Below are 48,829 nucleotides of genomic sequence, written 5' to 3'. Positions count from 1 at the left end.
GCGCAGATCTACGCCGCGCTGTGAGTGGCCGGATGCGCAGCTCGAGCGACGGGCTCGTCTCGGCGTCCTCGCATCCGCTGTCGACGGTGAGGGCACGGCTTCCGCGGCGAGGTGAATTGCGGAATCGTGTACGCGGGGGTTGGGGGGGGGCGGGGCCGGGGGGGCCCCTTGCTGTGTTTCTGGGCGGGGGGGCGGGGCCCGACGTATCAGACGAAGGCGGCCTCCGCGGCACCCGGCTCACCAGCGGTATCGCCGGTCGCCTTCGGCTCCCGAGGCGGTCTGCCGATGAACAGGCAGATGGCCGCCACGATCAGCGAGCAGACGATGAACCAGCCCATCGCCACGTTGAACGACGACAACGCGGGCGCGGTGGTGCCGGGGACCGTCCATATCGAGAGCATGACCGATACGATGGCCACTCCCACCGCCGAAAACGCCTGCCGGGCGGTGCTCAGGATGCCTGTCGTCACGCTGGTGACGTTGTCCGGCACGGATTCGATCACGATCTTCGGGTAGCCGGTGAAGGCGAATGCCGTGGCGACGGCCGCTACCGCGAAAACACCCATCATCACGGGTAGCGATTTGTGGCCGGCGAAGATCATGATGTTGGCGACGGCGAACAGCGCGGCCCCGATGAGGAAGGCCGTCCGGCCGCCCCAGCGTCCGGCGACCGCGCCCGCCAGCGGCGAGGCGGCGAAACCGAACAGCGCGGCGATACCGGCCACCAGACCGGTGACCGTCGCCGACATTCCGAGGCCGACCGGTAACGACGAAGGCGACTGCAGGATCATCGGGGTCACGACCTGCACCGCGCCGGCGGGACCGAGTGCGAGCACCGACAGCGCGATCAGGTTGAGCGTCATCCGTTTGCTCGCCAGAACCCGCAGGTCCACCAGAGGTTCGCTGCGGCCCAGTTCCCAGAAGGTCCACACCGTCAGGATGCCGAGACCGGCGACGATCAGGCCGATGACCGCAGGACTGGTCCAGCCCCACGCCGGGCCCTGCGTGATGCCGTACAGCAGCGCGATCAGGCCGGGTGTCATCAGGATCGCACCCACATAGTCGAACCGGGGCAGTTCCGACCGGGTATGCGATACCGGCAGCACCACCGCGACCACGGCGGAAGCCACGACGGCCAGGACAGCGGCGAGGACGAAGATCATATGCCAGTCGGCGACGTCGAGCAGGACACCGGCGATCAGGGAACCACCCGATCCGGCCAGCAGGGCCGCACCGCTGATGAAGCCCACCGCGATCGGAATCTTGGGGGCGGGCAAAACTTCACGAGCGAGGCCGTAGCAGAGCGGCATGATCGCTCCCGCGGCTCCCTGCACGCCCCGCCCGGCGATGATCGCCGCCATCGAATCGCCGAATACGCTGATCAGCGAACCGAGCACCGAAACCAGCATGACGACGATGAGAATCTTCTTGCGGCCGTACATATCCCCGAGACGGCCACCGACCAGTGCTGTCGCTGCCGCGACGAGCATGAAGGCCGTCACCGCCCACCCCGTCGTCGAGGCCGGGGCCCCGAAGATTTCACTGAACCGCGGCAACGCGATGAATATCGTGCCGGCTTCGAAGGCACTGACGCATTCGGCGAGCACGAGCGCCGTGATGATCAGCGCCGGGGTTCGGAAACCCGATGCCTCGTCGGTACTTCCGACGCTGCGCCGGGATGCGGAATCGGACATCGATTGTCCTCCTGAAACGAGATGGACCCGGGATTTTCCGTCGCCGTATCGCCCGGTCCACGCCCATGGAATACGACATTCCGCGACGTCGTCGCGCGGCCGGGATTCGGCAGCAGACCCGGCGGACCTACGGCACCGCGGAAACTGCACCAGCGCCGGCACCCACGGCACATATTCGATCGGGAACAACCCGTTCTTCGTGATGTAGGTCACCAGCTGCTGGTATCACGGACGATAAAGCGTGTCCGAAATGCCGTCTGTCGCATTTCCGGTGAGCGGGACCGGACAGGATCGGCGGCGAATCGCGGACCGCACCGTGCGCACGGCACACAGTCCAGAATGCGCAGCACGGCATTCGGCGAAATGCACGTGTGTCCCGACCCGCGGAGCGCAACAGCGCCGACGCATGGCGATCAGGAGGGCCGCCGAGCAAGAATCCCGGAAGGCTGTGGATCGGCCGCGGCAGGCCCGAGCAGTACCCGGCGCAGCTTCGATTCGCAGCGCGCGTTCACGGTCACGAAAGCCGCCGGGGCGCGAGACGCCGAATTCGCTTGTCCTCCTGCGCTTCATGCACTCGACGTGTCTTCACCGACATGGTGGTGCCGTGGCTCCAGCCGGGATGAACGGGGCGCCCACATGTCGATATGGATCGACCGAAAAGGGCCGCGGGAGGGCTGGAACCGACGGCGCGCGGCGACAGGGCTGCAAACGTCCCGAAACGTGGATGCGTGAGAATCCAGCGGCCCGGGATTTCTCACGCCGCCACAGCGAATTCCTAGTACCGGTCGGCGACCAGATCGCGCGCTTCGGCGCCGCCGTTCAACGGCCGGGTGACCCGGCTGGTGACACACCAGCCGTCGCCGGTCCGGCGCAACTCGATCCGGTGGACACCGGCCCGCCAGATATAGAACTTGCCGTCCGCGTGCCGTACCAGGATCGATTCACATATCGCCGCGGCTTCGTCGCCTTCGATGCGTTCGATATGGGGCGGGCCGAAGAAATGGGCGCTGCCACCGGTGATGATGTCCTGGTGGGCATCGGACAGGACCATCGCACGCACCTCGGCGCGCCCGGCCATCCGCCAGCCCTCGACGTCGTATACACCGTCTTCGGCCCACAGCGCCGCCACGGCGTCGGCTTCCCCGGCGTCGACGAGCGGTCCGTAGGCGGTGAGTTTCCGGATGATGGCCAGCTCGTCCTCGAGCCGCTGAACTCGTGCCGCCAGTCCGGCAAGCGTCTCTTCCGCGCTCATATTCCAACCTCTCGTTGTATCGAATCGCCGCATCACCTTGCGGCTGTGGGCGATCGCTATCGCAGTTTCACCGTTCCACCGTCGACCATGAGTGTCTGACCGGTGATGTAGCCGGCGTCCGCGCTCGCCAGGAAGACCGCCACCCGCCCGATATCCTGTTGCGGATCACCGAAACGCCGCAGCGGGACACCGTTGAGCAGGGCGTCCTCGGCGCCGGGATTCGCCTCCATGTACGCTCGGACACCTTCCGTCAGCGCCAGCGGCGAGATGACGTTCACGTTGATGTTGTCGGCTGCCCATTCGTTGGCCGCCACCCGGCTCACCGCTCGGATGGCTTCCTTCGCCGCGGCATACGAGGCCTGAGTGCGCTGTCCCTCGATACCGGCACCCGACGCGAAATTGATCACCGAACCGGCCGTCTCGCGTAGATGCGGGTACGCCGCCTGCATCAGCCGCACTGTCGGGTAGAACCCGGTACCGAACGACAGATCGAACATCTCCTGCGTCGTCTCGACCAGCAGGGCCTGCCGCGAGGCGTGCGCATTGTTGACCAGGATGTGTACGGCGCCGAAGGCCTCTATTGCGGCCGCACAGATCTTTTCGGCGCTGCCGTCCGCCGCGATATCGATATCGAGGTATTTCGCGCGGCCGCCGAGTTCATGTTCCAACGCGCGCCCCGCGGCGGCGTCGATATCGGCGAATACCACCGATGCTCCCTCGTCGACGAAAGCACGGACGATTCCGCGCCCGATCCCGCCGGCCCCGCCGGTGACGATCGCGACTTTTCCGCCGAGTCCCACGTATGCTCCCTCCGTTCCATCACTGTCGAACTGCTTCTGCGCCTTGTTATTCGGCCGGCGGCGGCAGCAGCTTCTTCGCCGATGCGCGCGCCGCCAGCAGCAGTCCGGCCCGATCGGGCCCGCTGTTCTTCTCGGCCACTGCCTCGAATTGCTTCACCACCACGACAGGGCCGTTCCCGAGGTTCGCCAGACCCTGCGCGGCGACCTCGCGCGGCTCGGAAATCAACAGGCCCGGCCGGTCCATTTTCAGGCCGGCCCGATCCATGGCCGGCGTGCGGGTCAGCCCCAGCACCAGCTCGAGGACATCGACGCCGTACTCCCGCATCTCGAGCCACAGCCCTTCGGCGAACGTGCGGCAGAACGATTTGACCGCGGAGTAGACGCTGATCTGCGCCGAACCCAGATAACCGCTGAGCGACCCCACCAGCAGGATTCCGCCTCGGCGTCGCTCGCGCATGGCGGCTCCGAAATGCTGGACCAGCTTCAGCTGGGCGGTGATGTTCAGGTCGACGACGTCCTGGAAGCGGTCCAGATCGCCGGTCACGAACTCGTGACCGTAGGTGTTGGCACCCGCGTTGTAGACGAACAGACCCACGGCGAGATCGTCGGTGACCGCCCGGATACGGCCGACTGCGTCCGCGGCGATCAGATCGACCGACAGGGTCCGCACCTCGACCCCGTGTGCGCGGCAGGCCTCGGCGGTTGCCTGCAGCGGTGCCGGCTTGCGCGCCAGCAACACCAGGTTCAGGCCCTGTTCGGCGAGCTGGACAGCGAACTCGGCGCCGACGCCTTCGGATCCGCCCGCGACAACGGCCCACGGACCGTACTTCTGCACATCCACGTGTTTCTCTCCTCGCTCCGAGCCGATGCCGGGCACGTATCTCGCCGGTGGTCCGACGACGTTCCCCAGCAGAACCGTTCTCGAGGCTAAAGACGGCAGCCTGCTTCGCGGCGCCGACTCCCACTGAATGGATTCGGCGGCCCAGGACCCCGAGCGACCCGGTCACCAGTAGCCGGACGGGCATCGGACCCGGAGCCCGGGCATGCGCGGATTTCCGAAGTGGCGCCGTGCGGAGTCCGCCCGGCTCAGCGCCCGGCGGCGCGCATGGCGGCAACCCGGGCCCACACCGCCGGATCGGTACGCGGGCCGCCCGGAGTGTCCGCGCCGTAACGCTCGATCTCGGCAGCGAGGTCCAGCGGCGCGGTCATCGAGGCACCGCGCAACGCTTCCTCGACGTGCTCGTCGGGTACGAGCCAGCACACCTCGAACTCGATACCGTCGGGGTCGCGGCCGTACAGCGCCTTGGTCGAACCGTGATCACCGGCCCCCGTCAGCGCGCCGGCATCGGACAGACTCCGCCGGGCCGCCGCGAGCTCGGCCAGTGTCTCGACCTCCCACGCCACGTGATAGAGCCCGATCGACCCGGCAACCGGCACCGCGGCACCCCGGGACTCGAACAACCCCAGATCGTGGTCGTTCGCCGAACCCGCGTGCCGCAGGAACGCTCCGCCGGGAAACGCTTCGGGAAGCCGCTGGAACCCGAGCACCTGCTCGTAGAAGTCGAGACTGCGGGCGAGGTCGGAGACGTACAGGACCACGTGATTTATTCCGCGCATATCCGCCGGGACCTCCTCGGCCGTCGTTTCTCGTCCGCCCGGCCGCGCGCGGCGGTGACGGAATCACTCGCCACCATCTTCCTCCTCCCGTCGAATGCTCTCGCGCGCCTTCCCGGTGACCGGGCTTCGCACGGGATCCCGCTCAGCGGTCACCGGGCCGCCACCGCAGTCCCCGGGTCGATACGTTGCGGAGTTGTCCGACAGGTCACCGCAGGCTTCGCGCCCGTGCGGTTCGATGACGAAGGAGACCCATGCTAGCGCCGGACGCGATGCCACTCGACAAGGTGCCGCAGGGTCCGGTCACGTCCTTCGGTTGCCGGGTGGAGGATTCGTGGATCGATTTCAACGACCATATGAACGCCATGTACTACGGCATCGTCGTCTACCGGGGCCAGGCCGAGTTCAGCGCGCTCATCGGGATGGGCGGGGATTACGTCGATCGCACCGGGCTGGGAAAGGTCGTGGTCCAATCGTCGCTCGGTTACGAGCGCGAGGTGCGTCGCGGCGACGAACTCGAGGTCCGGTCCTGGTTGCTGGGTGCCGACGACAAACGCATCCATGTGCTCCACGAGGTGTTCAGTCTGGGGACGCAACGCCGGGTTGCGGTGGGCGAGCAACTGGACCTGCATTTCGACCTGACGTCCCGGCGTTCCTGCCCGATATCGGCCGAGCAGCGGTATTACCTGACGGAATTCGCCCGTATCCAGACCGCCGCCGGACTCCCCGACGGAATCGGCCGTACGGTCCGTGGCCCGGCGCTCCGCTCCGCACCCGTAGTATCGGCCGGAACCGCCGAGCTCGGGCCCCGCCGCGCGGTGGGACCCGGGCCCGGGTGGTCTCAGCCGAGGCTGAACGGCTGACCCCAGACGGTGACAACCTCTTTGGCGGTAGCGGTTTCGACCTCCACCTCGGCGAAAGCCCTCGCTTGCGCATAACCCGCACAACCCGCGAGTCCGATGGTGCTGTTACGCCAGCTCACGCTCCCGCTGGTACCGGCGAGCGAGGAGAACGGCCGATGCGATTCCGAACCGAAGGCGTCGGGGGCTTCCAGATCCAGCAGGTAGAACTTCTCGGCCTGTCCCGGTCCCAGACTCAGATTTCCGCCGAGACTGCCGCCGGCCGACTGCCTCTCGCCCGACAGATCCGTACTGTAGTTCGCGCCGCCGTTGGCACCGCCGCCCGCGATATTGACCTGGCAACCGACCACATAGCCGGGTTTGATCTTCGAGCGGGCCGGCGCCGACAGTTCGACCTGGGCACTGGCCGATACCCAGACGTTGCGGTGCAGCGGGGTGGCGCCCATGGACGGGCTGATCGTGGCCGATTCTCCGACGATACGCACCGTGACCCCGGTGCCGTCGCCGAGAGTTTCGCTGATCGCGGCTCCGGGCAACGGGATGAAGGTGTCGGCGCCGGCGACACCGGTGGTTGCCAACCCCACCGATGCGGCCGCAACAAAAGCGGCGCGAACAAGTTTCTTGGGAGCAATCATTTCGAAAGCCTCTCCGGTTTCATGACTTTTTGAGAAGACGAGCGGTCGGAAAGCGGACTTGCTCATCCGATACTGAACGGCGCTCCATAGAGAGTGGTCTTCGAATAGTGATCGCCGATGATTTCCACTACCGTGTACGCCCGCGCCTGGGCATAACCGCCGCAACCCTGGATCTCCATTTCGAAATCCCGGTAACCGAGACTGTAGACCCCAGGCCGGAGAATATCCTTGAAGCCGATCCGGACGAATTCAACCTGACCGGGACCGATCTGGATACCGGCCGAACCGCTCAACCCGGCACCGTTGGTACTCAGGTTGCCGGACAGCCCCGCGGTGACGGCACTGTCGCCGATACCGACCTGACAACCGACGATATAGCCGGTACTCACCTGCGAAGCACCGTGAGTCGACGAATTGTTCGTCCCCGGCCAATTCTCCGGCGTCGAATAGGGACCGGGACGTTCCACGGCCGGCGTGTGCGCGACATCGGCGGTGACGGTGCCGGATACCCACACCACTCGCCCCACACCGTTGGCGGCCATCGACGGCGACACCACGGCGTGTTCGCCTGTGCGGGTGATCGTCGCCCCGGGGGCGGCCTCGTGGCCGTCGGGAAGCGCTACGAATGCATCGGCCGCGGCATGGCCGGCCGCCAGCATTCCGACGGCCGCGAATACCGCACTTATTCCGCCCATGCGCATACCACCACGGGAATACGGGAGGCGTGGGATGTTTGCTTTCATCTGTTGACCCTCATCTCGATCGAAAGCGGCCATGCCGGTATCGGCAATGTCTTTCCGGACAGTCGCCGGAAGAATTCGGTATTGTCACTGGGCCGAGTGTCGTGCCGATAATCCGAAGAATCAGCATTTGAATTTCCCGCGGGCTCACGAACCCCGGTAGGCGAAGCGACTCCGGTCGACCGAAGCAATTCATTCGGTGATCGGCACAATTGATGCTGCGATATCGCCGCGCCCACCATCGGGGCGTGGCGAGACGGCACCGCCCGGAATTCGGGTGGCGCGCGGGGCACCGCAACTACTCAGGTCATAAGGATCGGGTTGCGGTCATGACGTTCCCTTCTTCTTCCTCCGCTGCGCCGCCGGGCGCGCGAATACACGCGCCGTATGCGGAGGTCCGCGGCCACCGGCCGGCTGTTCTCGTCCGGCCGCTTCGAAGGCCTACGGAACAGCACGGACCGGCCGCCGCGTCGCGGTCGGCAACCGTTTACCTCGACCGGTTCGCAGACCTGCCCCGCGCGGCACGGACCGCTTCGTGAGGCCGGTGTATTCCGGACGATTCGATGTCGACGGTAAGTCGCCGCAACGGAAGAGACCATCGCCACTCCCGCTGAGCGAGAATCACGTCGTCGGAGCACAGTTCGGGTACCGGACGGCCAGGGTTACCGCCGTCTGTCCGATCCGGATCGCAGGGGGCCGGAGGGTTGCGCCCCCGCCCGGGGTCTCTCGGCGGGAGCGGTTTCAGAGTTCGAAACGCCCGGCGAAGCTGCGCAGGGGCAGATCCGCGCTGGTGATGATGCCCGGCCGGGCCGCGACGACGGACCGTAGGGAATGCAGCGCGGGCATACCGGTGACGGTCATACCGATCGAGGCGAAACTGGCGGGGTCGGACAGATCGACGCCCTTGCGGGGAAACACCATATGTTTGCTGTAGATACTGGGGTCGCCGGTGATCTGGGTGATGTAGCAGCCCTTGATATTCCAGGCCGGATCGGTATGCGGGGTCATCTGCCATTCGAGATGTGATTCGACCCGGGGCACGCCGTCGACGAGGCCCTGGTACTTGATGTAGTTGGCGCCGAGGGACCCCTTGGGCAGGAAGTACCAGCCGAGGTCGACATCTTCGGTGCAGGCGCCGAGTTCGTAGCCGAAGGTCACCTCGTCGAGTTCGAGGCCGAAGGCGTCGGCCATCAGATACACCGAATCGGCGAACACCGCGGTGTATTTGTGCAGCGATTCCGGGATGGTCGGATCGTCGATCGGGCGGCCGTATCCGACTGCCTTCCAGGTGTCGACGGAATGGTGGCAGGAGACATCGACCGATTCGGTGACGGTGACGTTCTCGATCTCGGCGACATCGGCGCTGTGCACGATCCCGAGGATCTGCGCCAGGCCCGGATTCATCCCCGTGCCGTAGAACGTCGCGTTGCCACGCCGGCAGGCGGCCGCGATGACCTCGCTGACCTTGCGGCCGGAGGGATGCGGATGGTTGGTGTCGCGGTGGTAGCCGGTGATCCAGTCCGCGGTGGTCACCACGTTGATACCTGCTTCGAGAACTTTCTCGTAGAGATCTTCGTCCGGGAAGACCCCGTGGAAGGTGAGCACATCGGGCCGGGCGGCGATGATCTCCTCGACCGTTCCGGTGGCGATCACCCCGACGGGTTCGATCCCGACGATTTCGCCGGCGTCGCGGCCGATCTTCTCCGGGGAGTAGCAGTGCAGGCCGACGAGTTCGAGGTCGGGATGGTTGCGGATCCGGCCGATCATCTCGGTGCCGAGATTGCCGGTCGCTACCTGGAATACCCGGATCTTGTCGGTGCTCATCTGCGGCCTTTCGGTCTGGCGGGGCGGTTCTTCGAGTGGGCTGGGTTACGAGCCGGACAGATGGTCCGCGGGCCGGACGGCGCCGCTGTGCTGCCGGTGGGGGTCGGTTCCGGCCGGCCCGCCGTCGGGGTAGAACTGCCGCGCCCATTCCCGCAGCGCCGTGAACCCCTGGTACTCCTTGCGCGACAGCGCGGGCGGATCCGAATAGCGCTGGTGCGCCCAGATTTCGATATCGGCTTCGAACTGTTCGATGACGAAATCGGCCATCGTCCTGCCGTATCGGGTGATCTCCGGGGAATCATCTCCCGGTTTACGCCCGATCCACACCGTGAAGCGGACGTCGGAGGTGTATTCGTCCACCGGCGTCACCGCCGGCATGGTGCGATTGTCGACCATGCCCCAGCTCTTGGTGATCGAACATCCCAGCCCCGCGTTGATCGATTCGACGCCGCTGTTGACCTGGTCCGCGGCCACCGATTCGTCGAAGGCGATCGTGAAATCGACGTAGGAGACGGGTCCGGAGAAATCGTGGCGGGTGAATTCCGGGACGAACGGGGTCTTGTGCACGAACTTGAAATGCGCGAAATCGACGCCGTTCTCCATGACGTACTGCGGATGCATCTCCAGTCCCGGCCGGAACAGGGTTGCCGCGGGGACCGGCGGGTAGTAGTCCGCGGCGGTGCGGCCGTCACCGAACGCGGTGAACATATCCGGCACCTCGAAATACGGCGGACGCCCCTCGACGTCGAACCAGATCCACACCGCCTCGTTGCGTTCCACCACGGGGTAGCTGCGGATGCGGCGCCCCTTGTTCGGATGGCTCTCGTACGGGATGCACACATTTCGACCCTCGCGGTTCCACTCCCACCCGTGGAAGGGGCACACCAGGTTCTCGCCCTCCACCCGGCCGCCGTATCCGAGATGGGCGCCCAGATGTTCGCAGTAGGCGTCGAATACCGCGACCCGGCCGGATGCCGACCGCCAGGCGATCATCTCGCGGCCGAAGTACTTCATCTTGTGCACCGCACCGACCGTGATCTCGCTGCACCAGGCCACCTGGAACCAGCCCGTCGGCTCCATCGACAGCGGCGGTTTCGCCATCTGAACCCTCCACGCCTTCGTGAGCTGCTCGGCAGGGCGTGCGGATCGGCCGATCCGGCCACGCGCCCACTGATGGTAGAACCCTCTACGAAAGATTACAAGAGGGGTATGTGAAACTCGGCGACACCGGTCGACGCCGGTAGAATCGCTGCTCGTGACGGAAGCGGCGGCAAGTGAACGGCGCGCCAACCGGCGTGGAATCCAGTCCCGGGAAAGCATGCTCGAGGCAGCGATCGCCTCGCTGGCCACCGGCGACCCCGCCGCTGTCTCCGGTAACCGCATCGCCCGCGATATCGGCGCGACCTGGGGCGTGGTCAAGTACCAGTTCGGCGATATCGACGGCCTCTGGGCCGCGGTCCTGCGCCGCACCGCGGACAAACGGGGCGATCTGCCCGCCGGCATCAAACCGGACGGCACCCTGCACGAGCGGGTCGCCGCCATGATCACCGCCATGGCCCGCGGTCTGCGCAGCCGGGAATCCCTGGCGATCGAAACCCTGCGCGCCGCCCTCCCCCGCGACCACGCCGAACTCGAACGCGATTTCCCGCTCACCGCCGCCGAACTGGCCTCGTGGAAACCGCACTGGGACACCGCCTGCCAGAAGGCATTCGCCGACCTGAACCTCGACCCGGTCAAGGTACGCAAAGTGGCCGCCCTCCTCCCCGCCGCGATGCGCGGTATCACCTCCGAACGCACCCTGGGCACCTACGGCGACCTCGACGACGCCCTCGACGCCCTCATCGGCGGAATCGTCAGCTATCTCGAGGAATGAGGCAGGCGAATCCGCCCCGGCCGGTACCTTGTGCTTCGCCGGAGGGTGACGCGCTCGATGGCGTGAGAGAGTTGCTCCTGGAGGACACAACATGAGCGAAACCGCAGACCCGCGACCCCTGTCCGGCCTGCGTGTGGTGGAGGTGTCGAGTTTCGTCGCCTCGCCACTGTGCGGGCTGACGCTGTCGCAGCTCGGCGCGGAGGTGATCCGGGTCGACCCGATCGGCGGCGCGGGGGACAGGAACCGCTGGCCTGTCACCGCGGACGGCGAGAGTATCTACTGGGCCGGGCTCAATCGCGGCAAGCGTTCGGTCACCTGCGATCTGCGCAGTCCGGAAGGCCGGGCGCTGGTACAGCGGCTGATCACCGCACCGGGTCCCGGCGGCGGCATCCTGGTCACCAATGCGGGCGGACGGGAATGGCTGAGCCACGAAACGCTGCGCGCGCTGCGCCCCGATGTCATCACACTGCAGATCCTCGGTACCCGCGACGGCGGCGCCGCGGTCGACTACACCGTGAACGCCGGTATCGGCTTCCCGCTGATCACCGGTGCACCCGAGCAGAACTCCCCCGCCAATCACGTACTGCCTGCCTGGGACGTCGCGTGCGGGTTGTATGCGGCCCTGGCGATCGCGGCGGCGGTACGGCGGCGTGAATCCACCGGGGCCGGCGCGGCCGTCGACCTGCCGCTGTCCGATGTAGCGCTGGCGATTGCCGGACATCTGAGTTACCTCACCGAGGTGCAGATCAACGGTGTCGAACGGGAGGCGACCGGCAACGCGGTCTACGGCACCTACGGCAAGGATTTCCGCACCGCGGACGGCGCGCGGTTCATGGTGGTCGCGCTGACGCCCCGGCATATGCGTGACCTGGTGGCCGTCACCGGCCGCACCGAGGCGGTCGCCGCCCTGGAGAAGACACTGGACGCCGATTTCTCGGCCGATGCCGACCGCTACCGCCATCGCGCGCTGCTCGACGCCCTGTTCGCACCGTGGTTCGCCGACCGCACCGCCGCCCAGGTCACCGAGGCGCTGTCAGCGACCTCGGTGCTGTTCGAACGCTACCGCGGGTTCGCCGAACTGGCCGGCAGCGGCGAACTGGCGGCCAATCCCCTGTTCACGGCCCTCGACCAGCCCCGGATCGGCACGTACCTGGCCGCAGGCCTGCCCGCCGCCTTCGACGGAACGCACCTCACCACCGGAGCGGCGCCGGCCCTCGGCGCCGACGGCCCGCAGGTGCTGCGCGATCTCCTCGGCGCCGCACAGCCCGAGATCGACGAGTGGATCGCTCACGGACATCTGGGCACCTGAAACCGATGAGCGAGAAGAAGTCCAGGATCCCGTACCGACCGCAGCGCCACGGCGCGTTATCCCCCGTTCAGCGATATCCGGCAAAGGAGGATCGATGGCTGCCGACAACGCAGCGGCACAGGTTTCGCAGGTGTCCGCCGAGGACTTCGCCGATATCCTGGCGCAGACCCGCGAGTTCGTGCGCGGCGCGGTGGTCCCGCGCGAACAGGAGATCGCCGATACCGACAGTGTGCCCGGCGATATCCGCCGGGCCGCCGCCGATATGGGCCTGTTCGGCTACGCCGTCCCGCAGGAATGGGGCGGGCTCGGCCTGGACCTGGCCCAGGATGTCGAACTGGCCATGGAGTTCGGCTACACGACTCTGGCGTTCCGGTCCATGTTCGGTACCAACAACGGCATCGCCGGACAGGTGCTGGTCAACTACGGCACCGCCGAACAGAAGCAGACCTGGCTCGAGCGCATCGCCTCCGGCGAGGTGGTGGCCGCCTTCGCACTCACCGAACCCGGTGCGGGATCCGACCCCGCCGGGCTGCGCACCAAGGCCGTGCGCGAGGGCGACGACTGGGTGATCGACGGTGAGAAACGCTTCATCACCAATGCGCCGGTGGCGGACCTGTTCGTGGTCTTCGCCCGCACCCGGCCTGCCGACGCGGACGGTCCCGGTATCGCGGTATTCCTCGTTCCCGCCACCACTCCCGGCGTGGAAGTCGGGCCGAAGGATCGCAAAATGGGTCAGGAAGGCGCCTGGACCTCCGAGGTACGGTTCACCGGCGTGCGGGTGCCGGCCGCGGCGCTGGTCGGCGGCAGCGAGGACGTCGGTTATCGGGCCGCGATGGTGTCCCTGGCCCGCGGCCGGATGCATATTGCCGCGCTCGCCGTCGGCGCGGCGCAGCGTGCCCTCGACGAATCCGTCGCCTACGCCGCCACGGCAACCCAGGGCGGCACCCCGATCGGCGATTTCCAGCTGGTCCAGGCGATGATCGCCGACCAATACACGGGTGTGGCCGCCGGACGCGCCCTGGTCCGCGATATCGCCGCCAGGTACGTCTCCGGGGAGGACCGCCGGGTGGGCCCGTCGGCGGCGAAGCTGTACTGCACCGAAATGGCCGGTAAGGTCGCCGATCTGGCGGTGCAGATCCACGGCGGCACCGGATATATGCGCGGTGTCGCGGTCGAACGGATCTACCGCGAAGTGCGCCTGCTCCGCCTGTACGAGGGCACCAGCGAAATCCAGCGCCTCATCATCGGCGGCCGGCTGGTCGGACACGCGAAACGAGAGACGAGCGGTGCGCAACGCTGAAATCGAGGGCATTGTCGCCCGCAACCGCCACGCCGCGGGTCTCATCCGTCCCGACCACGGCAAGAAATCGGTGGGCACTCTCGAGGGTGCGCGCGGTGCGAGCCGAACCCTGCTGCGACACCACCGATATCGGGCGGCCGCGGGTGACGAGCACCGGGCCTCGACGCCGACCCGCCGGACGACAATTCTCTTCCCGCACAATATGGAACGGAGCTGAGTATGGGCTTGCTGGAGGGTCGGGTGGCCGCGGTCACCGGTGCCGCACAGGGGATCGGGCTGCAGATCGCGCGCACTTTCGTAGCCGAAGGCGCCAAGGTCGCGATCGGCGATATCGACGACGAAGCGGGTGCCGCGGCCGTCGCCGAACTCGGCGGTGAATCGGTCGCCGCCTACACCCGCTGCGATGTGCGCGACAGCGCCCAGGTTGAGGCGTTGCTCGATACGGCCGAGCAATTCGGCCCGGTCGGTGTGTTCGTCAACAACGCCGGGATCACCCGCGACGCCACCATGCGAAAAATGACCGAAGCCGATTTCGACGACGTGATCGCCATCCACCTCAAAGGCACCTGGAACGGCACCCGGGCCGCCGCCTCTCGGATGCGCGAGCACGGCCGCGGCGCCATCGTCAACATCTCCTCGCTGTCGGGCAAGATCGGCCTGCCCGGCCAGACCAACTATTCGGCCGCCAAGGCCGGGATCGTCGGGCTCACCAAGGCCGCGGCCAAAGAAGTGGCGTTCAAGAACGTGCGCGTCAATGCCGTACAGCCGGGTCTCATCCGTACCGCGATGACCGAAGCCATGCCGCAGAAGGTCTGGGACCAGAAGATGGCCGAGATCCCGCTCGCACGGGCGGGTGAGCCCAGCGAGGTCGCCGACGTGGTGTTGTTCCTGGCCTCCGACCTGTCGTCCTATATGACCGGAGCCGTTCTCGAGGTCACCGGCGGAAGGTACATGTGATGGGTGAGGTGGTGACCCGCGAACCGGCCGCCGGCCGCCCAACCGTGGGTTGCTGCCGCACCAGAGTTCGGATCAGCAAGCGAATTACCGTTCCCCGGCAGGCGGCGGCGTTGCTCTAATGCGGCTATGCCGCAACCTTCTCCTGCCGGGCGACGTCGACTCGCTCTGAACGCGTTCATCTACCCAGCGGGTCACCACGAGGCCGCCTGGCGGCATCCGCTGAGCCGCCCGGACCGGATCTACGATGTGCGCTATTACCAGGAGATCGCGCGTACCGCCGAAGCCGCTGCCTTCGACGCGGTTTTCTTCGCCGACGGCCCCGCCCTGCGGACAAATGTGGCCTACAACGCCGCGCCCGGACTGGAGCCGATCACGCTGCTCACCGCGATCGCCGCGGCCACCACCCGTATCGGGCTGATCGCGACCGCCTCCACCACCTACTACGAGCCCTACAACCTGGCCCGGCTCTTCTCCTCGCTGGACCATATCTCCGGTGGCCGGGCGGGCTGGAATATCGTCACCACCGGAACCGATCTGGCGGCCGCCAATTTCGGTCTCGACCGCCACCCCGACCATGCCGAACGCTATGCGCGGGCCCGTGAATTCGTCGACGCGGTGACGGCGCTGTGGGACAGCTGGGAGGACGACGCGGTCCTGCTCGACCGTGCCGCCGGCCGCTACGCCGACCCGGACAAGATCCATCCCATCCATTTCACGGGCGAACATCTGCGGGTGCGTGGCCCGTTCTCCGCGGCCCGCACCCCACAGGGTTATCCCGTGCTGGTCCAGGCGGGCGCCTCGAACGACGGCCGCGCCTTCGCCGGCCGCTACGCCGAGGCCATCTTCACCGCACATCAGCGCCTCGCCGACGCCCAGGCCTTCTACACCGATATCAAACGCCGCGCCGCCGAATTCGGCCGCGATCCCGACCATGTGAAGGTTCTCCCCGGCCTCAGCCCATTCATCGCGGACACCGAAACCGAGGCGAAACAGCTCGAACGGGAGTTCAACGAACTCACGGTCCCCGAATACGGTCTCACGCAACTGGAGTCGCTGGCGGGTGCCTCGTTGCGGCGGCTGCCGCTCGACGAACCGGTACCGGCAGGCTTGTTCGCCGACGCCGGCGATGTCACCGACAACACCGCCAGCCGACGCCAGGTCGTGGCCGGTATCGTGCGCCGCGAACGCCCCACCCTGCGCGGCCTGCTGCACCGTCTCGCCGGGGCCCGCGGGCACCGCGTCTTCGCCGGAACCCCGGAACAGGTGGCCGACACCATCGAGGAATGGTTCCGTTCGGGCGCCGCCGACGGTTTCAATGTGATGCCGCCCTATTACCCCGGCGGCCTGGAGATCTTCACCGAAACCGTCGTACCGATCCTGCGGGACCGCGGACTGTTCCGCACCGAGTACACGGGCACCACCCTGCGTGACCACCTCGGCCTGCCGAAACCCGCGAGCCGTTTCGCGCCCGCGCCGATACCCGGTTAGCGGGAGATCCCGGCTGCGTCGGCGGAACCACCGGTGGACGAATCCGGAACGAACGCCGTCCCTGTCGTACGGGGTCCGGAGCCGCGTTACTGCCGGTTGTCGGCGAACAGCAGAGTGCCGCCGAGACCGATCATCATCGCCCCGCCCGACGCGCCCGCCACGGACAGCCGCCGGGGCGACCCGGAGAACCAGCCACGCGCGGCGCCGGCCAGCAACGCCCACACGCTGTCGCAGGCGAACGCGACCGCGGTGAAAACCGCACCGAGCACCATCATCTGCAACGGAACACGGCCCGCGTGGAAATCGACGAACTGGGGCAGAACGGCCACGAAGAAGACGATCGTCTTCGGGTTGGTCGCCCCCACCAGGACTCCCTCGCCGAACACGCGCCACGGCGGTATCGCGGTCACCCCGGAATCGGGCGTCTCGATGCCGTCCCGGCGATGACGGATGGCCTGAATGCCCAGGTAGGTCAAATACAGGGCGCCGAAGACCTTGACGATTGTGAACAGGACGATCGATTTCGCCACGATCGAACCGACCCCGCCGGCGACCAGGCAGATCGGCACCAGACCACCGACTTCGTTGCCCAGTACGCTGAGCAACCCGCCCTTACGGCCCAGCGACAGCGACCGCCCGATCACGAACAGCACACTGGGCCCGGGAATCACGATCAGAACCAGCGAAGCCAGTCCGAATGTCAGCAATGCGTCGCCGGTCGGCACCGTCCGAGAATATCAGCGGACCGCTTGCGCTGCCTCCGCATAATGAGGGCCTGACAGCCGTTCAGCGCGCTGTCTTCGGCATCCTGCTCATACTCGGCCGAATCGGCCGCGGTACGTTCTGCGCCGCTCGCCGTATCGAGATCCGCACCGGCCGGAACCCGCCCGCCGGACGCGCCGTCACCGACTCGGAGTTCCTGGGTCCGGCAGGAACCGTGCGCGGCCGTAGGTGTGGAATTCCTGTTCGAGCTCCTGTTTACCGGCCTCGGTCAGCAGTTCGTAGGTCGGCGCTCCCCGCCCCACCCGGTGGTATACGGGTTCGCCGACACGCCACAATTGCGCCTGCAGCTCGCGTTTGAGCACCTTGTTCGACCCGGTCACCGGCAGGTTCGCCGATACCCGCACGAATCGCGGCGCCGCCTTGGTTCCGAGATCGTCCTGGGCGGCGAGGAATTCCGCGAACTCGGCCGGGTCGAAATCCGCGACCTCGGCGACCTCGATCGCGGCCATCACCTGATCACCGGAACGCGGATCGGGCACCGCGTACACACCCGTCGCGATGATCTTCGGGTGGCGCCGCAGGATCCGCTCGATCGTCAGCGCGGAAGTGTTCTCCCCGTCGACGCGGATCCAATCACCTTTGCGACCGGCGAAGTAGATGAACCCGGCCTCGTCGATATAGCCGAGGTCACCGGTCCAGTACCAGCCGTGCCGGATGCGTTCGGCCACCGCGGCCTCGTTTTTGTAATACCCCTCGAAACGTTTCGCGCCGCCCTTGTCGACCATCTCCCCGATCGCCTCGTCCGGGTTCAGCACCCGGCCGTACCGGTCCAGTTTCGCGCGGGCACAGTCGACCAGGGTATCCGGATGCACGACGGCGATATCGGCGTGCGCGGGCCGGCCCATGGCTCCCACGGGTGCGTCCGGATCGGCCTTCACCGACCCCGCCCCCTCCGACGATCCGTAACCCTCGTACAACTCGGCCCCGAAACGGCGGGCGAACTCGGCTCTGTCCTCGGGCGATGCTTCGGTGCCGAAACCCCGGACGAGGGGGTTGTCGATATCGTCGGGCTGTTCCGGGGTGGCCATCAGGTAGCTCAGGGCCTTGCCGACGTAGGTGAAGAAGGTGGCGCCGAAGAACCGCACATCGGGCAGGAACCCCGAGGCCGAGAACCTGGGGGTCAGGCAGACCGTCGCACCGTTGGCCAGCGCCGGCGCCCACAGCGCCATCAGCGCGTTTCCGTGGAACAACGGCATACAGCAGTAGTCGACGTCCTCGCGGATATGCCCGTACTTCTCGGTGTTCGCGTACGCGAGCCGGGCCAACCGGCCCTGGCTGCAGCGCACCGCTTTCGAGGTACCGGTGGTGCCGGAGGTGAACAACAGCAGGAACAGGGTCGTTTCGTCCACCGCGGGCGCGGCGACCGGCTCCGCCACCCGGTGTTCCCGGACCAGGTCGGGATAGGACGGTGCGTCGACGAGCACGAAACGGTCCGCGCCGAGCCCGAGGTCGAGCCCGCGCAATTTCGCCATCCCGGCGGTATCGGTCACGATCAATTGGCAGTCGACATATCGGATCTCGGCCTCGAGCTCGGCGCCGCGCCGGGTGGGGTTGATACCGACGATCACCGCACCACTCAACGCTGCGCCGCCGAGCCAGAACAGGTATTCGGGGGTGTTCTCGAGCAGCACTCCGATATGGAACGGGCCGTCGGCCCGCAACGCCGTGGCCAGCGCTCCGCGGGCGGCGCTTTCCCGCACCGTCTCGTCCCACGTCCGATCCTGTTCCCGGGTCCGCACCCCCGGGTGCGAATCACCGAGACGGTCGAGCAGCATCTCCGCAATGGTCGCGCGTTCCACCTCAACTCCTGCCCGCATATCCCGTGCCACACGAATCCGGCAACGCCGCACGTGCCGATCCGACGCTATCCAAGTCCGGCACCGGCCCGCCGCAGCAGGTCTCAGCCAGTGGAAAGGGGCTTCCTACCGGCGGCCGTCCAGGCGGCTCGCCGGTACCGACACCGGACACTCGAATGCGGCGTTCAGTCGACCGCCGGCGCCCATTGCACGCCGTTGATATGCGCACCGCTGTCGACGAACAGGGTGTTGCCGGTGAGGTATCGCGCACCGTCGCCGGCGAGGAACGCGACGACCGGATGGTGCGGCCACCGCAGTCCCACCCAGCGAGAGACCCCTTGGGATCCGGTGCCGATCCGAGCTGAGATACGACGATGGACCCTGCCGACCGTCTCGCCCTGACCACGCTCGCGGCGCGCTATGCGCAGGCCGTCGATCGCCGGGACATCGCGGCAGTCGCCGCCCTGTGCACGTCCGAGGTGGTTCTCGTACTGCCGCCGGAACTGAACAGGGCAGACACACCGGCCGTGCTACGCGGCCGGGAGGCAGTGGCCCGGGCGGTGGTCTCGGCGGTATCGCACCTGGTGGCGACCCGGCACGTGGTCGAGCAGCAGGTGGTCGAGACCGGCACCCCCGGCCGCGCATACGGCGAGACCTACTGCACGGCCCACCACATCTACACCCGCGGTGACGGCCACCGGGACAACCGGATCGCCCTCCGATATCGGGACACCTTCGAATACTCCGGCGGCACCTGGTTGTTCTCCCGTCGCGAACTCGTGGTCGATTTCGCCGAGGATGTGCCGGTGACCCGGCCGGCCGCGGGCTCGTGAGCCGGTCACCCCGTTGACAGTCCAAACGGACTGTGAAACCGTTCTCGGTATCTTCGCCGCCGAGATCGGAGCACCGAGATGACTTTCGCCGGGAACACGGTCGCCTACGAAGTCCGCGACCATCGCGCCTACCTCACCTTGAACCGGCCCGAGCGGCTGAACGCGATCACCGGCGAGATGGCCCACGAAATCGGTGCGGCCGTCGCCGCGGCGAACGCCGATGACGCGGTGCGCGTCATCGTGGTCCAGGGTGCCGGCCGTGCCTTCTGCGCGGGCTACGATCTGAAGCTCTACGGCGAAGGCGGCGAAGAACATCAGGGCGCGGTCTGGGATCCGATCAAGGATTTCCGGATGATGAAAACCAACACCGACCATTTCTTCTCACTGTGGCGTTCGGCCAAACCGACCGTCGCGAAGGTGCACGGCTACGCCGTGGCGGGCGGCAGCGATATCGCCCTGTCCTGCGACCTCGTCGTCATGGCCGAGGACGCGCGGATCGGCTATATGCCGGCCCGGGTATGGGGCTGCCCCACGACCGCGATGTGGGTTTATCGCCTCGGCGCCGAACGCGCCAAACGCATGCTGCTCACCGGCGACACCATCGACGGGATCCGGGCCCGGGAATGGGGGCTGGTCATCGACGCGGTCCCGGCGGCCGAACTCGACACCGCGGTCGCAGAACTCGTGGACCGGATGGCCGGGATCCCCACCAACCAGCTGGTCATGCAGAAGATGATGATCAACCAGGCCTACGACAACATGGGCCTGCAGACGACGCAGAATCTCGCGATCCTCTTCGACGGCATCACCCGCCACTCCCCCGAGGGACGCTGGTTCGTCGATTTCGCCCAGCAGCACGGTTTCGACGCCGCGGTCCAGTGGCGCGATACCGGTCGATTCATCCCCGACGGCGGCGGCGATATCCCGCCCGACGACGAGATCGAGCGTATGAAACGGGATCTCGAACACCGAGCGGAGCAGCAGCGATGACCGCGCTCACCGAATCCGTGTGGCCGGTCGACAGCAGCCGCCCGGTTCTCGAGGTCACGGTGGGCGAGTTGCTCCGGCAGGCGGCTGCCGCGACGCCGGAGAAAGTCGCACTGGTCTCGGTGGCTCCGCAACGTAGCGCCCGCATCTGGACCTACGCGGAGATGTACGACGATGCCGAACGCGCGGCGGCCTGGCTGCTCGACCGGTTCCGGCCGGGTGAACATATCGCGGTCTGGGCGCCGAATGTCCCCGAATGGCTCGTGCTCCAGTACGGCGCCGCGCTCGCCGGTCTGGTACTCGTCACGGCGAATCCCGCCCTGCGCGGCACCGAACTCGAATACACACTCGACCGCTCCCGTGCCGCGGGCGTCTTCTACACCGGCAGCTTCCGCGGCACCGATATGGCGGCACAAGTCCACGCTGTGCTGCCCGCGATACCGGCGGTGCGCGTGGCGGTGACGTTCGACGGTTGGCTCGACGAGGTGCGCGGCACCGAAAAGCGCGCGCAGTTACCGGTTGTCGACCCACGTTCGGCCACTCAGATCCAGTTCACCTCCGGCACCACCGGCCGCGCGAAGCCGGCGGTACTGGCGCACCGGTCGATGGTGACCAATGCGGCCTTCGTCCGCGATCGCTGCGGCGCGACGCCGGGTGCGACCTTCGCCACCGCCCTGCCGCTCTTCCACACCGCGGGATGCGGTCTGGCGGCGCTGGGGTCGGTGTATCAGCGAGCCACTCTCGTCCTCGCCGAACTCTTCGATCCGGCGACGATGCTGACGGCGATCCAGGATCATCGCGCCGAGATCTACGGTGGCGTGCCCGCCATGCTGCACGCCCTGCTCGCGTATCCGGGGCTGGCCGAGTTCGATCTCGGTGCGCTGCGGGTCGTGATGTCCGGCGGTGACGCTGTCCCGCCGGCATTGATCGACGGCTGGGCACAGGCCTGCGGCGCCGCGATGAGCGCGGTGTACGGCCAGACCGAACTAGGACCGGTGATCTGCCAGACGAGTCCGGCCGACAGTCGCGACGACAACCTGTACACCGCGGGCCGTCCCCTTCCGGGTGTCGAGGTATCGATCCGCGATCCCGCCACCGGTGCCGTACAGCCCCTCGGGGTCGAGGGCGAGGTCTGTGCCCGCGGATACCAGCAGATGATCGAATACCTCGATATGCCCGCCGAAACCGCGCAGACGATCGATGCCGCGGGCCGACTGCACACCGGCGACCTCGCGACAATGGACGCCCGCGGGTACGTCCGCGTCACCGGCCGCCTCAAGGACATGATCATCCGCGGCGGGGAGAACATCTATCCCCGCGAGATCGAAGAAGTTCTGGCCGCGCATCCCGCGCTCCTCGATGCGGCCGTCCTCGGCCTCCCCGATGAAGCGTGGGGCGAAAGCGTGGCCGCGGTGGTCCTGCCGGACCCGGCACAACCGGCCCCCACCCCGGCGGACCTGCACGACTACCTGCGAGAACGTCTCGCCCCGCATAAAACCCCGAAATCCTGGTACGTCGCCGAGAGCTTTCCCGTGAACGCGATGGGCAAACTCCAGAAGTTCCGGCTTCGGGAACAGATCGCCGACGGCCGGCTCGGCGCACTGTGAACGGCCGGCCGGGGCGCCCGCACCACGAGCAGGTTTCCGTGCGACCGGCGCCGCACACCACCGGCCCGACCCGTCGAGAACAGCACGCGAAAACCCATGCCGCACTGCTCGATGCGACGATCCGATGCCTGGTCGACTACGGCTACGCGGGCACGACCACACAGCGAATCCAGGAGGAAGCCGGCGTCTCGCGGGGCGCACTACTGCATCATTTCGCGTCGAAATCGGAGTTGCTGGTCGCCGCGATCCACCATATCGCCGACCGGCGCCTGGCCGATTTCGGCGATCACGTCGCCGGTCTGGGCGACGGCCCCGAATCCCTTCCGCAGATGGTGCACGCGGTCCGGTCGGCGATGACCGGTCCACCGTTCCAGGCGGCAATGGAACTGTGGGCCGCGTCCCGCACCGACCCACAGTTACGCGAAGCACTCCTGCCCGCCGAGAAACGGCTGGGGTCCGCGCTGCGGAACCATTTCGAGCGGCATGCCGGCATCGCCGATCCCGAAGCGGCCCGGACAGCCTTCGAATCGCTCATGGCACTCGTACGCGGACTCGAACTCACCCGGCTCCTGCGCGCCGATTCGACCCTGGCCGACCGCGTCGTCGACGACTGGCTCGACCACATCGCCCGGCTACGCGAGGCCTGACGGCTACACCGGGGACAGCGGCGGTGACGGCGGGAAGACCACCGGCAGCGCGGTCAACGCCCGATGGAAAGCGCCTGTCCGCCAGGTGAGTTCATCGGCAGGCACCCCGAGCCGGATCTCCGGCAGGCCGTCGAGCAGTTGGTCGATGGCGTCCTGAGCGATCAGGTAGGCCAGCGAACTGGCCGGGCACACATGCGGCCCACCACCGAAAGCCAGATGCGCCCGGTTACCCGCGTGCCGGTTCGACCCGATCACCGGATCGGTATTGCAGGCCGCCATGCTGATGATCACCGGTTGGTGAGCCGGCAACCACACATCGTCGATGAGAATCGGTTGCTTCGGGAAGGTGAAACAGAAATTCGCCATCGGCGGATCGTTGAACAGCACCTCGTCCAGCGCGTCCCGGGTGGACAGGCTGCCGTCGAGGGCGCTGTCGCCGAACTGTTCGTCGGTGAGCATCAACCGCAGCGCGTTCACGATCAGATTCTGCAGTGGTTCGATACCTGCCCCGTATATGGTGCCCACCTGGTTCGCGATCTCGGGTTCGGTCAATGCGCTCGGGTGCTGCATCATCCGGGTCGTCACATCGTCACCGGGTCGAGCGCGTTTGAGCTCGATCAGCTCCGCCAGCGATTTCATCAGCAACGCGGCGCCGTCCTCCGCGCCGACACCCTCGAACATGGCGGCCATCCCCGTCGCGGCCCGCTGCGCGATCTCGGTGGGACACCCCAGCATCGCGTTCAGCACCGCGAAGGTGAGCGGGAACGCGTACTGCTTGATCAGGTCCGCCGACCCGTCACCGCAGAAAGAGTTGATCAGCGGAATGGCAACCCGCTCCACGGTCTCGTGCAGGCCGAACGGGTCGATTTCGGCGAGCCCCGCCACGATCGCCTGCCGGTAGCGGGCGTGCGTGCTGCCGTCGTTGCGGCGGGCGTTCGGCCGCCACTGCATGAGCGGCAGCACCGGACAGTCCGCGGGGATATCGCGCTGCCACGCCCGTGGGTCGGCCGGGAAATGGTCCGGGTCGTTGTAGATGCGCAGGGCCGTGTAATAGCCGATGACCAGCGTCGCGGGCACGCCCGGTGCCACCTCGACGGGTACCAGGGATCCGTACTGTTCCCGCATCGCGCGATAGGTGCTGTGCGGGTCGACCGCGAACTCCGGTACATACAACGGAATTCGCGGGCCGTCGATATCGGTCGGTGAACTGTGCGGAGCCCGGGGCGACAGGCGGTCGGAAATCGTCACCGGACGGATCCTAGGCACAAAACCGGCGGCTTTCGCACGATATGGGCAAGTACCGCGCCGGGGAGGTCTCGGTGGTCGGGAACGACGCCTCGCGCGGTGCCGGAGCGCACTAGTTTCGACGCGTGACCCGCACGAAGACCTTCCCGCACCTGCTCGCCCCCGGGACCATCGGCCCGGTTTCGCTGGCCAACCGCGTGGTCTTGCCCGCGATGGATATGAACCTGTGCGAGGACGGCGAGATCGAACAGGGCGATATCGATCATTACACCGCCCGTGCGGCCGGCGGCACCGGGCTCGTCATCACCGGCGCCTGCGCTGTCGCCTATCCGGTCGGGTGCGCGAGCACCAAGGAACCCGGACTTTCCGAGGACCGGTTCGTTCCCGGCCTCAAAGCTCTGGCCGACGCCGTCCACGCCGCGGGTAGCAAGCTCTGTGTGCAGATGACCCATCACGGCAAGATCGCCCGGATCGATACAGTCCAGGATCGGCCGCTGCTGGTTCCGTCGGCACCGGCCGGCCCCGCGGATCTGTCCGCGCTCGCCGACAACACCCCCGGCGAACTACGGAAGATGGCCGCGGTCACGGCAGGTAAGCAGGCCACATATCACGAGGCCACCCAGGACGATATCGACTGGCTGGTGCGCTGTTTCGCCGAAGCCGCGGGACGGGTGCGCGAGGCCGGCGGGGACGCGGTCGAGATCCATGTCGCGCACGGTTATGTACTCGGCGCCTTCCTGAGCCGCGCGGACAACAAACGCACGGACGAATACGGCGGATCGCTCGAGAACCGAGCACGTCTGGCGGTGGAGGTGATCCGGGCGGTCGAGGCGGAGGTAGGCGATTCGCTCGCGATCCTGGTACGCGTCGCCGGCCGGGAATTCGGCGAGGACGGCGCGCTGACCACCGACGAGGCCGTACGGGCGGCGGCACTGTTCGAGGCGGCCGGCGCCGACGCCATCCATGTCACCGGGTGGGGTCGTAACCCGTTCGCCAATTTCACCGACGGTCCGCTGCCCGACCGTGTCGGCGCCTATACGGACCTGGCGGCCGCGGTGAAGAAGGCCGTATCCATCCCGGTGATCGCCGTCGGCCGGGTGCTGCCCGAGGTCGGCGAGCGGGCGATCGCGGAAGGCACGGCCGATTTCGTGGCCATGGGCCGGCAACTGCTGGCCGATCCGGACCTGGTGAACAAACTCCGTGCGGGGACGCCGGAACAGGTCCGACCGTGTATCAACTGCTACGTATGCGTCCAGGAGAACTTCTGGGACGACACTCCTCTCTGTGCCGTCAACCCCGCACTGGGCCACGAGAAACTGCTTCCGCTCATACCTGCCGCCGCACGAAAACATGTGGTCGTGGTCGGCGCGGGTCCCGGCGGACTCGAGGCCGCCCGGGTGGCCGCCGAGCGCGGCCACCGCGTGACCGTATTGGACAAAGCCGACCGGCTCGGCGGCACGCTCTGGTTTTCCGGACTCACCACACCGGACAACCAGATGCTGCTGGACTGGCTGAAGGTACAGATGCGGCGCCTGGGCGTCGAGATCCGCCTGAAGTCCGAGGCGACGGTGGCATCGGTCCAGGGGCTACAACCGGATGCGGTGGTCGTCGCCACCGGCGCGGTGCGCGGGCGACCGGCGGTGCCGGGCAGCGAACTGCCGCACGTGTACACCGGTGATACCTTGCGCGCCTTGATGACCGGATCCGGAGATGTTTCGCAGGTGCCGCTGGTGCTGCGGACCATCGCCCGGCTCGGCAAACTCGCCGGCATCACCAGGAGCGCGGCGGCGATCCGCGCTGTCACCCGCACGTTCCTGCCGATGGGCAAGAACATCGTCGTGATCGGCGGTTCGCTGGTCGGACTGGAGCTTTCGGAGTTCCTGGCCGAACGCGGACGCAACGTGACACTCCTCGAGGAAAGCCGGCAACTCGGTCTGCCGATGGCGCTACCGCGGCGGTGGACCGCTGTGCGGCACGCGGGTGAGGCGGGTGTGGAAATCCATCGCCAGGCCACGGTGCAGCGGATCACCGGAACACATGTCGAGTTCACCGTCGGAGACGAGACCGCTACTGCCCGGGCGGATATGGTGGTCGTCGCCTCCGAAGTCTCCGCGGGAGCGCAACTCGCCGAGGCGCTGGACGGAGTCGTTCCCGAGGTGCATATCGTGGGCGACGCCGCGAAGGTCGATTACATTCAGGGTGCGATTCATACCGCGTGGCAGGTCGCGACGACGTTGTGAGCACCCGCACGACCTCGCGCAGCGCGCAGTACAAATCGGCGTTCATCTCGGATCCATTACCCTGGGGCGCAGATTCCGTGTTCCGCGGGGCGCAGGTTCCGTACTCCCGGGGGGCGCAGGTTCCGCGGGCAATACGCCTGGGCACCGAGAATCACACCGACACCGCGGATTTCGGAGTCGGTGGCAGCGTCCGAGTCGACGTTACTGCTCGGTGTACAGCAGCAGCCGAACCGAACCGGCACCCCTCGGCCACGCCGGGTCCGGACGGTGGCGTCCCGGCCTAGCGCCGGCGACGATCGGCGACCAGGTCCGCCAATGTCTGCCGGACCGGCCGGAAGGCGATGCCGAGATCGCGTTCGGCGGGGCCGTCGTCGGTGGGTGGCGAGTCGGTGAGGTAGCGGATCGAGGTCTCGCTGAGCTGGCTCATACCGGCCGGCAGCAGGTGCCGGAAGCGGTCCGCGAGCTTACCGGCGCCGACGAGCAGGCGGTCGGGAACACCGTAGTAGCGGACCCGCCGGCCCGTGATATCCGTGAGCAGACCGGCCAATTCGGCGCCTGTCACATGATGTCCGCCCAGAACGTAACGCCGCGGTCCGCGGCCGGGTTCGAGAAGCCGCACATGGGCCTCGGCGAGATCGCGGACATCACCGATCGTGAAGGCCGCGCCGCGCCCCGGAATGCCGACGCGGGTGAAGGCGGCGATGGCTTCACCGGATTCCCCGAACTGATCCCCGGCCGCCGGTCCCACAATGCAACTCGGATAGGTCACCACCACGGGTGCGCCCTGCTGTTGCAGTTCCCGGGCGTACTCCTCCACCCGCGCCTTCGAGGTGGCGTAGCCGTCGCTGCCGCCCGCCGGCGGTAGATCGGGGTGCAGCAGCGGGCACCGCGGATGCCACAGCGCCGTCATGCTCGATACGTACACGATCGGGTCGATACCGCGGCCTGCTGCCTGACCGAGCACATTCCGGGCACCGGCGAGGTTGGCCCGGATCATCTCGTCGGCCGCATCCGCCCGCAGCGCTACGACTGCGGCGGCATGCACCACCGCGTCGCAGCCGTCGAGCGCTTCGCGCACCCGATCGGGGTCGGTCATATCCCCACGCACCACGTCGGAGGCATCGAAATCCAGTGCCGACGCGATCGGGGCCAACCGAGCGGGGTCACGGACCAGCAACCGCACCCGGTGCCCACGGTCGTGTACGGCTTTGGCGGTCCAGGCGCCGACGAAGCCGGTAGCGCCGGTGATCAGCACCCGCATATCCGGCCTCAGTATTTCAACGCACCCGCGTCGACCGGGATCTGCGTACCGGTGATGGCCACCGACGCGGGACCGGCCAGCCATGCCACCACTTCGGCGACGTCCTCGACCGGCATGAAACCGCTCTGACCGTCGTTGGCCGACCGCAGTGGCACCGGCGGGAAACTGTGCAGGAACGACGGATGCTTGCCGAACATCGCCATCATGTCGTCCGGCTGGATCATCGGGGTGTCCACCGAGTAGGGGTGGATCGAGTTCACCCGGATGCCGAATTCACCCGCCTCCAGCGCCAGCGTATTGGTCAATGCCACCAGCCCGTGCTTGGAGGCCGCGTAGTGCCCGTTACCCGGTGTCGCTTTCAAACCGGCCGACGAACTGACGATCACCACCGATCCACCGTTGCCCGCCTCGATCATCGCCGGTAACGCCGCCCGGATCGTGCGCCACGTACCACTGAGGTTGACGTCGACGACGGTGTCCCACTGTTCTTCGCTCATCTCCCACAGGCGAGCCCAGCTCAGCACCCCCGCGTTGGCGATCAGCACGTCGAGGCGGCCGAACTGTGCCATACCGTCGGCCACCAGCTGTTGCAGCGCCGCCAGATCCCGGATATCGACCGCACGGGTCAGGATCTTGCGGCCCGCGGACTCGACCAGCCGCGCGGTCTCCGCGAGATCCTCGGCAGTGGCGGCGGGATAGGTGACGGTGCCGGAGATCTGCGCACACGCGTCGACGGCGATGATATCGGCGCCCTGCTCGGCCAGCCGGACCGCATGCGCGCGGCCCTGGCCGCGGGCCGCGCCCGTCACCAGAGCCACCTGTCCCAGCAGCGGCTCGGTCGGATTACTCATCGTGGCACCTTCGATCATCGTTGTCGGGCGGAGGGCCGGCTCCGGCCATTCGCGGTACGGGCGTACTCGCCGAGGGGCCCGAGCGGGTTCCGACCGGTCCACGTCTCTCGGCAGCTGAAACGAAGTTAGACGGGTGTCCATACAACAGTCAAGGCCGCTGGCAGCGCGCGAACCGGCGACGGGCGCCACCCCACAGGCACACCGGCCGGGGCTGCTCAGGCGCGGCCGGTGGCGGGAATCGCGCGCTCGACCGCCATGCGGACCAGTTCACCGGCCCGCTCCTCGGTGAACACCCCGGGCAGGGTGAGTCGTTCGAGAATAAGCCAGTTGAGGGCAAGGAAGAGCAGGACGACGGTGTTCTCGTCGCCCGGCATCCCGTTGTCCACGTGGTTGCGGATATTGAAGTCCAGATCGGCTCGGACCCTTTCGGTGAGCAGAGCTTGCAGTTCGGGCCGCCGGGTGGCTTCCAGCCGGAGTTCGAGGAGCGCGAGATAGCCGGTGCGGAACCGGGTGACACGTCCGACGACTTCGGTCATGAGTTCGGTGACGGTCTCGCGGGACCGGGGTCCCTGGAGTTTCACCATGACCGATTCGTCCGGGACCAGCCTCTCGTAATACCGGTGTCCCGTCTGAACCAGGAGGTCGTCACGGTTGGCGAAGTAATTGGAGGCGGTGCCGGCCGGCACCTCGGCCTCTTTGTCCACTGCGCGGAAGGTCAAACCTCGGGCCCCGTCCCGGGCCAGGACCTCGATCGATGCGTCCAGCAACGCCTGGCGGCGCTGGGGGTTGGTACGAACCACTTGACACCACTCCATCTGTAGTACTACGGTTCAAATCACTTCGTTCAGAGTACTACAGACGAGGCGGTAAGAAGCAAGGGCGGCGCCCGTTCTGCTCCCACCGTCCTCGCCGAAAGGCGGAACCGATATGCGAAAGCCACACGGCACCTTCCCGATTCCGGACAACCACCAGCGCCTCGCGGCTCGGCCCACACCGCCGCGCGCGGCAATCACCAAAAAGAGCCTGCCCCGGCACACCCGGCGCGGCGCCCGGTAGCACCGCTCCGGGGTCGCCCCGGAGCCAGCTCGCACAAACAGAACCGGCCGGTTCGACAACACCGAAAAGATCGGCGCTCGGCAGTGCCGCAGAAGAGGACGATATGTGTGACGTGAAGATCTGGAGCGAAGAGTTCGGCACCGCCACGGATACTCCGATCCTGTTGATCATGGGGTCGATGTCGCAGGGCATCCTGTGGCCGGAGGAGTTCATCGACCGTCTCGTCGCCGGAGGTCGCCGGGTGATCCGGTACGACCACCGCGACACCGGAATGTCGGACACCGTCGACTTCGCGACCCAGCCGTACACCTGGGAGGACATCAAGAACGATGTGTACCGCGTGCTGGACGCCCACGGTCTGGAAAGCGCGCATCTGGTGGGGCATTCGGCGGGCGGCCTGCTCGCCCAGCTCGTCGCGGTGGAACGGCCGGAACGGGTGCGCTCACTGACCGTCATCGGCTCCTCACCGCTCGGCGGCGGCGAGGGCCAGGTCCTCATGCGCGCCCTGCTCGGTGAACCCCAGGACCAGGGAAGCCTGCCCGCGCCGTCATCGGAATTCGTCACCTTCTACCGCGAGCTCATGGCAGCACCGCCGCCGGCGGACCGGCGCACTCGTATCGACGGCATGGTCGCCGAACAGCGCGTACTGCACGGAAACGGCCTGCCGTTCGACGACGCGGCGGCACACGAACTGCAGGAACGGATCCACGACCGGGCCCGCGACCTGTCGGCCGCAGCGAACCACCGTCTGGCGGCCGCCGCCCGGCCCGATTTCGAGCCGACCGGCGTACTACACCGGGTACAGGTACCCGCTCTGGTCGTGGAAGGCAGTCACGAACCGGTCAAACGGGGTCACGGGGCGGTGATCGCCGAACAGATCCCGGGAGCTCGGCTACAGATCGTCGCCGGGATGGGCCATACGCTCCCACCACAGGTGCACGAGGAACTGGCGACCGCCATCCTCCTACATACGGCGAAGGGATGAATCCGCGCAATGCTGTCCGCCGGGCCGCGCACAGACGCTCCCGAGAAACCGCACGGCCCGCCGGATTTCTCGCCGGACGGCCCTCGGAGCTCATCGGAGACCGCACTCGTCAGTAACGCTCGTTCAGGTATCCGAGCAACTCGTCGTGGAGCAGTCCGTTCGAGGCGGCCGCGCTGTCGCCGAGAGGCCCCGGGCTACCGTCCAGTCCGGTGAAGGCGCCACCGGCCTCGGTCACGATGACGGCATGTGCGGCCATCTCCAACGGCGAGAGGTCCGGGTCGGCGCAGATATCTACCACGCCTTCGGCGACCATCATGTAGGGCCAGAAATCGCCGTACGCACGCGTACGCCACACCTCCCGGGAAAGCGCCAGCAGACCGCTGAGCCGGCCCTGTTCCTCCCAGCCCGCGAACGAGGAGTACGCGAACGACGCGTCCGGCAATTTCGAAACACCCGAGACGCGCATCCGGGTGGCCGAGGACAGATTACGGCCGGTGAATGCGCCGTGGTCCTGCGCGGCCCACCAGCGGCGGCCGAGCGCGGGGGCGGATACGACGCCGACCACCGGCCGGTAGCCACCCTCCGATGCTTCGATCAGCGAAATCTGCGTGGCCCACACCGGTACTCCGCGCGCATAGTTCTCGAGACCGTCGATGGCATCCACTACCCAGCAACGCGGACCGGTGCCCTCCAGCCCCTCCCCCTCGCCGAGCACAGCGTCACGCGGACGGGAACGCTGCAGCTGACCGCGAATGAGCTTCTCCACCTCGGTTTCCGATTCGCGCACCGCTTCCAGATCCGGCTTCGACTCGACAACGAGGTCGAGGGCCTTGAAGCGTTCCATGCTCGCCGCGGCCGCGGAATCCACGAGAACATGGGCGAATCGGAGGTCGTCGAGGTGGTCCTGCACCCATTGAAGCTATCCGCAGCAAACGGGCAGCGCCACCGGGCGCTGCGCCACCCCCGCAACGAAACTTGCGCCACCTGCACCGATCTCCGCACCTCGCATGCGGTGAAATCGGGATCGGCGATATTGTCGACTGTGTTGTACGGGTGTAGTTCTCGGATCGGAGTGTGCTGTGGCGAGAAAATCGTTGGATCTGCAAACCGACAAACCGCACAGCGCCCGGATCTACGACTACCTGCTCGGCGGTAAGGACAACTATCCGGCAGACCAGCAAGCCGCGGCGAAGGTGGAGCAGGCGGTTCCGGACGCGCGTAAGGTCGCCCGGGCCAATCGGGACTTCATGCACCGCGCCGCGCGATTCGCGGCCGAGTCGGGGATCGGCCAGTTCCTCGATATCGGCACGGGGATTCCGACCGAACCGAATCTGCATCAGGTCGTCCAGGAGGTGAATCCGGCCGCGCGGGTGGTGTATGTGGACAACGATCCACTGGTCCTCGCCCACGCGCGGGCACTCATGACCGGCACCCGGGAGGGGCGCACCGGCTATATCAACGCCGATCTCACCGCACCGGACACGATCCTGTCCGCACCCGCGCTGACCGACACCCTCGACCCGGACGTACCGACCGCGCTGAGCCTCATCGCGATCGGCCACTTCGTCGCGGGTGACGCGATCTACGACGCCGTCGCGACCCTGCTGGATGCACTGGCGCCGGGCAGCTACCTGGCGATGACGCATCTGACCGCGGAGATCGACCCCGAGGGCGTCGCCGGCACCGTCGCGACCTACACCCAGAGCGGTATCGCGATGCAACCTCGCAGCCGTGACGAGTTCGAGCGGTTCTTCACCGGCCTGGAATTGATCGAACCGGGGGTCGTCCCGTTGCACCGGTGGCGGCCGCGGATGGACCAGCCCGCCGCCTACGACCAGACCCTGCCGTTGTATGCCGCAGTCGGCCGTAAGCACGCACCGGCGTAGCCGGGACCACTCGGCACCGCCCCGGACATCCCGAGCGGGCGTGGCCTGAATGTCCCGCGACGAACAAACACGGCGGAACCGAGAACAGCCGGTCGGTCACGTCGAGCGGTACCGGCGTCGTGGCCGAGCCGGCCCGACGGTTTCTCAGCGGGTCACCCGCGTGTGCGCGGCGCACCGGCAGATCGCAAGTACACAGCCCCGGTCCGGTTGTGCGTGGCGAGTCCGGTGACCGGGTCGAGCTTCCTCCGGCCGTGGGCACCGAGGGTGACATCGGAAGGTGCCACGACGTGTGCCTACCCGCGGCGGTCAATAGTCGAGGGCGTGCTCGGGTTGGCAGACGTGCAGGGGCGACGGCAGGTATCGGACGATCGCGTCCAGGAGTGGGGCGATATGGCCCGAGGGCGTCGTATCGCAGAGGACCGGCGCGATATCGCCGAGGTGAGTGAGGTGGCGGACGCGGTCGTACAACCGGTCGGCCCCGATCTTCCGGAAGCCGGGAACTTCGTCCGGAGCCAGTGCATTGTGCTCGCTCACCGTGGCCAGGAGGTCGCCGTACCACTCTTCGGCGACCGTCCGATGACTCCCGTGGAAATCGGCGACCATGGGTTCGCACGCCCACATCGGGATCAGGTCGCGCGCACCTTCGAATTCGGCGCCCAGGCCGTGCGGCACCTGGAGCGCCAACGGCACGGCCCCATGGGTGCCGGCGATCGTCCGGAGGCAGCGGTCGAAGTCGGCGGCGGGATGGTCGAGTCGGGTCACCAGGCACAACCGTGCCACCTGGTGGTCGTCGGCGACCCGCAGTAGCGTCTCGAGCCGGGGAGCGCGCGGCGCGGCGGCGTTCATCACCGCGATCACCCCGTCGGCCACTCGGATGGAGCGCTCCAGGGTCGCGATGGGTAAGCGACTCGACAGTTCGGCGATCCTGATCGTGTGATCGCTGTGGTCCGTCGTCCACCGCACCGTGGTCGAGATGCCGGTTCCGGTTCTGCTGAAATTGCGCAGCAGGCGGTGCACGACGCGGGTCGTCTCATCGGGTTCCCCGACGACCGTGACGTTGCGGATCGACTGCGGTTCGATGACTTCGCTACCCATCGTGTGTATTACTCCAGATCGACCCGAGGACGGCTGTTGCCTCCCCGATCCGGCTCACGGTACCTCCGGTGGCGCGCGGATGGTGCGGGTTTCCGGCCCAAAGTAGAACGTGTTCCTATACGGTCGGGTCTGTGCAGAAAGAACAACGCCCCGCCGTGGCCGACTGGTTCACCGCGGATGACGGCACGGTGCGCCTGAAGGGAAGTCGCTGCACTACCTGTAGCACGCCGTATTTCCCACGGAACACTCTCGCCTGCCGGAACCCGCAGTGCACGGGCCCGAAGGACGGCTCCGAGCTCGCCGAGTACCTGTTCTCCACCCGTGGCCGGATCTGGTCGTATGCGGACGCCCGGTACAAGCCGCCACCGCCGTATGTCTCGCCCGAACCGTTCGAGCCGTACGTCGTGGCGGCGGTAGAGCTCGAGGTCGAGCAGATGGTGATTCTCGGGCAGGTGGTGCGTGGCCTCACGGTGGACGATCTGGCTGTCGGCATGCCGGTCGAGTTGACCCTCGGCGTGCTGTACGAAGACGAGGAAGCGGAGCACACGGTGTGGATGTGGAGGCCGGTCGATGCCTGAGTCGAATGACCGCGATATCGCCGTCCTCGGTGCGGGTATGCACCAGTGGGGCAAATGGGGACGCAATTTCGTCGAATACGGGCTGGTCGCGGCGCGGGCCGCACTGGCCGATGCCGGGGTGGACCACCGCGACGTCGGCTATATCGCCGGCGCGGACACCATCCGCAACGGATACCCCGGATTCGTCTCCGGCGCGACGTTCGCCCAGGCACTGGGCTGGTCGGGCGCGCGGATCTCGAGCAGCTACGCCGCCTGCGCGTCGGGCGCCCAGGCCGTCGCCAACGCCCGCGCCCAGATTCTCGCCGGATTGTGCGAGGTAGCGTTGGTGGTGGGCGCCGACGCCACCCCCAAGGGTTTCTTCCAGCCGGTCGGCGGCGAACGCCGCGACGATCCGGACTGGTTGCGTTTCCACCTGCTCGGGGCGACCAACCCCATCTACTTCGCGCTGTACGCCCGCCGGCGGATGGCACTGCACGGCGCCACCCTCGACGATTTCGCCGCGGTCAAGGTGAAGAACGCCCGGCACGGCCTGCACAACCCGTATGCCCGCTATCGCAAGGAGGTGTCGGCCGAGGAGGTCGCGGCCTCGGCGATCGTCTCGGACCCGCTGCGCCTGCTGGATATCTGCGCGACCAGTGACGGCGGTGCCGCGTTGGTGCTGACCTCGATGGAGTACGCCCGCCGCCACGGAGTGACCGATCCGGTCCGCATCCGGGCACTGTCGACGGTCACGCCGACGTTCCCGAAAACCGTGATCGATCTGCCCGATTTCGCGACGGATTCCGCCGTGGCCGTCCAGCCGCCGCCGCGCGAGTTCCGTTCCGCCGTCGCGCACGCCGCCTACGAAGAGGCCGGGCTCGGTCCCGCCGATCTGTCCCTCGCCGAGGTCTACGATCTCTCCACCGCACTGGAACTGGACTGGTACGAGGATATCGGGCTCTGCGAGGTCGGCGGCGCCGAAGACCTGCTGCGCAGCGGCGCCACAACCTTGGGTGGGCGGATCCCGGTCAACCCCAGCGGCGGGCTGGCCTGTTTCGGTGAGGCGATTCCCGCGCAGGCGATCGCGCAGGTCTGCGAGCTCACCTGGCAGTTGCGCGGCGAGGCCGATGGCCGCCAGGTGGACGATGCACGTGCGGGTATCGCGGTGAATCAAGGCCTCTTCGGTCACGGCTCGGCGATTATCGCCACTCGCTGAACAGGGGACCCCGTTCAGCTCGCCGGCCCCGGGCGACCACTCGTCACGACGGGAGCGAAGACGGCGGGCTGTGCAACCTCGCCTGTGGCCTCGCGGTTATCCGCGGAGCCGCAGGCGTTGACCGTGCGGCGCCGGCCACCCGGCACAGCCCGGACGCCTGTCGATCTGCCCCGTACCGCGGTCCCTCTCGACGAACAGGAGGCTTCACAGACTCATCGCCGGCCGGCAGGTCCCGTACGTATCGGGTCACCGAGGGACGCCGCCGAGCACCTCTTTTCGCCCGCTCGAGCGGGCGAACAGCGTTGTGGGCCAGTCTCCGGCAGTTCGCGCCACTACCGAAACGATTACCCGATATTGCCCGGCTATCGGGTTATGGTCGGCTTCCGGTGTGTATGCCGGACGCGAGTACGACGGGGTCCGACGGCAGGGGCATGCAGTGGTTCGTGACAACGGGCATCGAAACCGCACAGCGCCGGGCCACGGACCGGCCGTGAGCGCTGTGCCCGCACCCCGCCCCGGCCGGCGTCGCACCGGAACGGTGCGCAATGTCTACGGCAACGCGTCCGCGGAGACGTTCCTGGTCATTGCGATCACCACCATCCTGGTCACCCGCGCCTACCTCGCGCTCACCGATTATCCGCAGGTCGGCGGTGGTTCGCTGCATATCGCGCACGCCCTGTACGGCGGTGCCGCAATGATGGTGGCGCTGCTGGTGGGCTGGCTGCTGCTCGGGTTCACCGCGCGGTCGGTGGCCGTGGTGATCGGCGGTATCGGCTTCGGGTTGTTCCTCGACGAAGTCGGCAAATTCGTCACCGCCGACAACGATTATTTCTACGGCCCCGCTGCCGAGATCATGTATGTGCTGGTGCTGGTGATCCTGGTCGCCAACCGGCTGCTGCGGATCGTTCGGGCACCGACCGTGGACGAATATCTCGCCAACGCCGCCGCGATCGCGGCGACCGGGATGGTTGGCGGGTTGCCCGCGCATCGGCGCAGTGCTGCCCGCGCGATGCTGGACCGCGCCGCGGAAGGCGGAGCCGATCCGCGCGCCGTTCACGGTATCCGGTTGTTGCTGGACGCGGCCGATCATCGGGTGGACCGGTTGTATTCGGTCCGGCAGTGGTTGCCGCGTCTCGTTCCCGGTTTCCTCCGCAGCCCCCGATGGGTACCGGTCATCGGCTGGTTGCTGGTCGCGTCTTCGGCGGCGGGGGTGATCACCGGGATCGTCGTGTTGCTGACCGGCGGGCTGTCGCTGCGGGCCGCCGACACCGTTGTCGATCTGGAGCGAATGGGGATCGCCGAACTGATCCTCTTCGTCAGCGCCTGCCTGACCTTCGCGACAGCGGCTCCGGCGGTGTTCTGCTATCGCCGGGCGGGTCCGCTGTGGCCACTGCAGACCATGCGCATCGCGGCGCTGATATTCACCGTGCTGAACGCATTCGCCGATTTCGCGACCGATGGATTCGGGGCGGTGGCGGGCGTAGCGGGGGGTGTTTTCGCGATGGCCGTCCTGTCCCATCAGATTGCGGAACGCGTCGGTATGCCCGCACCGGCAGCGGATCGGCCGGACGAACAGCCTGGGCTCGCATAACTTCGCTGCCGACCCGCCGAGCCGATTTTGACCTGGACCACACTCCAACTTCTAGCCTGGGTCTCATGCGATTCGCGTTCAAGACCTCCCCGCAGGACACGACCTGGGCCGATATGCTGGCCGTCTGGCGGGCCGCCGACGATATCGAGATCTACGAATCCGGATGGACTTTCGACCACTTCTATCCCATCTTCTCCGACTCCACCGGGCCCTGTATGGAGGGATGGACCACCCTGACCGCGCTGGCTCAGGCCACCGAACGTCTGCGCCTGGGCACGATGGTGACCGGTGTGCACTACCGCCATCCGGCAGTCCTGGCCAATATGGCCGCCACCCTCGACATCATCTCCGGCGGCCGCCTCGAACTCGGTATCGGCGCCGGGTGGAACGAGGAGGAATCCGGCGCGTACGGCATCGAACTGGGCAGCATCACCGAACGGCTCGACCGGTTCGACGAGGCCTGCCAAGTACTCATCGGGCTGTTGAGCCGGGAGACAACCGATTTCGACGGCAAGTTCTATCGACTGACCGGCGCCCGCAACGAGCCGAAGGGCCCGCAGCGCCCGCACCCGCCGATCTGTATCGGCGGCAACGGTGAGAAACGCACCCTCCGCACCACCGCCCGTTACGCCCAGCACTGGAACTTCGTCGCCGGGACTCCCGCGGAATTCGCCCGCAAACGCGATGTGCTGGCCGCGCATTGCGCCGATATCGGCCGTGATCCGAAGGAGATCATGCTCTCGGCGCAGAAGCGGCTGGACCCCGACCTGGGCTACGGAGAGCTCATCGACTGGGCGGCCGCACTGGGCGCCGAGGGCCTGGAACTCGCGATCATCTATCTCCCGCCGCCGCACGACCCGGCCGTGCTGGAGCCGCTGGCCGAAGCTGTTCGTGATTCCGGGCTCGCCGCATGAGTTCCACCGGACATCATCGATACCTCGACCCGAGTACGAGTCACCCTGTGTAGTGGGCCCGTCCCGGCGAGCAGGGACTCGGCAGGGCCGATATCGTGGCCAGATCGCAGACACCGTCGGTCAGCATCTGGAACGGGGTGACGCCGAGCAGCACGATGATGCCGATGATATCGCCGTTCCCGACGAGTACCCCGGCCGTTCGCGCGGCGGCCGAGCCGGAGTCCAATGCCGAGGACCCGGTTCCGGATTCGCCCGCGGCCACCGGCGCGACAGACGGGGACGGGCCGGGTTGGGCCGTCGCGCCGGCCGCGGTGCCGACGAGGCCGGCCACCGCGATCGAGGCGGCGGCAAGACGAATGATTGTGGGCGTCATCGCGCTCCCTTGATGGTGGGTGGATCGAAGTCTTCGGAGTGACGGGTTGCGTGCCGGATGGTTCAGCGCGGTGGAACGCTCATATCGCGGTTCATGGTGGGGATTTCGATACTGATCGGCATCCGCAGTTCCGACAGGTACATCAGGGCGGCCTTGCGCAGGAACTCGTCGAGCAACCAGTAGGGATCGGCGGCCGGCGGGACGGCGGTGAGAATGCCCTCGCGTACGGCGATGAACGGACCCCAGCTGAACCGCAGCAGCGGATCCCAGACCGGTTCCCGCGGGATGTGCAGGCCGTCGGCGATCTGGTCACCGAGCAGGAAGCGGGTGAACGCGCCGAGAACGGGCTTGCTGAGGATCGTGAGGTCGATATTGGCGCCCAGGCTCAGCAGCCGGTCGGCCAGCTTTATCCCTTCGGGGGTCGGCGCCAGGATGGGGTCGAGAACCTGCGCCGCCTGAGAGTTGGCTTCCGGCCACGATTTCGGGATGTATTCGTCGCGAACGCCGAGCATATGTCCGGCCACCTGCCAGGAGTGCAGGAACGCTTCCGATTCGTGCACCGGGATGGGCACTTTCCAGGAGGTCAGATGCTTCATCACGGTTGTGGGCAGGCTGTGCCAGGTGACCATGATGTCGTTCTGACTGATCGGGATGTCCTCCTCCGCGGAATGCACCCAGTGCGGTGACTGCGGCAGCAGATGCCGCACCGCCGCATGCACCAGCCTGGTTTTTACGCAGGTGACGATCATTTCGCCGTCGGGCGCGTAGGCGTTGTTGCTACCGATGTCGTAGCCGAGTTTGGCGGTTTTGGAGATACGGTCCTCGAGGTCGTGACCGCCTTTGGAGTAGTAGACCGAGCGGGCTTCCTTGGGGATGACGGTGCTCATCATGCCGCTGGCGAAGCCGTACAGCACACCGAGATACAGTCCGCGCTTCTTGTTGAACTCGATCGCAGTGTTCAGCTTGCCCGGATCGGTCCACTGCGGCAGTTGCCGGGCATATTCCATGAAGTCCCGCAACTCCGGCGGCAGACCGGCGGGCAGCGGTTGTCCGTTCCGGGTCCAGGTCCGCAGCGCATCGTTGATCCTGGGCACTTCTCCCCGGTCGATCAGCCCGGCGACCAACTGGTCCGCCTCGGGATCCCACACCGTCAGCGGGTCGGCGCCGGAACCGGATCCGGCTACCGAACCCTGCGGTGACCATGTCCACGGCTGCGCCCGACCGGTGGATGTCGCCGCCACCACCGCGAACGCCCCGGCAGCTCCCGCCACCCCACCGGCTTTCAACGCGTTTCGCCTACTGAGTCCATCCATGCCGTCACTCCTCATTGAGTTCGATCACCGCCGACAAGGTGCAGCCTGCACGGTTCATCACGGCGGAATACTCAATAACTTACCAGCTGTACCAGACAGCTGTCCAGGACTTCGAGTTCCAACTGCATTACGGGAATGCGGTCGGCAAAGGCGGGCAGACACGGCCACAGGCTGACTCTATGCCCACAATCGACGCAGGTCGCCGAAAGAAAGGCGCACCGAGGAAGCGAATCTTCTCCGCTCCGGCCGAGCCGGAGAAATACAGAATTACTGGTTACATCGTGGCGCCTGGCTTGGCCGCACACACAGTCGGCGACCGACCGTCCGCGCTCGGCACGGTCGGATGACGCGCGGTTGAGGGGGCGCACCCGCGCAGCACAGCATGACCCGGCGGTGGGCCGGGCACCCGATCCGACGCAACGATCCACCCGGCCGTCCGCGACCGGCTCCGCAATGAGGGGAAGCGGGCGTGCAGGCCCGGCAGCGAACAGTCTCAGCGGGTGGTGGTCAAACCGCCCGTGACAGCAAGGATCTCACCGACGGTGTAACTGGAATCCGCATCGGAGGCCAAGTACACATAGGCGGGTGCCAGCTCCTCCGGCTGCGCCACGCGACCCATCGGCCCGTCGCTGCCGAGCTGGGCGAGCCCCTCCTGCGGCATGTTCGGGTCGGCGATATTGAGAACGGTCCAAGTGGGGCCGGGAGCGACCACGTTCGCCCGAATACCGTCCTTGACCAGGTGAAAAGCGATGGATTTGGTGAAATTGACCAGCGCGGCCTTGCTGGCCGCGTAGTCGATCATCGTATCGCTGCCCTTCAGAGCTTCCTCCGACGCGGTCGCGATGATCGAATCACCCGCCTTCAGATGGGGGCGCGCGGCCTGAACAAGATGAAAGTAGGCGTACGCGTTCACCTTGAACGACCGATCCCAGTCTTCGAACGACAGCTGTGACAGGTCCAGCTGACTGTTCAGATGAGCCGCATTGTTGACCAGGATGTTGAGACCACCCAGTTCCCGAACTGTCCGCTCGACGATGTCGTAGCAGAACGACGCTTCGGCGAGGTCGCCGGGCAGCAGCAGACACCTACGGCCTTCGGCCTCCACCGCACGGCGCGTCTGCTCCGCGTCCGACTGCTCCTCGGGCAGGTACCCGATGGCGATATCGGCGCCCTCGCGCGCGTAGAGCACGGCCACCGCCCGGCCGATACCGGAGTCGCCGCCCGTGATCAGCGCGATCTTGTCCCGGAGTTTGCCCGCCGCGCGATAGCGGTCCGACCGGTAACGCGGGCGCGGCCGGACATCCTCTTCGCTGCCGGGGGCCTGTTGCCGCTGTTCTGGATAGGGAGGCGTCGGTTCCGAGAGGACCTGGGGCTCGCTGGCGTGCTCGTTCTTGTCGTGCATACGAGAACCTCCTGGCGTTTCCGTGTCGAGGAGGCTATGCCCGGGAACGTCGGCGGCAAACTCGCCGAGGTACAGCGCGGCGGAGAATGCCACCACCGACGTTTGCCACGCGGCGATGGGGGCATTCGCGACGGCATCCGGTTGCCGATTCGCGAGACGGTCTTGCGAAGACAGCGGGAGGGAGGACACCACCATGTCGGACCGCACCAGTTCGACCCGCACTGCCCGTTCCCCGGTTCAGCTCGCCGCGATGGCGGTCGGCGCGGTATTTCTCCTGGCCGGCGTGCTCGGGTTCATTCCGGGCATCACCACGAACTACGACACCATGGAATGGGCCGGCCACCATTCCGAAGCACAACTGTTCGGCCTGTTCAACGTGTCGATACTGCACAACATCGTGCACCTGATATTCGGCGTGGCCGGCCTGGCCGCGGCAGCGAGCGCGGTCCTGGCACGCGCCTACCTGCTGGTGGGCGGCGTGATCTACCTGCTGCTCTGGGTCTACGGCCTGCTGATCGACCAAACCAGCGACGCCAATTTCGTTCCGCTCGACACCGCCGACAACTGGCTGCACTTCGGCCTCGGCCTCGGCATGGTCGCGCTCGGGGTGATCCTGCCCCGATGGATGAACACTCCCGGCCGGCACCTGTCGGGACAGCAACCCGGGATTATCGAATAAGCCGGGCAACGGCCTCAGGAGTCTGCGGTGCGATAGATGACGATCGGGCGGTCGGCGCGGTGCAGCACGTTCTGGCCGGTCGATCCGAGCAGGGCACCGCGGACGCGGCCCCAGCCTTTACTGCCCACAATCGCCATCTGGGCATGGTCGAGGGCGTGCAGGAGTTCGCGCGCCGCAGACCCCCGCCGGGACCTCAGTTCCACGGCCACGTCGGGGAACTGCGCTCGATACGGGGCGATGATGTTCGAGAGTTCGTTTTCTTCCGAGCGGGCAATCGCGTCCCAATCGATGACCAGCGCTGTCCGGCCCCGTTTCTGTATCGCGCCGGGGTCGGCGGCTGCGACCGCCGAGCTGCCGGTCCAGGTCCGGACCGCCGTCACCGGCACCGACAGTAATCGGGCCCATTCGAAAGCCAGCCGGGTCGCGGCTTCCGATATCGGGCTCCCGTCGGATCCGACCGCGATCGGGCGGTCGTCGGGGGACGCGTCGGCGGGGTCACCGCGCCATATCGCGACCGGGCACACTGCCTTGTTGGCCACCCGCAGAACGGTCGATCCCAACAGCCAGCGTTCGACCGAGCCCGCGCCGGTCGCGCCCAGCGCGATCATCGCGGCCTGCCCTGCCGCTTCGAGCAGGCCGGCCGCGGGGGTTTTGTCGTCGGCGATCAGCTTCAGCTCGACCTCGGGCGCCCATTCTCGAAGCGCGGCTTGCGCCGAGTTCAACAGATCGGACCGATAGGCCTGCTGCATTTCTTCCAGTTCTTCGGCGCTGAACGCCACATCGGGTATCGGACCCGACGCCGGCGACGAATGCACCAGGTGCAGAGGCAGCTCGAGCTTGCCGGCGAAAGCGGCGGCCCATCCGGCGGCACCCAGCGAGGCCTCCGAGCCGTCGATACCGGCCACGATGTGTTTTCCGGGAAGCACCATATCCGCGCCTTTCGTACCGCGATCCTCGCTCGGAGACCGCCGTGGAGGGGGGCGGCGCCTGTCGCGAGATGAACGAGAGGCCACGCCGGTCGTACGCACGCATAGGAGATTCTCTGTGAAGCGGGGACCGGTGGCAACCATCCCGCAACCGGATCTCACTGGCTCCGCAACCGAGATGGTCCGCGTGTGGCTGGTCCATGCGACGCGTTCGGATAGGTATGGTCGAGCATATGAGCGCTGGTCCCAGCGGGTCGACAATCGCGGAAGCTGTCCGCCTCGCGGCGCGGGCTCCCTCGTTGCACAACAGCCAGCCGTGGCGGTGGCAATCCGATGGCGAAGTACTGCGGCTGTTCGCGGTACCCGAGCGGATGCTGACCACGACCGACCCCAGCGGCCGCCAGATGCTGATCAGCTGCGGCGCCACGTTGGACCACTTGCGAACAGCCATGGCGGCTGCCGGTTGGCGTCCTTCCGTGGCACGTTTCCCCGACCCCGGCAATACGACCCATCTCGCGGACATCACGTTCGAACATTCACCGCTCGTGACCGATGCCGACCGTGCCCGCGCGGCGGCGATCGACCGCCGCTACACAGACCGCCTGCCGTTCGGGCCGCCGCCCGGCTGGCCGGATTTCGAACCGATACTGCGGTCGGCGGTCGATACCACAGACACCGCTGTCAGCATCCTGCCCGAGGAAAGCCATCCCGCCCTGGCCCACGCCACGCGGATGACCGGCGCGCGCCGGCGTTACGATTCGAACTATCACGCGGAGCTGCACTGGTGGACCGGGCACGTCATCGGTGCCACCGGCGTCCCGAAAACCTCCCTGGTTTCACCTCGGGAACATGAGCAGGTCGATATCGGCCGACAATTCCCGGCCGCGTCATCGGATACCGGGACCTCCGGCGAGAACTCGTCCGACCATGCTGAGGTGCTCGTGGTCTCCACGGCCGGCGATACGCCCGAAGATCACCTTCGATCCGGTGAAACGGTGTCGGCCGTACTCCTGGAGTCCACCCGGGCGGGATACGCGACCTGTCCGCTCACCCATCTGACCGAGATATCCGACAGCAGGCACGTGGTCCGGCAGTTGATCGACGGCGATCAGTCGCCCCAGATCCTGGTCAGGGTGGGAGCGCCACCGCAGCGCGACCGGAGACCGGAGCGCACTCCGCGGTTACCGCTCACCGAAATCCTGTCCACCGGGCGGTCCGGGGACTGATCGGCGCCGGCAGTGTGGAAATCGACGGTGAGGTCGATTCTGTGTGTCCGCGCGAAGACGGGAAACCTGCGGGTCGCCGGTGACCACGGGCACCCATGATCATCGAAAGTAGCGATCGATTCGGGCGGGTTGTCTCGAATCGGTAGCAGCTCGCCTCCAATCTTGTGACGTATCAGGGCAACCTGCTGCCGGCCACGTAGCCTGGGCTCAGGCCCCGGTAAAACAGGGGACATTTCGGGGGACGGAACTCCACATCTCCTCGGGTGCCGCATATTTCGACATCGCATCCAGGGGCGTGTGCCATGAGATGTTTACGTGCCGGCGCACTCGCGTTGCTCGTCATCATGCCGTTGCTCATCGGGCAGGCCGCCGCCCGACCCCCCGCGCCGCCGGGCTTGCCCTTCCCCGCACTCCCGGGCTTCCCACCGGCCGCGGATACCAGCGGTGCGCTCCTGCCCGGTATCCAGCAGTGGATCGACCAGGTGCTACCGCCACCACCGATCGCGCCACTGCCCCGGCCGGTACCGGGGGGCGAGACGACGGGCCCGGAACCAGGTCTGGCGGCACTGCATCAGGCGGTGTTACCCGCGCCCGCCGGCGATCCCCTGTTCGACCAGTGGCCACCGGACCTCGCCGGTTTCGCGCCGGGTGCGGTAATCGAGGTCCGCGACATCACTGCCTCGGCCGCGCCGCTGGTTGTGGTGCCGATCCGACAGGCAGTGTTGTTCAAGTACCGGACCACCGACGCGCACGATCGCCCGTCCTTCGCCACTGCCACGCTGGTGATCCCGGCGACCGCATCGCCGGTGCCCGGGGCGCGGCCGGTGGTGGTCAACAATCTCCCGATCGACGCTCTCGGCCGTAAGTGCACACCGGGTTACACACTGGCGCACGGTATCTCGGGCGACAGCGCGCTCACCGATTTCGTACCACCCACCACCCAGCTGGCCGCCTTGCGTGGTTACGCGGTGCTCGTCCCGGACCATGAGGGACCGTTGATGGCCTATGCCGAGCCCTATGTCGCGGGCCACGCCGTCCTGGACGCGGTACGCGCGGTGCGCGGCTGGCGCCCGGCCGAATTCGGCGCGAGCAGGTTCGCGATGACCGGCTATTCCGGCGGTGCCATCGCCACTCACGGTGCGGTGAAATTGATCGAGAGTTACGCACCCGAACTCGCGCCGGCCCTGGCCGGGGCGGCGCTCGGCGGAGTGCCCGCCGACTACGAGATCCTGGCCCGCAGTATGAACGGCAATCTGGCCTCGGGTGTCTTCATGGCGGCAGTCTTCGGTATCGCGCGGGAGCGGCCCGAGATCCTGGCCCGGATGAACCACCTGGCCCAGTGGGTGAGCACCTCACCGATAAAAGACCAGTGCATCAGCGTTTTCGCGCTGCCGGGCGTACTGCACCTGCCGATCGATATCGCCGCGAATATCGCCGACCCGCTGCGATCGACGCTGGCACACGACATCTACACGGTCACCCGGATGGCTGGACTCGCGTCGGCGACGCCGCTCTACATCTACAACGGCGAACAGGAATTCTGGATACCGGCCGAGGGTGCCCTCAACCTGTATCGCGAACAGTGCGCCTTGGGCGTCATCGCGGTGTATCGCAGTGTGCTCGGCGAGCACGTCATCGCGGCGGGTCTCGGTTATCCCGAGGCCGTGCTCTGGCTGGACGAGCGTCTGCGCGGTATTCCGGCGCACAGCGAATGCTGAACGCCCTCCGGAAGCTGTCTGCGCCGTGCCGGCCTCCGACGGCAACGCCGATTGATCGAAGCCGGTACGCGTGCCAGGCTGTTGACGTGCTGTTAGCCGAGGTCGCCGCCGCATCCACCGAGATCGCGTCCGCGTCGGCGCGGCTGGCCAAAACCGACCGTCTCGCCGCACTGCTGAGCCGTATCGCGGCGGACGGCGACGCGCGACTGGTCGCGGTGGCCGCGTCCTGGCTTTCCGGTGAACTACCGCAACGCCAGATCGGTGTGGGCTGGGCGGCACTGCGCACGCTACCGCCGCCTGCTACCACTGCGACCCTTACGGTCGCCGACGTCGACGCGCGGTTTTCCCGGATCGGCGCGGTCGCCGGGAAAGGTTCCCGGACCGCGCGCGCCGATCTGGTACGCAAGCTGTTCGAAACAGCGACCGGCACCGAGCAGGTATTTCTGCGCCGGCTGCTCAGTGGCGAGTTACGCCAGGGCGCCCTCGCGGGCGTGATGTCCGATGCGGTCGCGAAAGCGGCCGGCATACCCGCGGCCGAGGTGCGCCGCGCAGCGATGCTGGCCGGCAACCTGCCTGCCGTGGCGGCCGCGGCGCTCGCCGGAGGGCGGCCGGCGCTGGCGGAGTTCCGGCTGCGGGCGGGACAGCCGGTGGGGCCGATGCTCGCGCAGACCGCGACCGGGGTCGACGACGCACTGGGGCGACTCGGCGGAACCGCGATATTCGAAGCGAAACTGGACGGCGCGCGCGTGCAGATCCACCGGGCCGGATCAGCGGTTTCGGTGTACACCCGCAGTCTCGACGATGTCACCGCCCGGCTGCCCGAGGTCGTCGCGGCCACCCTGGCTCTTCCTGCTACCGATCTGATCGCCGATGCCGAGGCCATCGCGTTGCGCCCCGACGGACGGCCGCAGCGGTTCCAGGTCACCGCGGCCCGGTTCGGCAGCAAGAATCCGGGCGACCTCGAACCGCTGTCGGTGTTCTTCTTCGACCTGATTCATCTCGACGGCCACGACCTCCTCGATCTACCCACCCGGGAACGGCTCGCGGCACTCGATGCGCTCGTCCCCGCCGACCAGCGCGTCGACCGCCTGGTGACCGCTGACACCGCTGCAGCGCAACAGTTCCTCGACCGCACGCTCGCCGCCGGACACGAGGGCGTGATGGCCAAATCACCGTCGGCGCCGTACGAGGCGGGCCGCCGCGGCGCCGGCTGGTTGAAGGTCAAACCCGTTCATACCTTGGACCTGGTCGTTCTCGCTGTCGAATGGGGTTCCGGCCGGCGCACCGGCACCCTGTCCAATATTCACCTGGGCGCTCGTGACCCGGCCACCGGCGGGTTCGTGATGCTGGGCAAAACCTTCAAAGGGATGACCGACGCCATGCTGAAGTGGCAGACCGAGCGCTTCACCGAACTCGCCGACGGCCCGACCGATGGGTACGTGGTGCGACTGCGGCCCGAACAGGTCGTCGAGATCGCCTTCGACGGGGTGCAGGGTTCGACCCGCTATCCCGGCGGCATGGCACTGCGCTTCGCCCGCGTGGTGCGCTACCGCGAGGACAAGTCGCCCGCCGACGCCGATACGGTCGATACTGTTCGCGCGCTCTACGAACGGGGCGGTTGAGGGGCCACGACAGCTGTTCCGGGCCGCGACCGGAAGACCCGGTGCGAGGTCCCGGCGGGTGTGTCGGCCGCTCGACGTACCCTGAGCGCCGATGAGTATTCGAGGCGTAGAGGGTGCGTACCAGGGGGCTCTTCGGGCGTTCAAGACCCCGATGCTCGATTTGCTCCACCAAACATATGCGCCGTTCGTGGTGACCATGCTGGCGACGGTGTTCACGGCCGAACGGGCCGCGGTCGCGGTGGCGGATGCGCACGCGGAAATCGGTGCTGCGCTGACCCAGTTGCGGGCCGCGGGCTACGGCGAAGAGGACAGGTTGCCGCTACCCGCGGGCAATGCGCGTGATCTGTGCCGCCAGTGGGTGAACGCGGGCTGGCTGGTGCGTCAGGTGCTCGACGACCAGGTCGAGGTGTATCGGTTGTCCGCGCACGGGGTGGGCGCCCTGGAGGTCGCGGGCCGGGTCGGTGGTTCCCGGACACGGGTGTCGGAATCGCGGGTGCGGACCCTGCTGGAAGCGGTGGAGCGGCTCGCACAGGACGCCGACCCGGACGTGATGTCCCGGATCGCCCGGCTGGAGCTGGAGATCCGGGAGCGCCAGCAGGAACTACACCGGCTCGAGCGCGGTGGCGCCGTGGCGACGGTCGACGACGACCGGCTGGTGGAGGAGGCGGAAAACGTTCTGCACCTGGCACGGGAATTGCCGGCCGATTTCGCCCGGGTAGCCGAGTCGATCAAGGCCATGCAACGCGATGTGGTCGCCGACCTGCGCCAGGATGCCCGCCCGACCGGTGAGGTGCTGCGCGAATACCTGGAGCGCGGCCGGCAGATCATGGACGCGACTCCGGAGGGCCGGGCGTTCGCGGGAGCATTGCGCCTCATCGGCGACCCGGAGCGGATCGATGATTTGTCGAGCCGATTGCGCACGGTGCTGCGCCACCCGTTCACCGCACAGTTGACCGAACCGCAACGGCGCGAGTTCACCGATATCGCGCGCCGGATCGAACGTGGTGTCAAAGACGTGCTGGCCGCGCAGCGGCAGGCCTCGCATGTGATCACGACCCAGGTCCGTAATCACGACCCGATGCGGGACCGGCAGGTCGACGATCTGCTGCGCGACGTCATGACCGGTCTGCACCGCTGGGTCCCCCGTTCACGACACCGGGAGCCGATCCCACCGCTGCGCCGCCTACCGGCCGCGGCTATCGAGCATCTGCGGCAATCCTCGAGTGATCCCCGCCCACCGCAGCCGCCCGCACCGCTGGCCGAATGGGACGAGGACATGCTGCCGGACACCGATACGCGGGCCTGGGGCGGCCCGAAATACGCCGCGCTGGACGAACACCTGGCCCGATTCGCCGCCGCCGCGGACACCATCGATATCGCGGCTGCTTTCGGTGCGGCGCCCGAGGAGATCCGCCGCCCGGTCGACCTGCTCGGTTTGCTCGAGCTCGCGCACCGCACGGGGATGACCGAAACCGAGGCCGTGGTCACCGTCGAAGCGATCCGCCCGGACCGGACTCGGCGGCGGTTCGCGCTCGGCGGTGTGGTCGCGGTGAGGAACGCCGAGGCAGCCGATGAATGAGCCGAACACGGCCGGTGAAGTGGGGCCGGAGGACACGGGTTTCATCGACCCGGTCTCGATGGAGGAAGACCCGGCGGAACTGTTCGCCGGCGACA

45 protein-coding genes and 1 pseudogene (1 of these 46 running past the window's edge) are annotated in these 48,829 nt (G+C 67.3%); 24 read left to right on the top strand and 22 right to left on the bottom strand.

The annotated features are described in order from the left end of the window. Positions 1-206: 206 nt before the first annotated feature. From QH195_RS23640 to QH195_RS23620, 5 genes are all read right to left on the bottom strand, one after another. Positions 207-1,694, bottom strand: a complete 1,488-nt coding sequence (locus QH195_RS23640; RefSeq protein ID WP_280437051.1) for an MFS transporter — start codon at positions 1,692-1,694, stop codon at positions 207-209. A gap of 775 nt (positions 1,695-2,469) precedes the next feature. Beyond that, positions 2,470-2,946, bottom strand: a complete 477-nt coding sequence (locus tag QH195_RS23635; protein WP_280423773.1) for a nuclear transport factor 2 family protein — start codon at positions 2,944-2,946, stop codon at positions 2,470-2,472. A 56-nt stretch (positions 2,947-3,002) separates the two neighbouring features. Next, a complete protein-coding gene (locus QH195_RS23630; protein WP_280437050.1) occupies positions 3,003-3,746 on the bottom strand; it encodes an SDR family NAD(P)-dependent oxidoreductase in 744 nt (247 codons plus the stop codon). 46 nt (positions 3,747-3,792) lie between these two features. Next, positions 3,793-4,587 carry an SDR family NAD(P)-dependent oxidoreductase gene (locus QH195_RS23625; protein WP_280423771.1) on the bottom strand — a complete coding sequence of 265 codons (795 nt, stop codon included), beginning with the start codon at positions 4,585-4,587 and terminating at the stop codon, positions 3,793-3,795. A gap of 245 nt (positions 4,588-4,832) precedes the next feature. Then, positions 4,833-5,363: a VOC family protein gene (locus QH195_RS23620; RefSeq protein ID WP_280423770.1), complete on the bottom strand. Its 531-nt coding sequence runs from the start codon at positions 5,361-5,363 to the stop codon at positions 4,833-4,835. 251 nt (positions 5,364-5,614) lie between these two features. Here QH195_RS23620 and QH195_RS23615 point away from each other — a divergent pair, with 251 nt between their 5' ends. Beyond that, entirely contained in the window at positions 5,615-6,223 is a 609-nt protein-coding gene (locus QH195_RS23615; protein ID WP_280437049.1) for a thioesterase family protein, read from the top strand. Here the strand turns inward: QH195_RS23615 and QH195_RS23610 are convergent. The 4 genes from QH195_RS23610 to QH195_RS23595 all read right to left on the bottom strand — a co-directional run bounded on the left by QH195_RS23610 (position 6,202) and on the right by QH195_RS23595 (position 10,520). Further along, entirely contained in the window at positions 6,202-6,855 is a 654-nt protein-coding gene (locus QH195_RS23610) for an MspA family porin (protein ID WP_280437048.1), read from the bottom strand. The genes QH195_RS23615 and QH195_RS23610 overlap by 22 nt on opposite strands. Positions 6,856-6,917: 62 nt before the next feature. Beyond that, positions 6,918-7,598, bottom strand: a complete 681-nt coding sequence (locus tag QH195_RS23605) for an MspA family porin (protein WP_280423767.1) — start codon at positions 7,596-7,598, stop codon at positions 6,918-6,920. 738 nt (positions 7,599-8,336) lie between these two features. After that, entirely contained in the window at positions 8,337-9,419 is a 1,083-nt protein-coding gene (locus tag QH195_RS23600) for an NAD(P)H-dependent amine dehydrogenase family protein (protein ID WP_280423766.1), read from the bottom strand. Between the two features lie 45 nt (positions 9,420-9,464). After that, entirely contained in the window at positions 9,465-10,520 is a 1,056-nt protein-coding gene (locus QH195_RS23595; RefSeq protein WP_280437047.1) for a Rieske 2Fe-2S domain-containing protein, read from the bottom strand. A 154-nt stretch (positions 10,521-10,674) separates the two neighbouring features. Here QH195_RS23595 and QH195_RS23590 point away from each other — a divergent pair, with 154 nt between their 5' ends. From QH195_RS23590 to QH195_RS23565, 6 genes are all read left to right on the top strand, one after another. Continuing rightward, positions 10,675-11,292, top strand: a complete 618-nt coding sequence (locus tag QH195_RS23590; protein WP_280423764.1) for a TetR/AcrR family transcriptional regulator — start codon at positions 10,675-10,677, stop codon at positions 11,290-11,292. Positions 11,293-11,383: 91 nt separating this feature from the next. Next, entirely contained in the window at positions 11,384-12,601 is a 1,218-nt protein-coding gene (locus QH195_RS23585) for a CoA transferase (protein WP_280437046.1), read from the top strand. Positions 12,602-12,695: 94 nt separating this feature from the next. Then, positions 12,696-13,901, top strand: coding sequence for an acyl-CoA dehydrogenase family protein (locus QH195_RS23580; RefSeq protein ID WP_280437045.1), 1,206 nt, complete (start codon positions 12,696-12,698; stop codon positions 13,899-13,901). Continuing rightward, positions 13,888-14,118 (top strand): hypothetical protein, encoded by a 231-nt coding sequence (locus QH195_RS23575; protein ID WP_280437044.1) that lies wholly within the window; start codon positions 13,888-13,890, stop codon positions 14,116-14,118. The genes QH195_RS23580 and QH195_RS23575 overlap by 14 nt, the downstream gene beginning before the upstream one ends. A 2-nt stretch (positions 14,119-14,120) precedes the next feature. After that, positions 14,121-14,858 (top strand): 3-oxoacyl-ACP reductase FabG, encoded by a 738-nt coding sequence (gene fabG / locus QH195_RS23570; protein ID WP_280437043.1) that lies wholly within the window; start codon positions 14,121-14,123, stop codon positions 14,856-14,858. Between the two features lie 126 nt (positions 14,859-14,984). Next, the gene (locus QH195_RS23565; RefSeq protein ID WP_280423759.1) at positions 14,985-16,346 is read left to right on the top strand and encodes an LLM class flavin-dependent oxidoreductase; all 1,362 of its coding nucleotides are present in this window, start codon (positions 14,985-14,987) and stop codon (positions 16,344-16,346) included. Positions 16,347-16,432: 86 nt separating this feature from the next. Here the strand turns inward: QH195_RS23565 and QH195_RS23560 are convergent, their stop codons facing one another. The 3 genes and pseudogenes from QH195_RS23560 to QH195_RS23550 form a co-directional block, all read right to left on the bottom strand. Then, positions 16,433-17,071, bottom strand: a complete 639-nt coding sequence (locus QH195_RS23560) for a LysE family translocator (protein WP_280437042.1) — start codon at positions 17,069-17,071, stop codon at positions 16,433-16,435. Between the two features lie 177 nt (positions 17,072-17,248). Then, positions 17,249-18,946, bottom strand: a complete 1,698-nt coding sequence (locus QH195_RS23555) for an AMP-binding protein (RefSeq protein ID WP_280437041.1) — start codon at positions 18,944-18,946, stop codon at positions 17,249-17,251. A 164-nt stretch (positions 18,947-19,110) separates the two neighbouring features. Beyond that, positions 19,111-19,224: pseudogene (locus QH195_RS23550) on the bottom strand (oxidoreductase); the annotation flags it as partial. Between the two features lie 75 nt (positions 19,225-19,299). Here QH195_RS23550 and QH195_RS23545 point away from each other — a divergent pair. The 4 genes from QH195_RS23545 to QH195_RS23530 all read left to right on the top strand — a co-directional run bounded on the left by QH195_RS23545 (position 19,300) and on the right by QH195_RS23530 (position 22,999). Further along, positions 19,300-19,758: a nuclear transport factor 2 family protein gene (locus QH195_RS23545; protein WP_280423756.1), complete on the top strand. Its 459-nt coding sequence runs from the start codon at positions 19,300-19,302 to the stop codon at positions 19,756-19,758. A 78-nt stretch (positions 19,759-19,836) separates the two neighbouring features. After that, complete coding sequence (locus QH195_RS23540; protein WP_280437040.1) at positions 19,837-20,748, top strand: crotonase/enoyl-CoA hydratase family protein; 912 nt, start codon at positions 19,837-19,839, stop codon at positions 20,746-20,748. After that, complete coding sequence (locus QH195_RS23535; RefSeq protein WP_280437039.1) at positions 20,745-22,352, top strand: AMP-binding protein; 1,608 nt, start codon at positions 20,745-20,747, stop codon at positions 22,350-22,352. The genes QH195_RS23540 and QH195_RS23535 overlap by 4 nt, the downstream gene beginning before the upstream one ends. A gap of 38 nt (positions 22,353-22,390) precedes the next feature. Further along, positions 22,391-22,999: a TetR/AcrR family transcriptional regulator gene (locus QH195_RS23530; RefSeq protein ID WP_280437038.1), complete on the top strand. Its 609-nt coding sequence runs from the start codon at positions 22,391-22,393 to the stop codon at positions 22,997-22,999. A gap of 3 nt (positions 23,000-23,002) precedes the next feature. Here the strand turns inward: QH195_RS23530 and QH195_RS23525 are convergent, their stop codons facing one another. Then, positions 23,003-24,247 carry a cytochrome P450 gene (locus QH195_RS23525; RefSeq protein ID WP_280423752.1) on the bottom strand — a complete coding sequence of 415 codons (1,245 nt, stop codon included), beginning with the start codon at positions 24,245-24,247 and terminating at the stop codon, positions 23,003-23,005. A gap of 122 nt (positions 24,248-24,369) precedes the next feature. Between QH195_RS23525 and QH195_RS23520 the strand changes: the two genes are divergently transcribed. Continuing rightward, the gene (locus QH195_RS23520; protein ID WP_280437037.1) at positions 24,370-26,484 is read left to right on the top strand and encodes an FAD-dependent oxidoreductase; all 2,115 of its coding nucleotides are present in this window, start codon (positions 24,370-24,372) and stop codon (positions 26,482-26,484) included. A gap of 280 nt (positions 26,485-26,764) precedes the next feature. On the opposite strand, the gene QH195_RS23515 is transcribed toward QH195_RS23520, so the two are convergent. From QH195_RS23515 to QH195_RS23505, 3 genes are all read right to left on the bottom strand, one after another. Then, complete coding sequence (locus QH195_RS23515; protein ID WP_280437036.1) at positions 26,765-27,745, bottom strand: SDR family NAD(P)-dependent oxidoreductase; 981 nt, start codon at positions 27,743-27,745, stop codon at positions 26,765-26,767. Between the two features lie 8 nt (positions 27,746-27,753). Next, positions 27,754-28,596 carry a mycofactocin-coupled SDR family oxidoreductase gene (locus tag QH195_RS23510; protein ID WP_280437035.1) on the bottom strand — a complete coding sequence of 281 codons (843 nt, stop codon included), beginning with the start codon at positions 28,594-28,596 and terminating at the stop codon, positions 27,754-27,756. Positions 28,597-28,811: 215 nt separating this feature from the next. After that, on the bottom strand, positions 28,812-29,396 hold the full coding sequence (locus tag QH195_RS23505; protein ID WP_280423748.1) for a TetR/AcrR family transcriptional regulator: 585 nt from the start codon (positions 29,394-29,396) through the stop codon (positions 28,812-28,814). Positions 29,397-29,755: 359 nt separating this feature from the next. Between QH195_RS23505 and QH195_RS23500 the strand changes: the two genes are divergently transcribed. Next, positions 29,756-30,637, top strand: a complete 882-nt coding sequence (locus QH195_RS23500; protein WP_280437034.1) for an alpha/beta fold hydrolase — start codon at positions 29,756-29,758, stop codon at positions 30,635-30,637. Between the two features lie 109 nt (positions 30,638-30,746). On the opposite strand, the gene QH195_RS23495 is transcribed toward QH195_RS23500, so the two are convergent. After that, positions 30,747-31,547 carry an inositol monophosphatase family protein gene (locus QH195_RS23495; protein ID WP_280423746.1) on the bottom strand — a complete coding sequence of 267 codons (801 nt, stop codon included), beginning with the start codon at positions 31,545-31,547 and terminating at the stop codon, positions 30,747-30,749. Between the two features lie 169 nt (positions 31,548-31,716). Between QH195_RS23495 and QH195_RS23490 the strand changes: the two genes are divergently transcribed. Then, complete coding sequence (locus QH195_RS23490; RefSeq protein WP_280437033.1) at positions 31,717-32,523, top strand: SAM-dependent methyltransferase; 807 nt, start codon at positions 31,717-31,719, stop codon at positions 32,521-32,523. A 306-nt stretch (positions 32,524-32,829) separates the two neighbouring features. Here QH195_RS23490 and QH195_RS23485 read toward each other — a convergent pair whose 3' ends face one another. Continuing rightward, complete coding sequence (locus QH195_RS23485) at positions 32,830-33,618, bottom strand: GTP-binding protein (protein WP_280437032.1); 789 nt, start codon at positions 33,616-33,618, stop codon at positions 32,830-32,832. Between the two features lie 155 nt (positions 33,619-33,773). On the opposite strand from QH195_RS23485, the gene QH195_RS23480 reads away from it, so the two are divergent. The 4 genes from QH195_RS23480 (at position 33,774) to QH195_RS23465 (ending at position 37,896) form a co-directional block, all read left to right on the top strand. Then, positions 33,774-34,196, top strand: coding sequence for a Zn-ribbon domain-containing OB-fold protein (locus QH195_RS23480; RefSeq protein ID WP_280423788.1), 423 nt, complete (start codon positions 33,774-33,776; stop codon positions 34,194-34,196). Beyond that, complete coding sequence (locus QH195_RS23475) at positions 34,189-35,391, top strand: lipid-transfer protein (RefSeq protein WP_280423743.1); 1,203 nt, start codon at positions 34,189-34,191, stop codon at positions 35,389-35,391. Before QH195_RS23480 ends, QH195_RS23475 begins: the two co-directional genes overlap by 8 nt. 490 nt (positions 35,392-35,881) lie before the next feature. After that, positions 35,882-36,982: a hypothetical protein gene (locus QH195_RS23470; protein ID WP_280437031.1), complete on the top strand. Its 1,101-nt coding sequence runs from the start codon at positions 35,882-35,884 to the stop codon at positions 36,980-36,982. 65 nt (positions 36,983-37,047) lie between these two features. Further along, positions 37,048-37,896: an LLM class F420-dependent oxidoreductase gene (locus tag QH195_RS23465; protein ID WP_280437030.1), complete on the top strand. Its 849-nt coding sequence runs from the start codon at positions 37,048-37,050 to the stop codon at positions 37,894-37,896. 40 nt (positions 37,897-37,936) lie between these two features. Here QH195_RS23465 and QH195_RS23460 read toward each other — a convergent pair whose 3' ends face one another. From QH195_RS23460 to QH195_RS23450, 3 genes are all read right to left on the bottom strand, one after another. Further along, positions 37,937-38,269 carry a hypothetical protein gene (locus tag QH195_RS23460; RefSeq protein WP_280437029.1) on the bottom strand — a complete coding sequence of 111 codons (333 nt, stop codon included), beginning with the start codon at positions 38,267-38,269 and terminating at the stop codon, positions 37,937-37,939. 62 nt (positions 38,270-38,331) lie between these two features. Continuing rightward, positions 38,332-39,582: an oxygenase MpaB family protein gene (locus QH195_RS23455; RefSeq protein ID WP_280423739.1), complete on the bottom strand. Its 1,251-nt coding sequence runs from the start codon at positions 39,580-39,582 to the stop codon at positions 38,332-38,334. A 493-nt stretch (positions 39,583-40,075) separates the two neighbouring features. Further along, the gene (locus tag QH195_RS23450) at positions 40,076-40,984 is read right to left on the bottom strand and encodes an SDR family oxidoreductase (protein WP_280437028.1); all 909 of its coding nucleotides are present in this window, start codon (positions 40,982-40,984) and stop codon (positions 40,076-40,078) included. A 193-nt stretch (positions 40,985-41,177) separates the two neighbouring features. On the opposite strand from QH195_RS23450, the gene QH195_RS23445 reads away from it, so the two are divergent. Then, positions 41,178-41,663: a DUF4383 domain-containing protein gene (locus QH195_RS23445; RefSeq protein WP_280437027.1), complete on the top strand. Its 486-nt coding sequence runs from the start codon at positions 41,178-41,180 to the stop codon at positions 41,661-41,663. Between the two features lie 14 nt (positions 41,664-41,677). Here the strand turns inward: QH195_RS23445 and QH195_RS23440 are convergent, their stop codons facing one another. Beyond that, entirely contained in the window at positions 41,678-42,592 is a 915-nt protein-coding gene (locus tag QH195_RS23440) for a universal stress protein (RefSeq protein ID WP_280437026.1), read from the bottom strand. 230 nt (positions 42,593-42,822) lie between these two features. Here QH195_RS23440 and QH195_RS23435 point away from each other — a divergent pair, with 230 nt between their 5' ends. From QH195_RS23435 to QH195_RS23415, 5 genes are all read left to right on the top strand, one after another. After that, positions 42,823-43,815 (top strand): Acg family FMN-binding oxidoreductase, encoded by a 993-nt coding sequence (locus QH195_RS23435; RefSeq protein WP_280437025.1) that lies wholly within the window; start codon positions 42,823-42,825, stop codon positions 43,813-43,815. 302 nt (positions 43,816-44,117) lie between these two features. Further along, complete coding sequence (locus tag QH195_RS23430; RefSeq protein WP_280437024.1) at positions 44,118-45,533, top strand: lipase family protein; 1,416 nt, start codon at positions 44,118-44,120, stop codon at positions 45,531-45,533. 86 nt (positions 45,534-45,619) lie between these two features. After that, positions 45,620-47,155 carry an ATP-dependent DNA ligase gene (locus QH195_RS23425; protein WP_280437023.1) on the top strand — a complete coding sequence of 512 codons (1,536 nt, stop codon included), beginning with the start codon at positions 45,620-45,622 and terminating at the stop codon, positions 47,153-47,155. A 91-nt stretch (positions 47,156-47,246) separates the two neighbouring features. Beyond that, positions 47,247-48,734, top strand: coding sequence for a DUF3375 domain-containing protein (locus QH195_RS23420; protein WP_280437022.1), 1,488 nt, complete (start codon positions 47,247-47,249; stop codon positions 48,732-48,734). Continuing rightward, positions 48,727-48,829: the beginning of a DUF4194 domain-containing protein gene (locus QH195_RS23415; RefSeq protein WP_280437021.1), read on the top strand. 590 nt of this gene lie beyond the right edge of the window; only the first 103 of its 693 coding nucleotides appear in the window; the start codon lies at positions 48,727-48,729; its stop codon lies beyond the right edge, outside the window. Before QH195_RS23420 ends, QH195_RS23415 begins: the two co-directional genes overlap by 8 nt.

Origin of the sequence: Nocardia carnea (assembly GCF_029868855.1) — a bacterium.
GTDB lineage: Bacteria > Actinomycetota > Actinomycetes > Mycobacteriales > Mycobacteriaceae > Nocardia > Nocardia carnea_A.
The sequence above is the reverse complement of the archived record's forward strand: the minus strand, read 5'-3'. Positions and strand labels throughout refer to the sequence as shown.

Excerpts from the sequence above, each read along its gene's own strand:
- QH195_RS23640 (WP_280437051.1), bottom strand. The coding sequence starts at position 1,694 with ATGTCCGATTCCGCATCCCGGCGCAGCGTCGGAAGTACCGACGAGGCA.
- QH195_RS23635 (WP_280423773.1), bottom strand. The coding sequence starts at position 2,946 with ATGAGCGCGGAAGAGACGCTTGCCGGACTGGCGGCACGAGTTCAGCGG.
- QH195_RS23620 (WP_280423770.1), bottom strand. The coding sequence starts at position 5,363 with ATGCGCGGAATAAATCACGTGGTCCTGTACGTCTCCGACCTCGCCCGC.
- QH195_RS23615 (WP_280437049.1), top strand. The coding sequence starts at position 5,615 with ATGCTAGCGCCGGACGCGATGCCACTCGACAAGGTGCCGCAGGGTCCG.
- QH195_RS23610 (WP_280437048.1), bottom strand. The coding sequence starts at position 6,855 with ATGATTGCTCCCAAGAAACTTGTTCGCGCCGCTTTTGTTGCGGCCGCA.
- QH195_RS23605 (WP_280423767.1), bottom strand. The coding sequence starts at position 7,598 with ATGAAAGCAAACATCCCACGCCTCCCGTATTCCCGTGGTGGTATGCGC.
- QH195_RS23600 (WP_280423766.1), bottom strand. The coding sequence starts at position 9,419 with ATGAGCACCGACAAGATCCGGGTATTCCAGGTAGCGACCGGCAATCTC.
- QH195_RS23595 (WP_280437047.1), bottom strand. The coding sequence starts at position 10,520 with ATGGCGAAACCGCCGCTGTCGATGGAGCCGACGGGCTGGTTCCAGGTG.
- QH195_RS23585 (WP_280437046.1), top strand. The coding sequence starts at position 11,384 with ATGAGCGAAACCGCAGACCCGCGACCCCTGTCCGGCCTGCGTGTGGTG.
- QH195_RS23580 (WP_280437045.1), top strand. The coding sequence starts at position 12,696 with ATGGCTGCCGACAACGCAGCGGCACAGGTTTCGCAGGTGTCCGCCGAG.
- fabG (WP_280437043.1), top strand. The coding sequence starts at position 14,121 with ATGGGCTTGCTGGAGGGTCGGGTGGCCGCGGTCACCGGTGCCGCACAG.
- QH195_RS23565 (WP_280423759.1), top strand. The coding sequence starts at position 14,985 with ATGCCGCAACCTTCTCCTGCCGGGCGACGTCGACTCGCTCTGAACGCG.
- QH195_RS23555 (WP_280437041.1), bottom strand. The coding sequence starts at position 18,946 with ATGCGGGCAGGAGTTGAGGTGGAACGCGCGACCATTGCGGAGATGCTG.
- QH195_RS23545 (WP_280423756.1), top strand. The coding sequence starts at position 19,300 with ATGGACCCTGCCGACCGTCTCGCCCTGACCACGCTCGCGGCGCGCTAT.
- QH195_RS23540 (WP_280437040.1), top strand. The coding sequence starts at position 19,837 with ATGACTTTCGCCGGGAACACGGTCGCCTACGAAGTCCGCGACCATCGC.
- QH195_RS23535 (WP_280437039.1), top strand. The coding sequence starts at position 20,745 with ATGACCGCGCTCACCGAATCCGTGTGGCCGGTCGACAGCAGCCGCCCG.
- QH195_RS23515 (WP_280437036.1), bottom strand. The coding sequence starts at position 27,745 with ATGCGGGTGCTGATCACCGGCGCTACCGGCTTCGTCGGCGCCTGGACC.
- QH195_RS23510 (WP_280437035.1), bottom strand. The coding sequence starts at position 28,596 with ATGAGTAATCCGACCGAGCCGCTGCTGGGACAGGTGGCTCTGGTGACG.
- QH195_RS23500 (WP_280437034.1), top strand. The coding sequence starts at position 29,756 with ATGTGTGACGTGAAGATCTGGAGCGAAGAGTTCGGCACCGCCACGGAT.
- QH195_RS23485 (WP_280437032.1), bottom strand. The coding sequence starts at position 33,618 with ATGGGTAGCGAAGTCATCGAACCGCAGTCGATCCGCAACGTCACGGTC.
- QH195_RS23475 (WP_280423743.1), top strand. The coding sequence starts at position 34,189 with ATGCCTGAGTCGAATGACCGCGATATCGCCGTCCTCGGTGCGGGTATG.
- QH195_RS23465 (WP_280437030.1), top strand. The coding sequence starts at position 37,048 with ATGCGATTCGCGTTCAAGACCTCCCCGCAGGACACGACCTGGGCCGAT.
- QH195_RS23460 (WP_280437029.1), bottom strand. The coding sequence starts at position 38,269 with ATGACGCCCACAATCATTCGTCTTGCCGCCGCCTCGATCGCGGTGGCC.
- QH195_RS23455 (WP_280423739.1), bottom strand. The coding sequence starts at position 39,582 with ATGGATGGACTCAGTAGGCGAAACGCGTTGAAAGCCGGTGGGGTGGCG.
- QH195_RS23450 (WP_280437028.1), bottom strand. The coding sequence starts at position 40,984 with ATGCACGACAAGAACGAGCACGCCAGCGAGCCCCAGGTCCTCTCGGAA.
- QH195_RS23445 (WP_280437027.1), top strand. The coding sequence starts at position 41,178 with ATGTCGGACCGCACCAGTTCGACCCGCACTGCCCGTTCCCCGGTTCAG.
- QH195_RS23440 (WP_280437026.1), bottom strand. The coding sequence starts at position 42,592 with ATGGTGCTTCCCGGAAAACACATCGTGGCCGGTATCGACGGCTCGGAG.
- QH195_RS23435 (WP_280437025.1), top strand. The coding sequence starts at position 42,823 with ATGAGCGCTGGTCCCAGCGGGTCGACAATCGCGGAAGCTGTCCGCCTC.
- QH195_RS23430 (WP_280437024.1), top strand. The coding sequence starts at position 44,118 with ATGAGATGTTTACGTGCCGGCGCACTCGCGTTGCTCGTCATCATGCCG.
- QH195_RS23420 (WP_280437022.1), top strand. The coding sequence starts at position 47,247 with ATGAGTATTCGAGGCGTAGAGGGTGCGTACCAGGGGGCTCTTCGGGCG.